Source organism: Enterococcus sp. DIV0240d (genome assembly GCF_051711245.1).
Lineage (GTDB): Bacteria > Bacillota > Bacilli > Lactobacillales > Enterococcaceae > Enterococcus_D > Enterococcus_D casseliflavus.
This window is the reverse complement of record NZ_JBIOMG010000001.1, coordinates 1-57671: the sequence shown is the minus strand read 5'-3', so window position 1 is coordinate 57671 and position 57671 is coordinate 1. Positions and strand designations below refer to the sequence as shown.

57 protein-coding genes and 1 pseudogene (1 of these 58 running past the window's edge) are annotated in these 57671 nt (G+C 44.9%); 45 read left to right on the top strand and 13 right to left on the bottom strand.

Annotated features, from left to right (window positions below; all coding sequences use genetic code 11):
- The 6 genes from IGJ25_RS00290 to IGJ25_RS00265 form a co-directional block, all read left to right on the top strand.
- Window positions 1–312 carry the 3' portion of a riboflavin synthase gene (locus IGJ25_RS00290; protein WP_005230617.1) on the top strand. Its footprint begins 276 nt before the window's first position, so 312 of the gene's 588 nt are visible here — the last part of the coding sequence; the start codon falls outside the window, past its left edge; it ends in the stop codon at window positions 310–312.
- Entirely contained in the window at window positions 290–1501 is a 1212-nt protein-coding gene (gene ribB / locus IGJ25_RS00285; protein ID WP_375352170.1) for a 3,4-dihydroxy-2-butanone-4-phosphate synthase, read from the top strand. The genes IGJ25_RS00290 and ribB overlap by 23 nt, the downstream gene beginning before the upstream one ends.
- 21 nt (window positions 1502–1522) lie before the next feature.
- On the top strand, window positions 1523–1996 hold the full coding sequence (ribH, locus tag IGJ25_RS00280; RefSeq protein ID WP_005230622.1) for a 6,7-dimethyl-8-ribityllumazine synthase: 474 nt from the start codon (window positions 1523–1525) through the stop codon (window positions 1994–1996).
- Between the two features lie 472 nt (window positions 1997–2468).
- A complete protein-coding gene (locus tag IGJ25_RS00275; protein WP_081116440.1) occupies window positions 2469–3542 on the top strand; it encodes a FecCD family ABC transporter permease in 1074 nt (357 codons plus the stop codon).
- 4 nt (window positions 3543–3546) lie between these two features.
- Window positions 3547–4329 (top strand): ABC transporter ATP-binding protein, encoded by a 783-nt coding sequence (locus IGJ25_RS00270; RefSeq protein WP_010748955.1) that lies wholly within the window; start codon window positions 3547–3549, stop codon window positions 4327–4329.
- Window positions 4322–5335: an ABC transporter substrate-binding protein gene (locus IGJ25_RS00265; protein WP_010748956.1), complete on the top strand. Its 1014-nt coding sequence runs from the start codon at window positions 4322–4324 to the stop codon at window positions 5333–5335. The genes IGJ25_RS00270 and IGJ25_RS00265 overlap by 8 nt, the downstream gene beginning before the upstream one ends.
- Window positions 5336–5484: 149 nt before the next feature.
- Here the strand turns inward: IGJ25_RS00265 and IGJ25_RS00260 are convergent, their stop codons facing one another.
- The gene (locus IGJ25_RS00260) at window positions 5485–5826 is read right to left on the bottom strand and encodes a MazG nucleotide pyrophosphohydrolase domain-containing protein (RefSeq protein ID WP_081116438.1); all 342 of its coding nucleotides are present in this window, start codon (window positions 5824–5826) and stop codon (window positions 5485–5487) included.
- Window positions 5827–5912: 86 nt separating this feature from the next.
- Here IGJ25_RS00260 and IGJ25_RS00255 point away from each other — a divergent pair, with 86 nt between their 5' ends.
- From IGJ25_RS00255 to IGJ25_RS00220, 8 genes are all read left to right on the top strand, one after another.
- Complete coding sequence (locus IGJ25_RS00255) at window positions 5913–6473, top strand: TIGR00730 family Rossman fold protein (RefSeq protein WP_074934167.1); 561 nt, start codon at window positions 5913–5915, stop codon at window positions 6471–6473.
- A gap of 61 nt (window positions 6474–6534) precedes the next feature.
- The gene (locus IGJ25_RS00250) at window positions 6535–7059 is read left to right on the top strand and encodes an SWIM zinc finger family protein (RefSeq protein WP_413118889.1); all 525 of its coding nucleotides are present in this window, start codon (window positions 6535–6537) and stop codon (window positions 7057–7059) included.
- A gap of 134 nt (window positions 7060–7193) precedes the next feature.
- Complete coding sequence (locus IGJ25_RS00245; RefSeq protein ID WP_081116436.1) at window positions 7194–8180, top strand: tRNA dihydrouridine synthase; 987 nt, start codon at window positions 7194–7196, stop codon at window positions 8178–8180.
- 150 nt (window positions 8181–8330) lie between these two features.
- Complete coding sequence (locus tag IGJ25_RS00240; RefSeq protein ID WP_081116435.1) at window positions 8331–8771, top strand: MarR family winged helix-turn-helix transcriptional regulator; 441 nt, start codon at window positions 8331–8333, stop codon at window positions 8769–8771.
- The gene (locus tag IGJ25_RS00235; protein WP_225001152.1) at window positions 8768–10204 is read left to right on the top strand and encodes an MDR family MFS transporter; all 1437 of its coding nucleotides are present in this window, start codon (window positions 8768–8770) and stop codon (window positions 10202–10204) included. Before IGJ25_RS00240 ends, IGJ25_RS00235 begins: the two co-directional genes overlap by 4 nt.
- Window positions 10205–10360: 156 nt before the next feature.
- A complete protein-coding gene (gene rarD / locus IGJ25_RS00230) occupies window positions 10361–11266 on the top strand; it encodes an EamA family transporter RarD (protein WP_081116434.1) in 906 nt (301 codons plus the stop codon).
- A 278-nt stretch (window positions 11267–11544) separates the two neighbouring features.
- A complete protein-coding gene (gene licT, locus IGJ25_RS00225; protein ID WP_016608476.1) occupies window positions 11545–12387 on the top strand; it encodes a BglG family transcription antiterminator LicT in 843 nt (280 codons plus the stop codon).
- A 138-nt stretch (window positions 12388–12525) separates the two neighbouring features.
- Complete coding sequence (locus tag IGJ25_RS00220) at window positions 12526–14397, top strand: beta-glucoside-specific PTS transporter subunit IIABC (protein WP_081116433.1); 1872 nt, start codon at window positions 12526–12528, stop codon at window positions 14395–14397.
- Between the two features lie 187 nt (window positions 14398–14584).
- Here the strand turns inward: IGJ25_RS00220 and IGJ25_RS00215 are convergent, their stop codons facing one another.
- Window positions 14585–15256 carry a cyclic nucleotide-binding domain-containing protein gene (locus IGJ25_RS00215; RefSeq protein WP_005230657.1) on the bottom strand — a complete coding sequence of 224 codons (672 nt, stop codon included), beginning with the start codon at window positions 15254–15256 and terminating at the stop codon, window positions 14585–14587.
- A gap of 196 nt (window positions 15257–15452) precedes the next feature.
- Here IGJ25_RS00215 and IGJ25_RS00210 point away from each other — a divergent pair, with 196 nt between their 5' ends.
- The 5 genes from IGJ25_RS00210 to IGJ25_RS00190 all read left to right on the top strand — a co-directional run bounded on the left by IGJ25_RS00210 (window position 15453) and on the right by IGJ25_RS00190 (window position 19684).
- Window positions 15453–16385 carry a phosphate/phosphite/phosphonate ABC transporter substrate-binding protein gene (locus IGJ25_RS00210; protein WP_005230658.1) on the top strand — a complete coding sequence of 311 codons (933 nt, stop codon included), beginning with the start codon at window positions 15453–15455 and terminating at the stop codon, window positions 16383–16385.
- 160 nt (window positions 16386–16545) lie between these two features.
- Window positions 16546–17337, top strand: a complete 792-nt coding sequence (phnC, locus tag IGJ25_RS00205; RefSeq protein WP_081116432.1) for a phosphonate ABC transporter ATP-binding protein — start codon at window positions 16546–16548, stop codon at window positions 17335–17337.
- Entirely contained in the window at window positions 17309–18088 is a 780-nt protein-coding gene (gene phnE, locus IGJ25_RS00200) for a phosphonate ABC transporter, permease protein PhnE (protein ID WP_010748971.1), read from the top strand. The genes phnC and phnE (IGJ25_RS00200) overlap by 29 nt, the downstream gene beginning before the upstream one ends.
- The gene (phnE, locus tag IGJ25_RS00195) at window positions 18085–18867 is read left to right on the top strand and encodes a phosphonate ABC transporter, permease protein PhnE (protein ID WP_225001153.1); all 783 of its coding nucleotides are present in this window, start codon (window positions 18085–18087) and stop codon (window positions 18865–18867) included. Before phnE (IGJ25_RS00200) ends, phnE (IGJ25_RS00195) begins: the two co-directional genes overlap by 4 nt.
- Before the next feature lie 4 nt (window positions 18868–18871).
- Complete coding sequence (locus IGJ25_RS00190) at window positions 18872–19684, top strand: metallophosphoesterase family protein (RefSeq protein WP_010748973.1); 813 nt, start codon at window positions 18872–18874, stop codon at window positions 19682–19684.
- 69 nt (window positions 19685–19753) lie between these two features.
- On the opposite strand, the gene IGJ25_RS00185 is transcribed toward IGJ25_RS00190, so the two are convergent.
- Complete coding sequence (locus tag IGJ25_RS00185; RefSeq protein WP_034858679.1) at window positions 19754–20230, bottom strand: ImmA/IrrE family metallo-endopeptidase; 477 nt, start codon at window positions 20228–20230, stop codon at window positions 19754–19756.
- A 5-nt stretch (window positions 20231–20235) separates the two neighbouring features.
- Window positions 20236–20568: a helix-turn-helix domain-containing protein gene (locus tag IGJ25_RS00180; RefSeq protein WP_015510522.1), complete on the bottom strand. Its 333-nt coding sequence runs from the start codon at window positions 20566–20568 to the stop codon at window positions 20236–20238.
- 162 nt (window positions 20569–20730) lie between these two features.
- On the opposite strand from IGJ25_RS00180, the gene IGJ25_RS00175 reads away from it, so the two are divergent.
- A complete protein-coding gene (locus IGJ25_RS00175) occupies window positions 20731–21096 on the top strand; it encodes a hypothetical protein (RefSeq protein ID WP_081116429.1) in 366 nt (121 codons plus the stop codon).
- 41 nt (window positions 21097–21137) lie between these two features.
- Here IGJ25_RS00175 and IGJ25_RS00170 read toward each other — a convergent pair whose 3' ends face one another.
- Together IGJ25_RS00170 and IGJ25_RS00165 are read right to left on the bottom strand one after the other, a co-directional pair.
- Complete coding sequence (locus IGJ25_RS00170) at window positions 21138–22889, bottom strand: ABC transporter ATP-binding protein (RefSeq protein ID WP_438779031.1); 1752 nt, start codon at window positions 22887–22889, stop codon at window positions 21138–21140.
- 59 nt (window positions 22890–22948) lie between these two features.
- Window positions 22949–23803, bottom strand: a complete 855-nt coding sequence (locus IGJ25_RS00165) for a MarR family transcriptional regulator (RefSeq protein ID WP_081116427.1) — start codon at window positions 23801–23803, stop codon at window positions 22949–22951.
- Window positions 23804–24005: 202 nt separating this feature from the next.
- Here IGJ25_RS00165 and IGJ25_RS00160 point away from each other — a divergent pair, with 202 nt between their 5' ends.
- From IGJ25_RS00160 to IGJ25_RS00145, 4 genes are all read left to right on the top strand, one after another.
- Complete coding sequence (locus IGJ25_RS00160) at window positions 24006–24611, top strand: NADPH-dependent FMN reductase (protein WP_438779029.1); 606 nt, start codon at window positions 24006–24008, stop codon at window positions 24609–24611.
- A 36-nt stretch (window positions 24612–24647) separates the two neighbouring features.
- Window positions 24648–25169 carry an NADPH-dependent FMN reductase gene (locus IGJ25_RS00155; RefSeq protein ID WP_010748987.1) on the top strand — a complete coding sequence of 174 codons (522 nt, stop codon included), beginning with the start codon at window positions 24648–24650 and terminating at the stop codon, window positions 25167–25169.
- 226 nt (window positions 25170–25395) lie between these two features.
- A complete protein-coding gene (locus tag IGJ25_RS00150; protein ID WP_010748986.1) occupies window positions 25396–26229 on the top strand; it encodes a glycosyltransferase family 8 protein in 834 nt (277 codons plus the stop codon).
- A 134-nt stretch (window positions 26230–26363) separates the two neighbouring features.
- Complete coding sequence (locus IGJ25_RS00145) at window positions 26364–26831, top strand: TspO/MBR family protein (RefSeq protein ID WP_010748985.1); 468 nt, start codon at window positions 26364–26366, stop codon at window positions 26829–26831.
- Window positions 26832–26878: 47 nt separating this feature from the next.
- On the opposite strand, the gene IGJ25_RS00140 is transcribed toward IGJ25_RS00145, so the two are convergent.
- A complete protein-coding gene (locus tag IGJ25_RS00140) occupies window positions 26879–28684 on the bottom strand; it encodes a M3 family oligoendopeptidase (RefSeq protein ID WP_081116426.1) in 1806 nt (601 codons plus the stop codon).
- Window positions 28685–29084: 400 nt separating this feature from the next.
- Between IGJ25_RS00140 and arcA the strand changes: the two genes are divergently transcribed.
- From arcA to IGJ25_RS00100, 8 genes are all read left to right on the top strand, one after another.
- A complete protein-coding gene (gene arcA / locus IGJ25_RS00135; protein WP_010748983.1) occupies window positions 29085–30308 on the top strand; it encodes an arginine deiminase in 1224 nt (407 codons plus the stop codon).
- 19 nt (window positions 30309–30327) lie between these two features.
- Window positions 30328–31347 carry an ornithine carbamoyltransferase gene (argF, locus tag IGJ25_RS00130; protein ID WP_010748982.1) on the top strand — a complete coding sequence of 340 codons (1020 nt, stop codon included), beginning with the start codon at window positions 30328–30330 and terminating at the stop codon, window positions 31345–31347.
- Between the two features lie 17 nt (window positions 31348–31364).
- Window positions 31365–32300 (top strand): carbamate kinase, encoded by a 936-nt coding sequence (gene arcC, locus IGJ25_RS00125; protein ID WP_010748981.1) that lies wholly within the window; start codon window positions 31365–31367, stop codon window positions 32298–32300.
- A 41-nt stretch (window positions 32301–32341) separates the two neighbouring features.
- Window positions 32342–33031, top strand: a complete 690-nt coding sequence (locus IGJ25_RS00120; RefSeq protein WP_005230704.1) for a Crp/Fnr family transcriptional regulator — start codon at window positions 32342–32344, stop codon at window positions 33029–33031.
- 63 nt (window positions 33032–33094) lie between these two features.
- A complete protein-coding gene (locus IGJ25_RS00115; RefSeq protein WP_225001156.1) occupies window positions 33095–34546 on the top strand; it encodes a YfcC family protein in 1452 nt (483 codons plus the stop codon).
- Between the two features lie 77 nt (window positions 34547–34623).
- Window positions 34624–35130, top strand: a complete 507-nt coding sequence (locus IGJ25_RS00110; protein WP_005230706.1) for an arginine repressor — start codon at window positions 34624–34626, stop codon at window positions 35128–35130.
- Between the two features lie 214 nt (window positions 35131–35344).
- Window positions 35345–35860, top strand: coding sequence for a VanZ family protein (locus IGJ25_RS00105; RefSeq protein WP_010748978.1), 516 nt, complete (start codon window positions 35345–35347; stop codon window positions 35858–35860).
- Window positions 35861–35923: 63 nt separating this feature from the next.
- Window positions 35924–36619: a YoaK family protein gene (locus IGJ25_RS00100; RefSeq protein WP_081116424.1), complete on the top strand. Its 696-nt coding sequence runs from the start codon at window positions 35924–35926 to the stop codon at window positions 36617–36619.
- 33 nt (window positions 36620–36652) lie between these two features.
- Here IGJ25_RS00100 and IGJ25_RS00095 read toward each other — a convergent pair whose 3' ends face one another.
- The 3 genes and pseudogenes from IGJ25_RS00095 to IGJ25_RS00085 form a co-directional block, all read right to left on the bottom strand.
- On the bottom strand, window positions 36653–36982 hold the full coding sequence (locus tag IGJ25_RS00095; protein WP_016608455.1) for an SdpI family protein: 330 nt from the start codon (window positions 36980–36982) through the stop codon (window positions 36653–36655).
- A gap of 161 nt (window positions 36983–37143) precedes the next feature.
- Window positions 37144–37626, bottom strand: a pseudogene (locus IGJ25_RS00090) (VOC family protein).
- 39 nt (window positions 37627–37665) lie between these two features.
- A complete protein-coding gene (locus IGJ25_RS00085) occupies window positions 37666–38544 on the bottom strand; it encodes an aldo/keto reductase (protein ID WP_371179787.1) in 879 nt (292 codons plus the stop codon).
- 97 nt (window positions 38545–38641) lie between these two features.
- Here IGJ25_RS00085 and IGJ25_RS00080 point away from each other — a divergent pair, with 97 nt between their 5' ends.
- Window positions 38642–39010 (top strand): winged helix-turn-helix transcriptional regulator, encoded by a 369-nt coding sequence (locus IGJ25_RS00080; protein ID WP_005233339.1) that lies wholly within the window; start codon window positions 38642–38644, stop codon window positions 39008–39010.
- Window positions 39011–39072: 62 nt separating this feature from the next.
- Here IGJ25_RS00080 and IGJ25_RS00075 read toward each other — a convergent pair whose 3' ends face one another.
- The 3 genes from IGJ25_RS00075 to IGJ25_RS00065 all read right to left on the bottom strand — a co-directional run bounded on the left by IGJ25_RS00075 (window position 39073) and on the right by IGJ25_RS00065 (window position 42190).
- Complete coding sequence (locus IGJ25_RS00075; RefSeq protein ID WP_010748994.1) at window positions 39073–39372, bottom strand: hypothetical protein; 300 nt, start codon at window positions 39370–39372, stop codon at window positions 39073–39075.
- A 153-nt stretch (window positions 39373–39525) separates the two neighbouring features.
- Window positions 39526–40923, bottom strand: a complete 1398-nt coding sequence (locus IGJ25_RS00070; protein ID WP_010748995.1) for a L,D-transpeptidase family protein — start codon at window positions 40921–40923, stop codon at window positions 39526–39528.
- Window positions 40924–41206: 283 nt separating this feature from the next.
- Window positions 41207–42190 carry an L-lactate dehydrogenase gene (locus tag IGJ25_RS00065; RefSeq protein WP_005230720.1) on the bottom strand — a complete coding sequence of 328 codons (984 nt, stop codon included), beginning with the start codon at window positions 42188–42190 and terminating at the stop codon, window positions 41207–41209.
- 355 nt (window positions 42191–42545) lie between these two features.
- Here IGJ25_RS00065 and pth point away from each other — a divergent pair, with 355 nt between their 5' ends.
- The 12 genes from pth (at window position 42546) to lysS (ending at window position 57460) form a co-directional block, all read left to right on the top strand.
- Window positions 42546–43106, top strand: coding sequence for an aminoacyl-tRNA hydrolase (pth, locus tag IGJ25_RS00060; protein WP_005230721.1), 561 nt, complete (start codon window positions 42546–42548; stop codon window positions 43104–43106).
- 11 nt (window positions 43107–43117) lie between these two features.
- On the top strand, window positions 43118–46636 hold the full coding sequence (gene mfd, locus IGJ25_RS00055; RefSeq protein WP_016608449.1) for a transcription-repair coupling factor: 3519 nt from the start codon (window positions 43118–43120) through the stop codon (window positions 46634–46636).
- Window positions 46637–46651: 15 nt separating this feature from the next.
- Complete coding sequence (locus tag IGJ25_RS00050) at window positions 46652–48283, top strand: polysaccharide biosynthesis protein (RefSeq protein ID WP_225001158.1); 1632 nt, start codon at window positions 46652–46654, stop codon at window positions 48281–48283.
- Window positions 48270–48536, top strand: coding sequence for an RNA-binding S4 domain-containing protein (locus tag IGJ25_RS00045; RefSeq protein WP_005230745.1), 267 nt, complete (start codon window positions 48270–48272; stop codon window positions 48534–48536). Before IGJ25_RS00050 ends, IGJ25_RS00045 begins: the two co-directional genes overlap by 14 nt.
- 83 nt (window positions 48537–48619) lie before the next feature.
- Window positions 48620–49066, top strand: a complete 447-nt coding sequence (locus tag IGJ25_RS00040) for an FtsB family cell division protein (RefSeq protein ID WP_005230746.1) — start codon at window positions 48620–48622, stop codon at window positions 49064–49066.
- A 74-nt stretch (window positions 49067–49140) separates the two neighbouring features.
- Window positions 49141–49584, top strand: a complete 444-nt coding sequence (locus tag IGJ25_RS00035; protein ID WP_010748998.1) for a S1 domain-containing RNA-binding protein — start codon at window positions 49141–49143, stop codon at window positions 49582–49584.
- Between the two features lie 100 nt (window positions 49585–49684).
- Window positions 49685–51085 carry a tRNA lysidine(34) synthetase TilS gene (tilS, locus tag IGJ25_RS00030; RefSeq protein ID WP_231473069.1) on the top strand — a complete coding sequence of 467 codons (1401 nt, stop codon included), beginning with the start codon at window positions 49685–49687 and terminating at the stop codon, window positions 51083–51085.
- A 19-nt stretch (window positions 51086–51104) separates the two neighbouring features.
- A complete protein-coding gene (gene hpt / locus IGJ25_RS00025) occupies window positions 51105–51650 on the top strand; it encodes a hypoxanthine phosphoribosyltransferase (protein WP_005230750.1) in 546 nt (181 codons plus the stop codon).
- 73 nt (window positions 51651–51723) lie between these two features.
- Window positions 51724–53832, top strand: a complete 2109-nt coding sequence (ftsH, locus tag IGJ25_RS00020; RefSeq protein ID WP_010749000.1) for an ATP-dependent zinc metalloprotease FtsH — start codon at window positions 51724–51726, stop codon at window positions 53830–53832.
- Window positions 53833–53974: 142 nt separating this feature from the next.
- Window positions 53975–54856, top strand: coding sequence for an Hsp33 family molecular chaperone HslO (hslO, locus tag IGJ25_RS00015; RefSeq protein ID WP_438779026.1), 882 nt, complete (start codon window positions 53975–53977; stop codon window positions 54854–54856).
- Window positions 54857–55870, top strand: a complete 1014-nt coding sequence (gene dusB / locus IGJ25_RS00010) for a tRNA dihydrouridine synthase DusB (RefSeq protein ID WP_060791889.1) — start codon at window positions 54857–54859, stop codon at window positions 55868–55870.
- Window positions 55871–55966: 96 nt separating this feature from the next.
- Window positions 55967–57460: a lysine--tRNA ligase gene (gene lysS, locus IGJ25_RS00005; RefSeq protein ID WP_034858661.1), complete on the top strand. Its 1494-nt coding sequence runs from the start codon at window positions 55967–55969 to the stop codon at window positions 57458–57460.
- The last annotated feature ends 211 nt before the right edge of the window (window positions 57461–57671 follow it).

Sequence of the window (57671 nt, the reverse complement as noted above, 5' to 3'; positions counted from 1 at the left end):
CGTTTTGAAGGCCACTTTGTCGCAGGCCACATTGATGTAACGACCCGTTTGATCCAGAAAAAGCAGTTGGAAAATGCCTTGATCTTGACGTTTGCTTATCCTGTCAGTGTGCAAGGGGAAATCATTCCGCAAGGGTCGATTGCGATCAATGGCGTCAGTTTGACGGTTACCCAGACGACGGCACAGGCATTTTCCGTTAGCTTGATCCCCCATTCCAAAGACCAGACGACGCTGGGGCAGTTGAAACAAGGGGAGTGGGTCAATATCGAGACGGATATGATCGGGAAATATGTCAAATACCAACGAAAATGAAAGAAGGCAGACGATGCATAAAGTAGAACAAGCAGTGGAATGGTTAAAAAAAGGCGGCTTAGTGATTGTCGCCGATGATGAAAATCGGGAATCAGAAGGAGATTTGATTGGGATCGCTGAATACGCAACGCCAGAATCTGTCAATTTTATGGCGACTTATGGCCGCGGCTTGATCTGTGCACCCATCTCACAAGCGATCGCTGAAAAGCTGGCATTGCCTGAGATGACCGCCAATAATACGGATGCCTTTGGCACCGCATTTACCATCAGTGTCGATCACGTGACGACGAGTACGGGAATTTCTGCGAAAGACCGGGCAGTGACGATTGAAAAGTTGGCTGATCCTGCGTCACAGGCTGCGGATTTTTATCGCCCTGGCCATATCTTCCCATTGACCGCTCAACCTGGCGGCGTGTTGGAACGCAGAGGACATACAGAAGCGGCTGTGGATTTAGCAAAGCTTGCTGGCAGCGTGGAAGCAGCCTACATTTGTGAGATTTTAAATGAAGATGGCACGATGGCTCGGGTCCCAGAATTGAAAAAATTAGCAGAAAAATGGCAGCTGCCGTTTTTGACCATTGATGAGTTGGCGGAATATCTACGAGGAACCACGCCTATCACGGTGGATCTGCCAACGGCTTATGGGGCGTTCCAATTGTCCTTATTTGAAGATGAGTTCGGCAATGAACACCTTTTACTAGCCAAAGGCGAGATTCAACATACTACCGAGCCGCTGTTACTACGGATCCATTCAGAGTGTTTAACAGGCGACGTCTTCGGCTCTCATCGCTGTGATTGCGGCGAACAGCTGCAAGAAGCGATGCGGCAGATCGAAGCAAAAGGCCGCGGTGCGATTTTGTATCTACGCCAAGAAGGTCGCGGTATTGGCTTGCGGAACAAGCTCCGTGCCTATCAGCTGCAGGAACAAGGCATGGATACTTATGAAGCAAATATTGCATTAGGGTTTGCAGCAGATGCTCGTCATTACACGTTTGCCGCCGATGTTTTACGTTCCTTAGAAGTGCAGGAGATTCAACTGATGACCAACAACCCTGACAAAGTGAAGGAATTAGAAAGCTTAGGAATTAAGGTAGCAGAACGAGTACCGCTGGAGATGCCTGCGCATAAAGAAAACAGAAGCTATTTGAAAACGAAGAAAGAAAAGTTTCACCATTACCTATCTATTTAATCAGCCAAAGGAGAATGAACGATGACAGTATTTGAAGGAACGTTTCAGGGAGAGGCAGTCAAAGTAGGGATCGTAGTCTCACGATTCAACGAGTTTATCACTTCCAAGTTAGTGGAAGGCGCCAAAGACAATTTGTTGCGTCATGGAGTCAAAGCAGAAAACATCGATGTGTATTGGGTTCCAGGGGCTTATGAGATTCCGTATATTACCAAAAAAATCGTTGACCACAAACAATACGATGGGATCGTGACATTAGGTGCCTTGATTCGCGGAGCAACGACCCACTATGAATTGATCTCAAATGAAGTGGCGAAAGGCGTAGCCCAAATTGGTCTGAATGCCGACATTCCGATCATGTTTGGTGTGTTGACGACTGAAACGATCGAACAAGCCATTGAACGGGCGGGAACCAAAGCTGGCAACAAAGGCAGCGAAGCCGCTCAAGGTCTTTTGGAGATGATTTCGTTGAATCAGCAAATCCTTGGCAACGCATAGGTTTCACGTTCGAACAAAGGGAAGCTAGCAAGAACAAGCCTGCCTGAGCATAGGCATCAGACTGGAGACAGACTTTGTACAAAATGAAGTCTGTCTTTTTTTCATCATAAAAAAACACTTGATTATTATGCCAAAGGATTCGCTTCTTCACGGGTACCGTATTTTCGATAGGTCAATGGAGAGGAAAACGCCCAATCAATCACGAACATTAGAATAACTCTTATTTAAGGAAATTTTCAGAAAATTATTTACATTTCACAAAAGGTTCCTTATAATGACTCTATTCATTGAGAGTGATTCTCATTTGCAAATAGATGTCAAAGCAGCACATGGCTTTGGCGCTTTTCATGAGAAGAACTGTTATAAGCGAAAAAACGCACAGATGCTTCTTTTATGATGGCGGCGAGGCAACAGTCAAGGTTGTTTTTGCTGTGAAATTAGGAGGGGGTCGTGCTGAATAAAGGAGAATCACATGTCGATAGGGTTGATTAAATCAAATCGTTGGATGGTTTCGACAATCATTTGCTGTGTTTTAGTTGTCGCCATTCTCTTATCTGCAGGAGTTGCTTTGGCAAACGGTCAAGCCAATATCACCCTTGGCGAAGTTTACCAAATTCTCTTCTATAAAATCAGCCATGGATTGGTTGGTGATCTTTCAGGCATTTCAGACGCAAACATCAATATCGTCTGGTTTGTTCGGGCACCGCGGGTCTTACTGTCTATTTTTGTGGGCATGGGGTTAGCGATCAGCGGGGCAGTGATGCAGGCAGTGGTCCAAAATCCGCTGGCAGATCCCTATATCCTTGGGATCTCTTCTGGCGCATCCTTAGGGGCGACCTTCGCCATCTTAGTCGGTTTTGGCGGCTCGGCGCTAGTCTTGCAGCTGGGCTTATCGTTTGGTGCCTTTGCAGGAGCGGGGATTGCGACCATTTTGGTGCTGCTGCTTGCTAGTATCGGTGGGAAAATGACTTCCACAAAACTCGTGCTGTCGGGGACGATCGTCAGTGCCTTATGCAGCTCTGTTTCAAACTTGATCATCTATCTGGCTAGCAATGCAGAAGGGATGAAGACTGTGGCGTTTTGGTCGATGGGCAGCTTAGCCTCGGCTTCTTGGAACAAATTAGGCTTTATCGTGGTTCTGGTTTCTTTGATCACGCTGTTCTTCCTGACGCAATACCGTGTTTTGAATACGCTTTTGCTGGGAGATGAAGTTGCCTCCACCTTAGGGGTCAAGCTGACCTTCTATCGTCGTTTTTATATGCTGCTAGCAGCGCTATTAACCAGTATCATCGTTGCGAATTCTGGTATGATCGGCTTTGTCGGCTTGATCATTCCTCATATCGTACGTGGAGTCAGCGGGTCGGATCATCGCCTGTTGATGCCTTTGACCGCTTTGACAGGCGCGTTGTTTTTGATTTGGGCGGATGTGATCGCCCGCTCGACCCTGCAAGGAGTCGAACTGCCGATCGGGATCATTACAGCGCTGATTGGCGCACCGATCTTTATCTATATCATTGTCAAACGGCAATACAACTTTGGGGGGTGACGGAATGAAATTAGCAGTTGAAAAGCTCAATCTGACGATCGGGGATCAGCAGATACTAAAAGACATCTCCGTCCAAACCGCACAGGGGCAATTTGTCGGCTTGATTGGGTCCAACGGCAGCGGCAAATCTACATTGTTAAAAGCTATCTACAAAACGTTGAAACCTGACAGCGGCGACATTTATTTGGGTGAGATGAATATTTTGAAAAGTTCCGAAAAAAAAGTCGCCCAGCAAGTCAGCGTCGTCAGTCAGTTCAATGAGTTGAGCTTTGATTTAACAGTAGAACAGATGGTGCTTTTAGGCCGCACGCCCCACAAGGGTTTATTGGAACAAGACACCAAAGCCGATCATGAGCTGGTCACCGAAGCCTTAGCCAAAACAGGGCTAAGTGCCTACAGAAAACGCAGCTACCTCTCATTATCAGGAGGCGAAAAACAGCGGGTCGTCCTTGCTCGTGCCATCACCCAAGAACCGAAATTTATGATTCTCGATGAGCCGACCAATCATTTGGATATCCGATATCAACTGGAAATCTTAGAGACCGTCAAGCATCTGAAGATTGGCTTGTTGGCGGCGCTGCATAATTTGGAACAAGCAGCCAACTATTGCGACATCATCTATGCCTTAAAAGATGGGCGGGTCGTAGGGTATGGCGAACCAGAAACGTTGCTGACAGAAGAACTGATCGAAGAGATCTATGGCGTGAAATGCAGTATTTACCATCATCCGATCACAGGCGGATTAGGGTTTCATTATTATTTTGAAAAGGAGCAAACAGATGAATAAATGGGGAAAAATGATTGGGGTAGGATTGGCAGTCTTTACATTAAGCGCTTGCGGCAATACGAAGGATGAAGGAACTTCGGCTTCTTCTTCACAGACAGAAAGTACGTATCCCTTAACCATCAGCAACTACACCAAAGCAGAGGGCGGCACGCAGTGGACTGCCAAGGACCAAACCTTTAATGAGGCACCAAAAAAAGTCGTAGCCAACACACGACCAGCAGCGGAATTGCTGCTGCATCTCGGCCTCAAGGATCAGATTGCGGGTGTCGGTGCAACCTTTGGTGCCGCTGATGAGGAAGTTGCTGCTGATTATGCAGAACTAAACGACCTGGGCAGCGACTATATCAGTAAAGAAACGGCGCTCAGTGTGGATCCGGATTTGATTTTTGGCCGTGGGGGACTTTTCGATAATCAAGATTGGGGCGTCGGCACCGTTGATTCCTTGAACGAGATGGGCATTCCGACTTACGTCCAAGAAACCTCTGTCACTGGTGCAACATTTGATTCCGTTTATCAAGACATTGAAAACCTTGGTAAGCTCTTCAATGTCCCTGAAGCAGCCGCTGCTTTTGAAAAAGAATTAAAGGATCGCCAGAGTGCCTTGGAAGAAAAAGTAGCAGACAAAGAAGAGCAAACCTTTGCCCATCTCTTTATGTCTGATCCAAGTGTGGTCAGTGTCTATGCCGCTCAAGATGAGTCTTTTTTCAACAGCAACTTTGACATGATCAAACTGAACAATGTGTTTCAAGACTATTCAGGAGAAGTCAGTGTCGAAACCTTGATCGAAACGGATCCCGATGTCTTGATCGTCGGTGACTGGTCAACGATCGAAGGCAGTGTTTCTGGTCAAGAAATCATTGAAGGCTTGTACAAAAATGACAAACTCTCCAGCATGAAAGCCATCAAAAACAAACAAGTCTACAGCATGGACTACAATTATCTCTTTGGCTACGGCTACCAAGCCTTGACTGGATTGGAAGAACTGGTAGAGCAAATGGCACAATAAACACCTCTATTCCCATAAAAAGGAGAACCAACTTTTTATATAATAGAAGAAAACCAACGTTTCACTGGCCAATTGACCACAGAAACGTTGGTTTTTTGTATTTAAGAAAAGCAACCTTTGCCGCTGCCCGTTCCGCAACAAGTAACCCGTTAGCTGTTTTTTTCTGTCATATGGTCCATTTGATAGCGAGACAATAGCTTCTCTTTGTGTTTTTGCATGATCGTCTCTAGAGAAATATCGTATTTATCGGCGAGAATAAATAAGTTATCCAGTACATCGCCCAATTCTTCCGTCAGGTTTGCCAGTTTTTCTTCTGGCAAGCCTTCTTGTTCATCGGGACGGTCACGACCGATCTCCAATGTCCGAATGGCGCGGCTCACTTCCCCAACTTCCTCTGCTAAAAAATTCGCCCGAATAAACGGATCGTACTGATACCAGTTGCGGGCTTTGTAGAAGTCACTGATAGATCGTTGATACTCCTCAATGTTCATAAATTTTTTTCCATCCTTTCCCAGAACCTTTATCAGAATCATGATATACTATTTCAAAATGATTGAGAAGGATGATGGAGAGTTTTATGAAAATTGCAGTCTATTGTGGTGCCAGTGTCGGTAATGAACCTAGTTTTGCAACAGCCGCTCAAGAATTGGGGCAGTGGATCGCTTCACGGAAAAATACGCTGGTTTATGGTGGCGGAAAAGCGGGCTTGATGGGCGTGCTGGCAGATGCTGTCTTAGAAAATGGCGGTCAGGTGATCGGGGTGATCCCAACCTTTTTAAAAGATCGGGAACTAGCACATCCTGGATTGACCGAACTCCATGTCGTCGAGACGATGTCAGAAAGAAAACGAAAAATGTTCGAATTGTCGCAGGCCTTTGTCGCACTGCCAGGTGGTCCGGGTACGCTGGAAGAAATCACGGAGATGATCTCGTGGTCAAGAATCGGTCAAAACCCGAATCCGTGTGCTTTTTATGATGTGAACAACTTTTACCGCGCAACGAGAGCCTTGTATGACAACATGGTGGAAAATGAGTTCTTGACGCAAGCCGATCGCGAGAAAATCGGTTTTGCACAAACAACGAAGGAGCTGGAAGCCTTTATTCAAGCCTACGAACCACCAGTTATTCGGCAGTATTAATAAGCAATCGATTAAATCCTATTATAGTTCTCTAGTTTAATGAATGCGGAGGAGAGAAGTAATGCTAGAATGGCAAGATTATTTTGAATCCCATATTTTGGAAAGAGGAAAAGAGTATTATTTAAGCGGTTGTGTGGCGCGACTGAGAGCGGATGATCAGCTTATTCTGGCCGAAGTATTCGGCACAGAGCTTTATGAAGTAGAAATTGCGCTAAAACAGGGCAAGGTCGTGGAGGAATTTTGTAATTGTCCTCACTTTGCGGCTGGTTTTAATTTCAAACATCTTGCGGCTGTTTTATTCGCCTATACGAGAGCGAAAGAAAAGAATAAACCGCTGACTCCCCCGAAACGTAAAGGACGCCGTGAGGTCTATCAGAAGCTGGTGGATCAGCTAGATGAAGCAGATATGCGGCAGATTTTACTCAGTTTGATGGTTGACGATACTTCTGTAGCCCTTTTTGTGAAGAACGTTGTATCGGATAGCGAAGATGATTTCGCTGAGGAGGAAGAAGTAGAAGCTTGGGATGACTGGGATGAAGAAGAGGAAGATTGGGAAGAAGAATGGGAGGATGACTGGGAGGCTTAAAAGAAATTTCGTACTAGGTCTGATACACGTATCTTGCTCTTTTGCTTCTTTGACGCATTCTTAGTATAATGGGGTTTGTTTTGCAAGTGGGGTCATAAAAGAAGATCCTTGGACAAAGAAATGGAGCGTAAATCATGACAACAAATTTGTGGGCTGAATTGCCGAAGCCTTTTTTTATCCTAGCACCAATGGAAGATGTCACCGATGTCGTTTTTCGACATGTCGTTCAAGCTGCCGGCGCACCAGATGTTTTCTTTACGGAATTTACCAACTCCGATAGTTACTGCCATCCAGAAGGACGCGACAGTGTGCGGGGACGTTTAGTCTTCACCGAAGATGAGCAACCGATGGTGGCACACATTTGGGGCGATAAGCCAGAGTATTTCCGTGAGATGAGTATCGGTTTAGCGGAGATGGGCTTTAAAGGGATCGACTTAAATATGGGCTGCCCAGTGCCGAACGTTGCTGGACGAGGCAAAGGCAGCGGCTTGATCTTGCGACCAGAAGTTGCTGCTGAGCTGATCCAAGCAGCCAAAGCTGGCGGTCTGCCGGTCAGTGTCAAGACTCGTTTGGGCTATACCGAACTAGGAGAAATGGAAGCTTGGTTGACCCATGTCCTGCAACAGGATATCGCCAACCTTTCGATCCATTTGCGAACCCGCAAAGAAATGAGCAAGGTCGATGCCCATTGGGAATTGATTCCTGAAGTGGTTGCCTTGCGGGATAGAATCGCCCCACAAACGAAACTGACGATCAACGGCGATATCCCTGATCGTACCAAAGGTTTAGAGCTAGCAGAAAAATATGGCGTAGACGGAATCATGATCGGTCGGGGTATTTTCAAGAATCCCTATGCCTTTGAAAAAGAACCGAAAGAGCATACCTCAGAAGAGCTATTAGGCTTGTTGCAGCTGCAATTAGACTTGCAGGACCATTACGCCAAAATGGTACCGCGCTCGATCGCAGGATTGCATCGTTTCTTTAAAATCTATGTCAAAGGCTTCCCTGGAGCCAGTGATTTGCGGGCAAAATTGATGAATACCAAATCAACGGATGAAGTTCGGCAACTGCTGGCAGAGTTTGCTGAGAAAAAGAACCACGAGGAAAGTATTGAAGCGTAAGTTTCAATGCTTTTTTTGTTTTTGGTTGCTGTACCCGCTCTCATTGTCAATCCTTCCTTGACAATAGATAGGTACCTATGTAAAATGGAGAGCGGACTTTTAACTAGGTACCTATCTAAATAGTGAAGAGGCGAAAGGAGCTGAAGGTCGATGGTTTCCGAACAAGAAATCGTGGAACGATTGTTTGAAGTGTATAAATTAAATCGGCGGTATGCGGAACAAAAATATGGGCGTTTTATGCCAGGTCGGGGACAGTTCAATTGCCTACTGGTATTGGACGAAAAAGGGACGTTGACCCAAAAAGATCTCGCCGCGTATTTAGCGATTCGCTCGACATCCACTGGCGAACTACTAAAAAAACTGGCTGAAAAAGGGCTGATCCAAAAAGAAGTCGATCCGAAAGATAAACGCAGCCATCTGATTTCGCTGACGGAAGCAGGCAAGGAAGAGGCACAGCGAATGAAAGAAAAACGCAGTAAGGCGCACCAAGAAATGCTGACCTATTTGACGGCAGAAGAAAAACAAGCCTTTGGTCAAGCCTTAGCAAAAATCGAACAGTTTTATCTTGAGAAGGAGGCGGACGTTGAGTGAGTGAAACAGTCCAACGAACGGAACGTCAGCGGACGCTGATTTTTATTAATTTAATGATTACATGTATTGCCGTATCCATGTTGGCGACCGCCTTGACGACGGCTTTACCCGCCATCGTCACTGACCTGCAGATTTCTGTCACTACGGGACAATGGCTGACTAGCGGTTATTCCTTGGCGATGGCGATCGTTATGCCCTTGACGGCATATCTTATGAATCGTGTGCCAACCAAAAAGCTGTATCTCGCTGCCTTAGGAATTGCGTTGGTGGGCTTGCTGCTTTGTGCTGCAGCGCCCAATTTTTTAGTCATGATGCTTGCGCGTATTTTGCAGGCCGTGGGTAACGGGATCTTGACCGCAATGGCACAAGTGATCCTCTTATCGATCTATCCGATCAATCGTATCGGTGTCGTGATGGGCTGGTATGGATTATCGATCACCGCGGCGCCCGTGATCGCACCGACTCTTGCTGGGGTGATCGTGGACCGCTTGAACTGGCATGCGATTTTTTATATCGTTGCCGTGATTGTTTTGATTTCACTGATTTGGGCCATAAAGGTTTTTGATGATGTGTTGCCAGTAAGCAACAGCAAATTTGATCAGACCTCTTTTGTTTTGAGTGCCTTCGCCTTTGGTGGGATCACTTTAGGCTTTGGCAATATCGGCAGCTATGGCTTTCTCAGCTTGCCCGTTTTAGGAACCTTAGGGATCGGTTTGGTAGCAGGGGTCTTCTTTGTCTTCCGTCAGTTAAGAGCGGAAACCCCATTTTTGGATCTGCGGGTCTTAAAAACAAAAGAGTATGCCATCAGTGTCTTTGGCAGTATCATGCTTTACTTGGTCTTGATGGGTTCGGCGATGCTGATGCCGCTTTACGTGCAGTCAATTTTAGGCAAATCAGCGACGATCTCGGGATTAGTCGTTTTGCCAGGCTCTCTGGTCTCGGCTTTTTTAAGTCCCGTGGCTGGGCGAATCTATGACAAAGTCGGCATCCGTTTGTTGACGCTTTTTGGCGGCGGCTCACTGGTCTTGAGCAATATCGGCATGTATTTTATCCATATGCATACGGGTATTTGGGTAGCAGTGGTTTTGAACATGCTGCGCTGTGCCGCCACAGGCTGTTTGTTGATGCCCTTCGTGACGTGGGGAAATAAAAATATTCCGCCGCAACTGACGGCGCATGGAACAGCGTTATTGACTTCTTTGCGGACGGTGGCAGGCGCCATCGGGACAGCATTATTTGTCGGGATCATGAATAGTGTGGCGCAAAAAAGCACGACCTTAACAGGAACAAGTGCACTGCTTCATGGGATGAATGTTTCTTTCTTATTGATGACGATCGCTTCTGGACTGCTGTTTGCAACGGGGGTATTCTTGATTCGTGATCAGAAGCCAGAAGCCGTTTGGCTAGAAGGGGCAGAAGAACCACTGGAATAAAGAGGGGCACCTTTCTTTGAAGGGTGCTTTTCTTGATTTATTTCATGAAACTCTATGAAAAACCAAAAAATTCGATATAATAAGATAACTTATGGTTTAGGAGGAGTATTTTTTTTCATTAAAGGCTTGCTTTAATGGAAAAAAATCAGGGAGAAAATGAAGAATAAAGGCGTTTATTTTGGGTTGTCTGCCTATGTCTTGTGGGGCTTGGTCACACTATATTGGAAAATAATCGTTGGGGTTTCGCCATTAGCAACGATGTGCTACCGAATCGTGTGGTCCTTTGTTTTTATGGTGTTGTTTATCGTGCTTTCTGGGAAGAAAACGCAATTTTTACAAGAAGCGCGTCTACTATGGAAGAACAAAGCATTTGCTGGACTGATCGTTTTAGCTTCTGTGCTGATCTCCATCAACTGGTTCACCTTTATCTTCGCGGTGAGTGCGGGCCACGTGATGCAAGCCAGCTTAGGCTATTATATCAATCCGCTTGTCAATGTCTTGTTAGCGACCGTTTTTTTGAAGGAACGTCTTAGTCGTACTGGCATGCTGGCGTGTCTGCTGGCAAGTATCGGGGTGATCTTATTATCGATCCAAACAGGAACGATTCCTTATGCCTCACTGATCATGGCCTTTTCCTTTAGTACGTATGGCTTGATCAAAAAAAGAATCCCCATTAGTTCGGTTACTGGGTTAACAATCGAAACGATGGTGATTTTCCCCTTTGCCCTCGTGTATATTTTAGGATTTTCAACCGTCGGCTTTATGAACTATCCCTGGCAAACCAATCTCTTATTGGTGGGTGCTGGGATCGTGACGGCTATTCCGCTGCTGCTGTTTGCGGAAGCAGCGAAAAATGTTTCTTACATTACGCTTGGGTTTATTCAATACGTCAACCCGACGATCATGCTTTTGTTAGCCATCTTTTTGTTTCACGAAACCTATTCACTGGCCCAATTTTCCGCCTTTGCGTTTATTTGGCTGGGGATCGCGGTCTTCACCTATGGTACGCTAGGGACGGCGATGAAAGAGCGGCGCATGGGACAGCAAAGAAAGCAACTTTGATACATCAGGAATGGCTGCAGCTGGGCCGTTCCTTTTTTTATTAAAAAACAAAGCATTTTAGGTAGTGAAGGATGTTGCAAGGAGAACGTTTCAATGGTATAACAAAGGAAAAACCCGTTGTAGAAATTTTGTTTGAAAAGGGTTGCATCTGCCACAGGGGTGTGTTATTATTCTTTCAGTTACAAGGATTGTTACTGTTCGGCAGGCAAAACCAGAATTGACCGCAGCGCGCTAACGGGGAGATTCTAGGTTTTTTTATTTTGGAGTGAGGGAAAGCGATGATTATTGGAAAAATTTTAAATAATAATGTCGTCATCTCGACCAATGATGCCGGTCAGGAAGTGATCTATATGGGCCGCGGCATTGCGTTTAAGAAAAAAGTCGGCGATCCAGTGGATGAAGCCTTTGTCGAAAAAGAATTTGTGTTAAAGGATACCTTTACTGCAAATCAGTTTCAGCAATTGTTTTCAGACATTCCTGTGGAAGAAGTCGAAGCTGTCAAGCAAGTGGTGGATGATGCGGAAGCATCCTTGGGGATCGAGCTGTCGCCAAATATTTATTTGACCCTGACCGACCATATCCATTATGCGCTGGTTCGGGCACGTGAAGGCATTGAGCTGCCGAATCCATTGTTGTTTGAGACCCGCAAGTTTTATCCGAAAGAGTATGCGGTTGCAGCAGATGCCGTTGCTTATTTTGAAAAAGTCTTCGGGATTACATTGCCAGAATCGGAGATCGGCTTTATCGCCTTTCATATCGTCAATAGCGAACAAGCCAATGGCACGATGGAAACCACGATGCAAGCGGTAGAAATCGTACGTGACGTACTGGCGATCATCAGTCGCTTTTATGGACGAGTCTTTAACCCAGATTCCTTGAATTATCAACGGATCACCACGCATTTGCAGTATTTTGCGCAGCGTTATTTAAGCGATGAACTTTCAGGGGAAAAAGATGAGTTTTTATTTGCCCTTGTGCAATCGAAGTACCCTAAAGCGTTTCAAACGGTCCAACGGATCAACGAGTACTTGATCAAAACCTACGACAAATCGATCGGTGAATCAGAAATGATCTACTTAACGATCCACATCGAACGTGTCGTCAATGATCAAACCAATTAACATTCAATCATTAACGGATTGTTACTGTCAGGCAGGCAATACCCAGATTGAAAAGACAACAGTCAGCGAGGAAAAAACTCGTTAGACGGTCGTTTTTTCAATCTGGGTTTTTTTATAAAAAAAAGGAGTGTTGAAAAAATGAGTTCAAATAAAGAAATTGCCGTTCGCGTCCTTGATGCGGTGGGCGGCAAAGAAAATGTCAACAGCGTGGTGCATTGTGCGACCCGCTTGCGTTTCAAATTAAAAGATGAGAACAAAGCGGATACGGCACGCTTGAATCAAGACGACGATGTGATCCAAGTCGTTCAAAGCGGCGGTCAATACCAAGTGGTGATCGGCAGTCATGTCAGCGACGTTTACCGTGAATTGAATGGAGTAGCGAACTTTGATGGCGAAGCAGACAGCAAAGGCGACAAAGGCAACCTCTTGAATCAACTGGTGGATATTATTTCGTCGATTTTTACGCCATTTTTAGGCGCAATGGCAGGTGCCGGGGTCTTAAAAGGATTCTTGACGCTGGCAGTAACCTTGAATTGGTTAGCAGCTGATTCTGGGGTCTACACCGTATTGTATGCGATTGCTGATGGGTTATTTACCTATTTACCAGTGATGTTGGCTTTTACTGCAGCGAAAAAGTTTCGCACCAATGAATTTCTAGCGGTTTCCTTAGCGATGGCGTTGGTTCATCCAGACATTACCGCTTTGGCTGGACAAACTTTGAGTTTCTTAGGCCTTCCGGTCATTATTGGTGCGAGTGCTTATACGTCTTCCGTCATTCCGATTATTTTAGCGGTCTTTTTACAAAGCTATGTGGAGCGTTTCTTTAAAAAAGTCATTCCTAGCTTCTTACAGATCATCTGTGTACCTTTAGCGGTCTTCTTGATTATGGCGCCATTGACCTTTATTGTCGTCGGTCCACTAGGAACGATTTTAGGAAACTTGTTAGGTAGTGCTTACGACAGCATTTACCACTTTAGCCCACTGATCGCTGGGGCTGTCATGGGTGGTTTATGGCAAGTCTTTGTGATGTTTGGCATGCACTGGGGCTTTGTACCGATCATGATGTTGAATCTCAGTCAAACCGGTGTCGATACCATGGTGCCGATGCTGTTGCCAGCTGTCCTTTCTCAAGGGGGTGCAGCGCTAGCAGTGTTCTTTATGACAAAAAATGTGAAATTGAAAGGGTTGGCCCTTTCTTCAACGATCACCTCAATTTTTGGGATCACAGAACCGACGGTGTACGGGGTGACCTTACCTCTGAAAAAACCATTTATCGCCGCGTGTATCAGTGGTGCCATCGGGGGAGCCTTCATCGGCTTCAGCCAAGTCGAAAACTATACCTTTGGGTTAGTCAGCTTACTAAGTCTACCGTCCTTTATCCCACAAGATACGAAAGATCTAAGTGGTCTGATCGCAGCTTCGATCGGCACGGCTATCGCTTTTGGCGCCGCGTTTGTCTTGACCTTCTTCTTACGTTTTGAAGATCAGCCAGCAACCGATGCCAGTGTAACACCAGCGAAAGAGCCAGCAGCACCCACAGATAGTTCGTCTAAAGAACGTGTGATCCTCAGCAGTCCGTTAGAAGGCAAAGTGGTTCCCTTAGCAGAAGTCAAAGACCAAGTCTTTTCTTCTGGTGCATTAGGAAAAGGTATCGCTATCGAACCAACTGTCGGGGCTTTATATGCGCCAGCAGATGGCACCATCACGACGCTCTTTCCTACTGGCCATGCCGTTGGTTTGACCACCACGGATGGAGCCGAAGTTCTGATGCATATTGGTATGGATACTGTGGAACTAGACGGCAAAGGCTTTGAGGTCTTTGTTAAACAAGACGACCAAGTCAAACGCGGCGATTTGTTAGTGAAGTTTGATCTAGATACGATCAAAGCAGCTGGCTTATCCACGATCACACCGATCGTTGTGACGAACACCCCGCAATATTTAGATGTGATGGATATGAATCAAACCGATGTCTTCCAAGGAGAAGACTTCTTAGCCATCGTAAAATAAGCAAAAGAAACCCGATCCTCGACTGAATATCAGCAAGGATCGGGTTTTTTGTAAGAAAATAAGGCGCAGTTGCCCTTCTCGCTTGCCTTCTTCGGTGGCAAATGCTTGTCACAACGCTAGTTAAGGGCAAGACCAACAGCAGGAACGCCTACTCAGGGAAAACCCGAACATTCTTGGAGACTGCTCCTTACACATGGCTTAAATTTTCGGCAAGCGACTCTAAAGCGGGGAAATCGAGAATCGCATAGCCTTGTTTTTGTTTTTCGATCAGCTTGTCTTCACGAAAGCTGGTAAAGGTTCGCAGCAGGTGGCGATAGCTGACATTCAAGATCGCGGCACAGGTGGTCAACTGAAAGGAAAAGTGTTGATTTTCTTGATGCGCAAGAATAAATTTGGCCAACCGTGTCTCTACAGGTTCCGTCAATGAATTCGCTAAGTTGATCCCCGAATTCAAGCGGGAACTGAGCAACTGACAGATGGTTTGCAAAAAGCGGACGTCTTGTTGCAAGGTGTTGCGGTAGCGATTCAAAGGGATGCAGACACAGACGCAAGCAGAAGCGGCTTTGACACTGCTTTTCGGCAAGAGTTCCCATAAAGAGGAAGCTTCTCCTAAAGGTGCAGCTGGCTTGGCGTAATCAATACAAATCGTTTGGGTATCCGAAGAGAAGGAATAGACCATCACGGTTCCTTCTACGAGAAAATACAAGTATTCAGAAGGCGTACCCGTTCGAATCAGGTGCTCTTCTTTTTCAAAGGAATGCAAAGTGGCCATCGCTAACAAATCATTGTCCATATAAGATTGCAGATCGTATGTGTCAATGTAATTACTGAGGCGTGCGGTATCATCGATTTTTTTCATGGAAATCAGCCACTCCTGAATGGTTTTCTTTAAGTATAGCTTAGTTCCCCTTTTGACTCAACACGAACGATAAATAAAATCTAATGTAAATTGTATGTAAAAATAAGGTAAAATAGGACATGTGTCACTTCATTTTGACGGGATACTTGGTATGATTTGAATGTAAGAAAGCTTCAAACCATTAGGAGGAGAAAAAATGCCATTGAAACGAATTGTTAAAGGAATGTTAGGAATTGCGTTAGTTGCCGCATTGACCGGCTGTGGGAATGGGAGCAGCAGCAGCGACAGCAGTGCCGCAGCCGAAAAAGAAAAGCTGGTGGTACAATTCGTACCGACCAATAATGACGGCTCGATGCAAGCCAAAGCAAAACCGTTTGCTGAGTATTTATCAAAAAAATTAGACCGTGAAGTAGAAGTAACGTTAGCAACGGATTATTCGACGATCGTAGAAGCGATGGCTTCTGGACAAGTTGATTTAGGGATCATGCCGCCAGCCGCTTATGTTCAAGCCAAAGATATGGATGCAGCTGAAGCGATTTTGACTTCTCAATTAGGTGCTTATGATCCAGAGACGGGCTTGCCATTAGAAGGGGAAAAAACCAATACCTTCAAAGGGGAAATCTTGGTCCGTGCGGATAGCGACATGACAGAATTGACGGACTTAAAAGGGAAAAAAATCGCCACATTGAGTCCAAACTCTGCCAGCGGCTATATTTACCCAGTTGCCGAGTTGAAAGATGCAGGAGTTGATCCAACGACGGATGCTACATTAACGACGGTGAATGATATTCCAAGTGAGATCACTGCAGTCTTGAATGGTCAGATGGATGCCGCCTTTGTGTTCCAAGGGGCACGAAATGTCTTTGCGTCAAGCTTTCCAGACAACGACTTATTCAAAGACCTAAAAGTCCTTTACTTGACTGAAGGGGATATTCCAAATGACGCCATTGCCGTCCAACCATCAATGGATGCTGAACTAAAAGAGCAGATCAAAGAAGTGTTCTTGAACATGGCAGATGATGAAGAGGGTGCCGAAGCAATGAGCTTGTGGGGACACCAAGGGTATGAAGAAGCAGCAGATTCTGCTTACGATACCATTCGCGATTATACACAACGAGCAGCAGAGTAAAAAATCAGGGATTGCGGTAGAAGGATAACGGGACACGGAGATGTGCAGCGATTTACTAGGGGAATAGGTGGAATACGCATTACCAGTGCATTTTTTAGTGAAATAGACCGTGACCGATTGGGGAAACTTTGCCGCGGTCCCTACATAATGGAGAAAACAGATGATAACTTTTGAGAATGTATCCAAAGTCTACCCAAATGGGGTCAAAGGATTACAGAACATAGATGTAACGATTGAGCAAGGTGAATTTGTGGCCATCATTGGCTTGAGTGGTGCTGGTAAGAGTACCTTTTTACGCTCGATCAATCGCTTAGTGCCAATCACTGAAGGAGATATCCGGGTAGACGGCAAATCAGTCACGAAAGCCAATAAAAAAGAATTGCGCTTGATTCGTCGACAAATCGGATTGATCTCGCAAAGCTTCAATTTGGTCAAACGCAGTACCGTTCAAAAAAATGTTTTGTCTGGGCGTTTGGGATATTACGGGACCTGGAAAAGTATTTTAGGGTTGTTTACGAAAGAAGACTACGAAAGAACGAAAGAAGCGCTAGCGACGGTCGGATTGTCAGACAAACTGCAAACGAGAAGCGACCAGTTGAGTGGTGGGCAACAGCAGCGGGTATCCATCGCCCGTGCCTTGGTCCAACAAGCGCCGGTGATTTTAGCAGATGAACCTGTGGCATCACTAGATCCCATCACGACAGAGAAAGTGATGGAGGATCTGAAGAAGATCAATCAAGAAATGGGCAAAACGATTGTCATCAATCTGCATTCGATACCCTTGGCTCGTCAGTATGCGACAAGGATCATTGCCTTAAAAGCAGGTGCGATCGTTTTTGACGGCAACGCAGACGCTTTGACAGATCAGCGTTTAGAACAAATCTATGGCAAAGCAATTTTTGAAGAAAAGGCAGGAGAAATCGATGAAACTGAAAGAAACAGTTCATTTTAATTGGTACAAGCACCTGCTGCTGGTTCTTTTATTGCTGCTCTTTTTTCAAAGCAGTGCCTGGATCACAGGGGCTGATTTTGCACAAGTGTGGTCGAATCGCAGCCAGATGACGGCTTTCATGGCTCGCTTTTTGCACCCAGATTTTAGTTATCTACCGCAACTGATGATGCCCTTGATCAAGACATTGCAGATGTCCTTTTTAGGCACCGTTTTAGGAGTAGTCGCAGCGATACCGGTGAGTCTGTTGGCGACAACAGTCGTGACAGAAAGCCGTTGGGTCTCGGTGCCGATGCGTTTTCTCTTAGGTCTGGTGCGGACGATCCCCAATCTATTGTTGGCGGCATTGTTCGTAGCGATTTTTGGAATCGGTGAAGCCACTGGTGTTTTGACCATCGCGGTCTTTACCTTTGGTATGGTTTCACAGCTGATGTTCCAAGCGATCGAAACCATTGATTTTGCGCCGATCGAAGCAGCAGCAGCGGTAGGAGCGAATAAATTTCAAGTGACCGTTTGGGCGATCATTCCCCAAGTCATCAGCCAGTTTGCCAGCTATACTTTTTATGCCTTTGAAGTCAATGTTCGAGCTTCGACGGTGTTAGGGTATGTGGGTGCCGGCGGGATCGGGGTCATCTTGAACGCCTCATTGGCATTGTTGAATTATGAGCGGGTCTCGATCATTATCTTGACGATTTTGCTGACGGTAGCGATCGTTGATTTTCTCAGTGAGCGGGTAAGGAGGTCTTTCCTATGATGATCAGAGAAGTGAAGAAAACGACTTGGCTGTTATGGGGACTCTTTGCTGTTTTACTAGTTTTATCCGCTGCGACGCTGGATTATTCTGGATTAAGCACCTTTTCCTTAGCGATGGGAAGAGATGTCTTGCAAGGGCTGAGTCAGCCAGACTGGTCCTTCTTTTATGACGGCAGTGGGGAAGATCTGTGGAGCTTGTTGTTACTGACGATCGGGATCGCTTGTCTAGGAACGATGATCGCAACAGTCTACGCGATTCCAGTGACCTTGCTGAGTGCCGCCAACCTATGGACCTCGACACCCTGGGTCGCAAAAATCGGCAAAATGATCTGCAATATCTTGCGGGCATTTCCCGAGCTGGTTTATGCGATTATTTTTGTCCGTGTGGTAGGTCCAGGACCTTTTGCTGGAGTTATGGCGATCGGTGTCCACCAGATCGGTATGCTGGGCAAGTTGTTTACCGAAGAAATGGAAGCCATGGATGAGCGCTTGACGGAAGAGATGCAAGCCGTCGGTGCCAACTTTTGGCAGACGATGTTTTTCGTGCGGGTCCCTTACTTAGCACCTATCTATAGTTCCTTTGCACTGAATCATTTTGAAATTGCGGTCCGCAGTGCGGCAACGTTAGGGTTAGTCGGTGCTGGCGGGATCGGTGCACCATTGATTTTTGCTATTCAAACCAGAACCTGGAGCAAGGTAAGTATTATTTTGTTGGGCGTCGTTGTGACCGTCTTCTTATTAGACCAGTTGACTGGAATCATCAGAAAGAAATTGAGATAAACCTATGAATGTATTGCATATATCAGATATCCATTTTCGAGAAAGTTACCTGCCTTGTGAAGAAGGGTATCAAGGAATGCTGGCAGCCATGCAAAATCCTTTGATTCCTCTTGAAGAGTGTATCCAAGATGCCAAGGCGCGAGCAGCGATCGATTTGGTGGTGATCAGCGGCGATTTGACCGAAGATGGCGCGCCTGCCGATTATGCCTCTTTGAAGCAATATTTAGAAAAAGCCTTTGGCTCAGTGCCCATCGTAGTAACGCTAGGTAATCATGATATCAAACGGCATTTTCGGCAAGGCTGGCAAGGCAAGTCAGTAGAAACCGCCAGTGATACACCTTTTAATCAAGTCTATGAAACGGAGACATTGGCGATCGTGACTTTCGATAATTCCTGCTATGGCTATGCCGACGGTATCGTAGATGAGCGACAGTTTGAATGGCTGCAAGCCACGCTGGCGCAGCTCAAAGAGAAAAAGATCGTTTTTGTGACGCACCATCATTTGTTGCCCGACCAAGCAAGCACGCCGGCATGGGCCGGTGCCAATCGTTTGGTGGCATTATTGCAGCAGTATCAAATCTCTTGTATTCTCAGTGGACATACCCATCATGCGTTTACGGGAACGATCGCAGGGATTCCTTACTATACTGTGGCAAGTATGTCGTTTGTCGGGGAAGATGAAGGCGATGGGATGGTCCGTTTTGAAGAACGCTATGGATACAATTTGTATCGTTTTGAGGAAGGTGCATTGGTTCATCAATCCTCAGAAAACTATCGACCGAACCGTGTATTGATGCGGGTCAACATGCAAGGATAAAAAACAGACGTTCCGTCAACGCTGCCTTTAGCAGCAGAAAAGGAACGTCTGTTTTTGTGTGAAAAAGGCTTAGCCTTGATTGCCAAAGGTTTTGACAACTTCAATCGTGCCGTCGATATGAAAAAACAAGGTATAATTTTCTTCGGTTTTGATACCGTCAAAACGTCGGGCATAATAGGTGACCGCGTCTTTGAAGGTTTGTGGGGGAACCCCTAAAAAATCAGCGCATGCCGCCAATGTTTTGCATCCTTCTTCAAAACAAGCGATGATATCATAGGGCGTGACCACGATCGCAGAACCAATGTCGCGGGCTTTGCGTTCTTGTTTGCGTTTTTCGTTGGTATCTTGGGCGGTAATGTCGCCAGCACTGGTCAGATAATGACCGATTTCTTCACCGATGGTGCTCAAGAGGTCTTCTTGTGACTGGTCAGGGTTCAAGTAAATATGGTGATCGATGTACAATCCTTGCTGACCATCAGGCATATTTTTATCGAAAATAAAGTGCAAGTCTGGGTAGGCGGCCATCAGTTCTTCTACTTTATCCATTTCCATCATTCCTTTTGGGCGTGCCGCTGTTTTATAAATTCAATATAGCTGAGGATATCTTCCATCTGCTCATCGGTGACGTCATCATCAATATGGGCCGCAACGGTTTGAACTTTTGCAGAGGGCTGCGTAAAGCCTGCCGGGACTTGTCTGCCTAATAAAAAATCGGTGGATACTTGAAAAATCTCCGCGAGTTTGACGATGGTCTCGCCATCGGGTTCGTTACGATCATTTTCGAAATGAGAATACGCTGCGCGGGTGATTCCCAGCTGATCTGCGATCTGCTGTTGGGTTTGATTGGTTCGTAGTCTGAGTGTTCTTAGCCGTTCGCCAAGCATGAGTGATCGCCTCCTTTTTTGTAGTATAGCACGTTAGATATAATTTGTATCTATTTTTGTATTATTTGATATAAAAAATATCACATCAGTTGACGATACGAATCGTATCTTTTATACTGGAAACAGATGATATGAATCGTATCGAAAGAATGGGGGAGGATCATGGATACATCGATCGTAACAGTTGTCTTGCCGTCACTCATTACTGGTGTACTTACTTATTTGGCTACCCGAGTATCCAGCAAAGCGAATTTGGAACAAACGAATATCGAAAATGCCCAGAAGCTTTACCTTAAATATGAACAGATCAATCAAGAATTGACCCATAAAATCGATCAGTTAGAAGAAGAAGTCCAAAAGACCGCCAAAACCTACCAAGAAGAAGTCTTAGTTTATCAAGGAAAACTTGCTACTGCCCAAAGCGAACGGGATTTTTTGCGGGCAGAAAATCAGGTGTTGAAAGAATTGCAGCGAGTAAATCAAGTGCCTGGGACGCGTGAAGAGAAGCAACATTCAGCCGTTGGTTAATAGAAAAAAACTGCTTATCCGTCAATAAGCAGTTTTTTCGATTAGTTGATCATTTGTTCATTGACATAGGCAGCATAAAGCGGGTGGTTGTTGATCAATTGTGCATGGGTACCTTGACCGGTAATGGTGCCTTTTTCTATAAAGTAGATTTGGTCGGCATCCACGATGGTCGATAAGCGATGAGCGATCACTAATGTCGTACGTCCTTCCATCAGATGATCCAACGCCCGCTGGACTTTTTCTTCTGACTGAGAATCTAGGCTGGCAGTCGCTTCATCCAGCATCAGCAGCTTGGGATCCCGCAAGAATGCTCGAGCGATGGCGATCCGTTGTTTTTGACCACCAGATAGTTTGACGCCGCGTTCACCGATTTGTGTTTCTAGTTTTTCGGGGAACTCTTGGACGAACTGATCGGCATAAGCCAACGCCAGTCCTTGCCACAATTCCTCCTCTGACAGCGTCCGGCCCAATCCGTATTGCAAGTTTTCCCGAATCGTACCAGCAAAGACCGCACTGTCTTGGGAAACATAGCCGATCTGTGCCCGCCAGTTTTTCAGATCAATGTCAGCTATCGGCTGATCTCCAATCAGCAAGCGCCCGCTGGTGGGCTCATAAAAGCGTTCCAGTAAAGCAAAAATCGTGGATTTTCCGCCGCCGCTTGGTCCTGCAAAAGCAATCACGGTGTTGGGTTTGGCTTCAAAAGAAATGTTTTGCAAAATCGGCCGTTTGGGATCGTAACTGAAATCGATTTGTTCTGCTCGTAAGACTGCGCCATCGATGGCGGCTTTGGGTGCTGCCTGGATCGGCTCCAGCGGCGTATCCAAAATTTCTTGGATCCGTTCCGTAGCACCCATCGCTTTTTGGACTTGTGAAAAGAACATCGCAAACGTCGTTACAGGCGCAACAATATTAAAGAGATACAGTAGAAAAGCGATCAATGCGCCGCTCGTCAAGGTGCCGGCTTGCACACGGATCGCGCCATAACCGAGGATTCCTACGAGTAAGCCCAGCATGGCCGTCGTCATGATTGGCTGCAAAATCGCACTGACTTTCGCATCCTTGACCCCGAGGGTAAAAATTGCCCCAATGTTGCGCCGACCGTTTTCTTGTTCACTGGCTTCTCCGTTGCTGGCTTTGATCAAACGGATCTCTGAGAGCTTTTCGCTGGCATCCGCATTGAAATCGGCGGTCGCTGCTTGCAACTGGCGTCCCAGTTTTGACATGATCTTGCCGAGTGGCCACATGATCAAGGTGATCAAAGGCACCGCACTGAACATGATCGCAGCCATCTTCCAGTCCATCAAAAACAAGATGATCATCGAACCGATCAATTGGATCAAGCCAGTGACAAAGCTGGGAAATTGCGAGGTGACTAGTTCTTTGATCACTGACGTATCATTGACGAGTCGCGAACTGCTTTCCCCCGACTTGTGGTCATCAAAATAGCTGACTGGCAAATGCAGCAGATGTTTCCAAAGACGTTCCCGCAACGTTTTCACAGCACTTTCTCCCACATAGCGCAAGAGAAAGCCGCCTAAAGTCCCTACGCCTAATTGCAGCACAAAGGCTAGGATCAAAACGACCAGCATGGAGGTGCTGAACGTGGGGGTGCCGCTGGCATCGACCAGTGTTTTCGTCAGCTGCGGCACGACCAAACTGGCGGCACTTGTGATCAGGCTAAAGAGCATCCCTAAAAGAAACAAGCCTTTTTTAGGATTGACACTGACGATCAGGTGGATAAAGTCTTTCATTTTAAATTTGTTTTTGTTCACTGTTGGTGTCGTTGTTTCCATTCGTTTTCCTCCGCAGCAAGCAAGATGGCTCACCGCTTTTTCTTTTTAATTAGGTGTTATTAGAAATCCTGCCAATCCTCCTCGGCTGCTTCGTCTTTAGAAGCGGAAGTCGGTCTTGCTTTGCGGTCTTGTCCAAACCCGTAGGCATCAAAAAAGTTGCCTTTTACCCATGTGTACCGTGGATCATTCGCCTCGCTATTATCAAACGGCCCAAACGGCCCAAACGGCTCAAATGGTCGATTGCCAACCATGCCGCGATGTCCAGGAAACGGCATTTGCCGCATGGCTTCCTTGATCTGTTTTTTCATTTTGCGTCGCTCATCAACGCCCATTTCTTGCCAAGTATCTTTCATTTGTTGCCTCATTTTTCGACGATCCTCATTCGACATTTCCTGCCAATTTCCGTCCCATTGCTTCATCATTTCTTCCCGAATCTCTTGCATGGCTTGCAAACGATCCATTGGGTCAATAAAGCGTTGTGCCTGCTGTTGGAAGTCCGTCTCCCACCCAGCGGCGATGTTTTCAAGCAGACGAGCAAATTCGGTTTGTTCCTCCTCTGAGAGCCCAGCAAAAAACGACTGACTGCTGGTGGCTTCTTTTTGTGCTAGTAATTTTTCCGCTTTTTTTCTTCCAGTTTCTGTCAGGTAGATTCGTTTGATCCGTTTGTCAGCAGCATCTTCTTTGCGATGAATATCGCCACTATTTTCCATTTTCTTCAATAGTTCCGCTAGAGAGCTTGGCCGTAGGTCTAAGACTTCTGCAAGATAACTTTGCACCAAGCCGTCTTCTAAATTTAAAACGGCCAGGACACGTTGCTGTCCCGAAAGGCGCTGGTTGTTTTGACTCATAAAGGCATTGCTGGCTTCGCTGATAAAACGAAGCTGTTTCATTAAGTGGTCGGTCATTGTACTCATGGTGTACACTCCTTTTGGTTTATCGTTCGGTACCTAACGATATCGATGAGTTGATTATAGTTCGGTACCGAACGAATGTCAATAAGAAGCAGCTGAGAGTTTTTTTCTAACAAAAAGTAAGCAGAATGATTGACTTACTAAAAGTAAGTTTGGTATGCTGAGTCCATCGTTAAAGAAACCACAACAAAAGGAGTACAAAAGAATGGTCTTTGGATTTGGGAAAAAAGAACAAATAATTGAAAAAGAAGTAATTAAAGAGGTGTATCGCACCCCTGAAAAGAAAAAAGCGCAAAAAATCGGGATCATCGTTGGCAGTACGAGAGAAGGCCGCGTGAGTCCGCAAGTAGCCAATTATGTTTTACAAACAGCACGCGCGCATAGCGACCGCTCGTTTGAAATCATTGATATCAAAGACTATGACTTGCCATTTATGGGTACAGGTGAAGTGAACCAAGCGTGGAACGAAAAAATCGCTGAGTTAGACGGCTACCTCTTCATCGTACAAGAATACAATCATGGCATATCAGCTTCCTTGAAAAATGCGTTGGACAGCGCTCGAGAGGAATGGTTCAACAAAGCAGCAGTGATCGTCAGCTATGGTTCGGCAGGAGGGATTCGTGCCGCTGAGCAAGTTCGCTTGATTTTGGCGGAACAAAAAGTAGCCACGGTGCGCACCAATCCTGCCTTCAACTTATTTACTGATTTTGAAAACTTTGCCACCTTTACCCCTGGCGAGCATATGACTGCAGGAATGAACGACATGTTGACGGAATTATTGGACTGGGCAGACACATTTGCCAATCGTTAAAAAAACAAACGAAAACAATCTTAGGAGGAACCTATCATGAAATTTGGTATTATTTTAGGCAGTACAAGAGAAGGACGCGTAAGTCCGCAAGTCGGAGCATATATTCAAGAAATTGCTAATCAACGGTCAGAGCATCAGTTTGAGATCGTTGATGTAAAGGCATTTGATCTACCGTTTATGGGAACAGCTGAGCCAAACCTGGCATGGAACAAAAAAATTTCTGAATTAGATGGCTATATCTTCATCGTGCAAGAATACAACCACGGTTTTGCAGCTTCCTTGAAAAATGCCGTAGATTCTGCTCGGGAAGAATGGTTTGATAAAGCTGCTGGGATCGTCAGCTACGGTTCTGGCGGTGGGATTCGGGCCGCTGAACAATTGCGCAACGTATTAGCTGAACAAAAAGTTGCCACCGTGCGGACCAACCCAGCCTTCAACTTATTTACTGATTTTGAAAGTTTCAGTACCTTCAAACCCGGTGCGCACATGGCGGCGGGTGTCAATGATATGCTAGATGAATTGTTGTTGTGGTCAAAAGCTTTTGCAACGATCCGCTGATCTGTTTTTAAGACACAATCATTTATAAGCGATCCTTTGCTGTTTCATCCCATGGATGGAACAGCTTTTTTGGCGTCTGCCAAGCAAGGGTTCGATTGGCAAGGGTGTTTCACTGAAAGAAAGACCAAAAATCGGGTATACTAGAAGAACAGAAGCTGCGTGCAACAGCAATCGATTTTTTTCCAAAAACCTGCACGCTGCCAGTAACAGAGGAGTGAACAAGAGCATGAATCTACTTTTTGCGATTGATGATCGATTCAGTGAACAATTAAAAACAACGTTATATTCAATCAAACGTCATACGACAGCAGCATCCTTTGATGTCTATGTCTTACAAGAAAAAGAATTGAGCCATGCTGCAGAGCTGGAGGCTTTTTGTCAAAAGCTGGCGATGACCTATCATCCCATCATCATCGGTTCTGGCTCGATTTTTAAAACCGCGCCAGTCAGTGATCGCTACCCTGAGTCGATCTACTATCGATTATTGGCACAAAATTACTTGCCGCAGCAAGTGGAAAAAATCCTGTATCTGGATGCGGATATTTTGTGCATCAATGATTTGCGCCCCTTGTATGAGCTGACGTTAGGGGATTTTCTGTATGCCGCCGCCAGCCATTCTAAGCTGACAGAAGTAACAACAGTCATCAATAAAGTCCGTTTGCGCAATTATGAGTCGGAAGGCTACTATAATTCAGGCGTTTTGCTGATGAATGTGCACCAGCTGCGGCAAGAGGTCAAAGAAGCAGAGATCGCAGCGTTCATTGAGAAAAATCATTTGAACCTCTTTTTGCCAGATCAAGACATTTTGAATGGGTTGTACGGCGATCGGGTGCTGGCGATCCCTGATCAGCTCTACAACTATGACGTACGAAAAAACCGTACCTATGAAACGATCAGTTTAGGGGAATGGAGTTTGGATTGGGTCATCGAGCATACCGTTTTGTTACATTTTTGCGGCAAAGAGAAGCCATGGAAAAAAGGCTACCGCAGCCGCTACGGGGCGCTATACAAGTATGTGGAAAATGAACGACGGAAGTTTGAAGAAAAACAATCAAAGTAGCTGTCATTGAATATAATTATCTTGAAAGAAACGTCCACACGGGCGTTTCTTTTTTAAGCGTTCTATTCTGCTTTTTTTCGATTCGATGGTACGATGAAATGAGAGAGTCATGAAAAAAAGAAGGAGTGGAGAACATGAAATTTTTGATTTGGCTGGTCTGTGTGATCGGCATCGAAGCAACAGGAATCATCTCGAGTTTGTTTGCAGGAGACATCGCTGGAACGTATGCGCAAATGGAAAAACCCTTTTTAGCCCCTCCTGGTGGGATCATTGGGATCGTTTGGACGATTTTGTATGCCTTTATGGGAACAGCATTGTATCTGTTGATCGTAGCCAAAGTCAATCCAGCGCTTAAAAAGAATGCCTATATCTTCTTTGCGATCCAGCAAGTACTAAACTTCTTGTGGAGTATCGTTTTCTTTGGCTGGAATGCTTACTGGGCAGGAACGGTCATTATTGTCTTGTTAGTCCTATCAGTGATTATTTGTATGATCCTCTTTGCTCGCATCGACAAAAAAGCAATGTACTTGTTTATTCCTTATTTGATTTGGTGTCTGTACGCAGGCTACTTAACGATTGGCTTAACTTTATTGAATGCCTGATAGAAAAACCCTCTTCCAAGCGTCGTGTTGGAAGAGGGTTTTTTCTTTTAGATATAGTCTTCAGTCAATTCCATAAAGCTGGCAACATCTTTTAGGACCATGTCGATCCCTGCTTGCCAGAAGTCTGGTTTTGTTAAATCAACACCAAGGTGTTTTTGCGCCAGTTCTTCCGTCGTCATTGAAGCAGTATCTTGCAATAAAGCAATGTACTCTTCTTCAAAGCTAGACCCTTTTTCATTGGCATACGCATAGATCCCCATGCTAAAGAGGTAACCAAAGGTGTAAGGGAAGTTGTAAAACGGCACATCATCAATAAAGAAGTGCAATTTGGCTGTCCAGAAATGTGGATGATAAGTTGCTAACCCATCCGCATAGCTTTCTTTTTGCGCCGCTGTCATCATTTCCGTGATTTGCTCCGCTGAAACTAAGCCGTTTTGACGGGCTTGGTAGAAGCTGTTTTCAAAAATAAAGCGTGCATGGATGTTCATGAACATCGCGATCGCATTTTGCATTTTGGCATCCAATAGATTGATTTTTTCTTCCTTCGTTGTCGCTTCTTTGAGGGTTGCATCAGCAACGATCAATTCAGCAAAGGTACTTGCTGTTTCGGCGACGTTCATGGCATAGTTGCGGTTTAATTCTGGTAGCTCCCAAAGAACGCTGCTGTGAAACGCGTGACCTAACTCATGGGCAAGCGTCGCTACTTCGTTGACTGAATTGCTGTAGGTCATGAATATACGTGACTCTTTGGTTTCTGGCAAGCTGGTGCAATAGCCGCCAGGACGTTTGCCAGGACGATCTTCTGCTTCGATCCAGCTTTTTTCAAAAGCAACTTGGGCAAAGTCAGCCATTTTCGGACTGAACTTACGGAAGTTTGTCAAAATAAAGTCAGCTGCTTCATCAAAGGTGTAGGTTCTTTCTTCCATGTCCCCAAGGATGATCGGCGCATCTTGATCTTGCCATTCCATTTTTTCTTTGCCGAAAAGCTGGGCTTTGCGGGTCAAGAAATCAACGATCGGCTGTTTGTTCTTTTGGATCGTGCCCCACATAGCATCCAATGTCGCTTTTTGCAGACGATTGTATTCTAATGGTTCTTTCAAGTAATCAGTGACACCGTGAAGCTTGAAGGTAGAAAGGCGGAAGCCGTCTAAATGGTTCAAGGTATCTGCAAAGAGGTCTTCTTTTTCTGCCCAAGTCTTTTCCCAAGTGTCAAATAAACGTGCACGAACTTCTGGATCTGGATCACCCATCATTTTATTGAAGGCTTGACCAGCGGACAAGTTGATCGTCGTGCCGTCTTCTTGAAGGAAAGGAATTTCGATCGAGGCAACGATCGTATCGTAATGTTGGCTCCAAGCATTTAAGCCATCTAAATTTAACGTGTTGATGATGGTTTCTTCTGCTTCAGATAACAATTCTTTGCCGTCGCGACGAATCTCGCTTAGACGAAAAGCGATTGGTGCTAAGTTTTCCGCGGTAAGTAAAGCGGTCCAATCATCCTCAGAAATTTCTGTCAATTTTTTCGAGAAAACGGTTTGTGCTGCTTGCAATGCTGGCAGTTTTGCGTAGAGGTCGCCTGTCAGGATTTTGGCTTTGCTGTCGTTGACATTCGCTGAAAGCAAGGCATTGATAAAGCTGCCACATTGTGAAAATCCCTGATTGATTGTGCCAGAAAGTTCGATTAATTCCTCTAATTTTGTCGCATTGTCTGTAGCGTTTGGTGCCCAAGCGTCAACTTTTTCACGGTAAGTTTTGATTTCTTCTTCCAGCTGGCTCATGCGTTCTTTTAATTGAACAGAATCACTGCCTCCTGGAAAAATTGTTTCTAGATCCCAATTGATTGAATAGGTCATTCCTATCAAACCCCTTTCTTTTCCTACGATCTTATTAAGTATAGCATAGCCACATTTAGTCGCAACCATCGGATTTTTTTAATCGAAAAAGGAAAGCTGTTGGTTGAAAAAGTTCTTTTCTTTCGCAAGCTTTGCCTGCATTGGTCGGGGACGTCAAAATCAAAGAAAAGAACAAAATCGATCATTTTTTCATTCTCATCAAATTCTTATTTAAAAATTGCTGAATAAATATTACATAAAAAAAAATAACAACGAGTAAAAAAACGCTCGCAAGAAGATATTCACTCTTTATTGCATAATGACAAATGCTTTGCATAATGAAGGCGAAATACGCCGCTTGGTAAGCGCATACATTCTTGTACTATGTAGGCGTAATCAAAACAAAGGAGGATGTAAAGAAATGTCAAATGCTATTCATGTTTTTTCAGAAATCGGCCGCTTGAAGCAAGTCATGCTCCATCGCCCTGGTCGAGAATTAGAAAACCTCGTGCCCGATCATTTAAATCGCTTGTTATTTGATGATATTCCCTTTTTGGAACAAGCAAGGGCTGAACATGATCAATTTGCCGATGTATTGCGTAATAATAATGTGGAGGTGTTATATTTAGAAGATTTAGCAGCAGAAGCGTTAACTAGTCAAGAAATCAAAGAGCAGTTTATCAAGGAATATTTAGAAGAAACAACGTTACAAAGCCCAGAAATCATTGCTGAAATTACCGATTATTTCTTATCTTTTGAAGATAACCGTCAATTCATCGATAAAACGATGGCAGGTCTAGCGAAAAATGAATTGAAATTGCCCCATAGTCAAAGCTTAGCTGGTGCTGTGGATGACCAGTATCCGTTTTTGATCGATCCAATGCCGAATTTGTATTTCACTCGCGATCCGTTTGCGACGATCGGTAACGGGGTTTCCTTGAATCGTATGTATTCAGAAACAAGACGTCGTGAAACATTGTATGGCAAATACATTTTTGCTCATCATCCAATGTTCCAACAACAGCCACCGCACTTGCTTTATGACCGTGATCAGCCAACACGAATTGAAGGTGGCGATGAATTGGTTCTGTCAAAACGAGTGTTAGCGATCGGGATCTCCCAACGAACAGATGCCACTTCCATTGAACAGTTGGCTCGTAATGTGTTCCAACATGAACCAAGTTTTGAGTACGTCTTAGCTTTTGATATTGGTCAAGAACGCAAATTCATGCATTTAGATACGGTATTTACAATGGTTGATTATGACAAATTTACGATCCATCCAGAAATTGAAGGCGAACTGACCGTTTATTCAATCTCACGTGACGGGGATGGCGTAACCATCAAAGAAGAAAAAGATACGTTAGAAAACATTTTGTGCCGCTACTTAGAATTAGATGCAGTGGAATTGATTCGCTGTGGGGGGAACGATTTGGTCGCTGCAGCTCGGGAACAATGGAATGACGGTTCCAATACCTTGACGATCGCACCTGGTGAAGTCGTGGTCTATGACCGTAACACGATCACCAATCAAAAATTAACTGAAGCCGGCATCAAATTGCATAAAATCTCCGGCAGTGAATTGGTTCGCGGCCGTGGGGGCCCTCGCTGCATGAGCATGCCATTTATCAGAGAAGATATTTAATCTAGAGGAGGAATTACTAATGAAACAAGTATTTAAAGGAAGAAGCTTCTTAGCAGAAAAAGATTTTACGAAAGCCGAGTTAGAATACCTTATTGATTTTTCCATCTATTTGAAACAGTTGAAAAAGCAAAATATTTCTCATCGCTATTTGGAAGGCAAGAACATCGCCCTCTTATTTGAAAAAACGTCGACTCGGACACGGGCGGCATTTACGACGGCTGCCATCGATCTTGGTGCCCATCCAGAATTTTTAGGTGCGAATGATATCCAGCTAGGCAAAAAAGAATCCGTTGAAGATACCGCCAGAGTTTTAGGCAGTATGTTTGATGGCATTGAGTTCCGCGGGTTCAGCCAACAAGTCGTTGAAGATTTAGCCAAATTCTCTGGCGTTCCTGTTTGGAATGGCTTAACCGATGAATGGCATCCAACCCAAATGATCGCTGACTTCATGACGATCAAAGAAAACTTCGGTACATTAGAAAACATTACGTTAGTCTATGTGGGCGATGGCCGAAACAATATGGCGAATAGTTTGTTAGTGACGGGGGCGATTTTAGGTGTCAATGTTCGCATCTGTGCACCAAAAGAACTTTTCCCAGCTGAAGAAGTGACAGACTATGCCAACAAATTTGCCAAAGAATCTGGCAGTCAGCTGATGGTAACAGACGATATTCAAAAAGGCGTCAAAGATGCCGATGTTCTGTATACCGATGTTTGGGTTTCAATGGGGGAAGAAGACCAGTTTGAAGAACGGGTGAAGCTGTTGAAAGCTTACCAAATCAACCGCGAAATGGTAATGGCTACTGGAAAACAAGACGATGGCTTGATCGTGCTTCACTGCTTGCCAGCGTTCCATGATACGAATACGACGTATGGAAAAATGATCGAAGAAAAATTCGGCATTTCTGAAATGGAGATCACAGACGACATTTTCCGCAGTCAATGGGGCCGTCAATTTGAAGAGGCGGAAAACCGAATGCACTCGATCAAAGCAATCATGGCAGTAACCTTAGGCGATCTCTTTATTCCTAGAGTGTAAGAAGGAGCAGTGAGCAGATGAGTGAAAAGAAACCAACGATCGTTGTCGCCCTTGGCGGCAACGCTATCCTAGCAGATGATGCCAGTGCCAAAGGGCAAAAAGAACGGCTTAAACAGACCGTCGAGTATTTAATTCCCCTGATCCAAAAAGATGTTCATTTGATCATTACCCATGGGAATGGGCCTCAAGTGGGAAATTTGGTTTTGCAGCAACAAGCCAGTGATTCTAGCAAAAACCCAGCGATGCCTTTAGATACCTGTGTGGCAATGACGCAAGGCAGTATTGGCTATTGGTTACAAAATGAGCTGAGAATCCAGTTGAAAGAAGCCCAAATGGCTAAGCCGGTGGTGACAGTGGTGACGGAAATTACAGTCGATGCCCAAGATTCAGCATTTGCCCATCCGACCAAACCGATCGGTCCTTTCTTAACGGAAACAGCTGCCAAAGAAGCCATGGCGGCAACAGATGCCATCTATCGTGAAGATGCTGGTCGTGGTTGGCGGAAAGTCGTTGCCAGTCCAGCACCACAAGCGATTCAAGAAGTTGCCAGCATCAAGGCGCTGATTGAACAAAACACGATCGTTATTTGCGCAGGCGGCGGGGGCATTCCCGTGTTAGATAATGGGCTGGGGGTTGAAGCCGTGATCGATAAAGATTTTGCTTCTGAAAAATTGGCTCGTTTAGTCGATGCGGATCAGCTGATCATTTTGACGGGCGTGGAAAAAATCGCTTTGAACTTTGGCAAGGAAAATGAGCAGTGGTTGGATCATGTGACCGCCGCTGAATTGGAAACCTATGTCGATGAAGGGCATTTTTCACCGGGAAGCATGTTACCGAAAGTACAAGCAGCTTTGAATTTTGTCAAAATGGGCACGGAAAAACGGGCAGTGATTACTTCCTTAGATAAGCTGGCAGAAATTGAAGACGCTGGTACACAGATCACCTGGAAATAAGCGAAGTAGCAAAGCAAGTCCAAAACATTGGAGTGAGAGAAATGATCGACTACCAAATAAAAGATCCATCAACAAGAGCGAATAGCTTTCAATGGCTGGAAGAAGAAAATCAACAGCGGTTGAAGGAGCATATTTACTGCCGTACGTACAAAAAAGGCCAAGTGCTTTTTTATGAAGGCGACGTAAGAGATCGGATATTCCATGTGATCGAAGGTCTCGTACGGATCGAAAAAACCGACGGAACTGATTCCTATTGTTATGTAGATTTTGTTGGGCCTGATCAGTTATTTCCTTTGATTGGCTTGTTTGAAAGAGACAACTATGATGTATCGGCATTCGCTGCAACAGACATTGTCGTGCAGTTTGCAGCGATGTCGCTGTTTGAACCGCTGGTTGTTTCATCTACAAGTCAGTTGCTGTGGCTGAATCAGCAAATGAGCCAGCAGTTGGAGAAGCAAAGACGCCGAGTGGAGTACTGTGTCACCTCTAGCGCGCAGACAAGAGTCGTCAATACGATCGGTCTCTTGATGATCGAGCACGGACAGTCACAAGGAGAGCAGATTCGCATTCCTTTTCCAGTTTTTATCAATGATATCGCTAAATACAGTGGAACGACGCGAGAGACGGTCAGTCAAACCATCAAGGCGCTCGTGCACAAAAGAAAGATTTATTATCGTTACAAAGAACTCATTATTTATGACAAAGATTATTTTTCCCATGTTGCGAATTGACCACAGACAGACTAGCTGTTGGCAATTTGCACCTAAGATTGATTCAATAGAGGAGGAACGAAGATGAAAAAAAAGCAAAAAGAAAAAAAGTCGCTGACATCGTTCAGTATCTTATTTCTGATCATTATTGCGTTGACGGTCGCTTCTTGGCTACTAGCTGGTCAGCCCTTTGCACCTTCATTACCAGCAGGCCAAGAAGAGATGGTCAGCCAAGTCGTCGGTGCCAAGTTTTCTGATTTCTTTATGGCGCCTTTTAACGGATTTCGTGATGCGATCGAGATCTGTGTGTTTATTCTTTGTTTGGGTGGCTTTTTGAATATTGTCACACGAACAGGCGCTTTAGAAGCTGGTATTCAGCATTTAGTCAAAAAACTCAAAGGCAACGAGTTGATTTTGATCCCGATTTTGATGGTGTTGTTTTCAATTGGTGGCTCAACTTATGGAATGGCGGAAGAAACGATTCCGTTCTATTCCTTATTAGCAATCACAATGGTGGCATCGGGCTTTGATACGATCGTCGCAGCAGGAACCGTCATGTTGGGGGCGGGTGCCGGTGTGATCGGCTCCACCGTTAACCCTTTCGCTACTGGGGTGGCAATGGATGCCTTACGAAGCATTGATATTGCTCCGAATAATGGCACGATCCTAGTAGTTGGCGCATTGCTTTGGTTAGTCACGACCGCGTATTGTATCTTTGTGGTGATGTCTTATGCAAAAAAAGTCAAAGCCGACAAAGGCTCCACGATCTTATCGCTGCAAGAGCAAAAAGAAATGGAAGAGCATTTTGTCAAAGACACGAACGAAGCCTTGGCGTTTACGCAAAAGCATCGCCTGATTTTGACGATTTTTGGCTTATCCTTTGTGATCATGGTGGTTTCCTTGATTCCTTGGGGCGACTTTGATATCCATGTGTTTGACGGTTGGACCGCCTTTTTGACCGGGAATAGCTTCGGTGAATGGTATTTTGGTGATTTGGCTATGTGGTTCTTCTACGTCAGTATCATCATTGCATTGATTCAAGGATTCTCAGAAAAAGAAATCGTGACCAACTTTATCGATGGGGTCAAAGACATTTTATCCGTTATCTTGATCATCGTTGTGGCACGGGGGGCTTCCTACATTATGCAAACGACGTACTTGGATCTGTTTATTTTGGATCGGGCTTCCCATCTTTTAGAAGGGTTATCACCTGTCCTGTTCGTAATTGGCGCCTATATTTTGTATCTGCTCTTATCGTTCTTGATTCCATCGACTTCAGGACTGGCATATGTATCGATCCCTATCATGGGTGCCTTGGCGCAAAGCATCGGACTCAATCCGAACGTCATGGTCATGATCTTTACTGCTGGTTGCGGATTAGTGAATTTGATCACACCAACTTCTGGCGTCGTGATGGGCGGATTGGAGCTGGCGCGGGTCAACTATTCTACTTGGACTCGCTTTATGCGCAAACCGTTACTGGTTATCGGAATTTCCAATCTTGCCATTTTAATCTTCTCGATGTTGTTCTTGTAAGCTGCGTTTCAAGAAGTGAACGAGACGGATCAACTATTTCAGTAAGCGAGGCGACTTGAGAGGAGCGGATCAAGTAAATGAAAAAAAAAGAGCGACAAGCAATTATCAAAAAACTCTTTGTCCTACATCGGATTGAGTCTCAAGAAGAATTGATGAATTTATTAAAAAAAGAAAATGTTTCAGCTACCCAAGCCACGATTTCTAGAGACATGCGGGAAATGAACATCGCTAAAACGTATGCCAAAAATGGCCGACCGTATTATTCGATCTTTGAATCCAAAGAGCAGGATCTAGAAGACAGAATTGCGTTTTCGATGTATGAGTATCTAAAAAAGATTACGCAGATTGACTTTTTAGTTGTCGTTCATACGGCTGAAAACGGCGCCGATGTGATCGCCAATTATCTTGATGAAATGGAGCTGCCAGAAATTGTCGGCACGATTGCAGGGTTTGATATTTTATTGATCATCACGCCGTCACAAGAAGCGGCAGCAGAGGTCGTCGAGCGGTTGAATCATTATGTAGAAGGCTACGAGATGGGTTCGTCATTGTTTACTGGAGAAAAAAACGCAAAACAGCCCTGAGAATCGTTGAAGGAGCTGAACGTCACAAGCCCCAAGATCTCACAACCAAACGGGTGACGGCTTTTCATACCGATGGCTATTTTTAAAAAGAAAGAGTGCTTCTAATCTTGACGGAAGCACTCTTTTTTTGTGTGCAATGTCTCCATGGTTTGCTGGAAAAACAGTTGCATCACCAAATGAAAATGGTAAGATAGGAAAATGAGGAGTGAAAACTATGAAAAAATTACTGAAAGAACCGAATTTTTACTTTTGTATTGCAATTGCGGTAATGGTCATCCTCTTTATCAGCTCTTCACAAACCTATGAGCAGCAATCGCAAATTGGGTTGCTTTCACGAATCTTAAAAAACGAACCATTGAAAGAGTGGCTAGAGAAGATTTCTTTTTCCTATGCTGGTTCGGAGATCAGCATTGCGGAAAAAGGCTATTTCTCATTTGTGGAATTTTTCATTCGTAAAGGCGCGCATTTCTTTACCTATTTTGTCCTAGGTGGCAGTTTGTTCTTAACGCTTGTTTTTCGAAAACAGCCGTATTGGCTAGCCGCTTTTTTTGCTTGGTTGGCAGCCACCGGCTACGCTGGGATCGATGAATACCATCAAATGCTGACGGGAGGACGGACGCCGCTTTTTCAAGATGTCATGCTGGATTCAGCTGGAGCACTGACCGCCGTTCTTTTGGGCTGGTTGATTTGTCAGCTATCGAAAAAGTCACCTAAACGCCGCAAAAGATAACGAGTTTTCGGCGTTTTTAAGCGTTAAGCTGTCAGAAAGTATAAAAAACAAGAGGCGAAACCAATGGAAAAAAGTTTGAGTAGTGCCAAAAGAAAATCGGAGTTTGTCGTGCATGAAAGTTTACCGGTGGGGATTCTTCTTGCTATGGCGGGCGGTTTTTTAGATGCGTATACCTACTTGTTTCACGGGGAAGTGTTTGCAAGTATGCAGTCGGGGAATGTCATTTTGTTAGGGATCAATCTTTCAACGGGGCAGTTTGAACAAGCCTTTCGATATCTGCCACCAATCTTCATGTTTTTAGTGGGGATCGTAGTGACGAATTATCTGCAGCATCATTTTCCGACAGGGGGCTGGATCGTTTGGCAAAATGCCGCATTGATCTTTGAAGCAATCGGTATTTTGGTTCTGGGCTTTTTTGCTCGATCATTACCCAATGTCATGATCGATTCGGGGTTATCTTTTTTTGCGGCGATTCAATATGCCGCCTATCGTCGATTGGCAGGGATGCCCTATGCCACCACGATGACCACCGGCAACTTACGTTCACTGGCTGATTATGTGTACATGCGCTGGTTTAAAAAGGACCGATCAGTGACGCCCAAGATTATTTCTATTTCCTTGATCATCGGCGGCTTCTTTTTTGGTGCAGTCTTAAGCAGCTTGCTAGGGATTTTCTTATTCCACCGCACTATCTGGGTGGTTTCAGGGATTTTAGCCTTGGTGTTGGGGATCACGATCCATCATCAAAATAAACAATAGAAAAAAGACATTCGCTGGAATGTCTTTTTTGTCTTACTTTTTGGTGCTTGTGCGTGAATCTTTGAGATACAGTGCCGTTTCTACGAGTAGCGCTGCTAGAAGATAGCTGCCAAAAACGGCTACTTGGTAAAAAGCCTCTGCGATCAGCTCGTTGCGCTGCAATAAAACGACCCCGCCTAGAAAGAGCATCGCTAACAGGGAGAACCACTGCTGGGCAAAACGCCAATTGCTGACACTGGCTGTACTGCGCTTGGTGCGAAAGCCGAATACATAATTGGGTTCTTCTCGGTAAAAGCACCAGAAGACGATGAAAAAAATACCCGTAAAAATCAACAACAAAAGTCCAATATCGATCGAGATCACTACCTTTCACGTGCGATTTGTTGGATAAGTAAGTGAAGCCGCTAAAGATGAGTACATACTTATTGTATCCGCTATGAACGCTTCTATGAAGGGGAACAATCGAAAAATACGTGCTTCTAGCAAAAAAAAACGGATGGCGATTTGCAGCGCCATCCGTTTTTTTATCCCCGTTGAAAAGGGCCTTTTGGTGCAATCAATTCAAGATTGGTGCCGTCTGGATCTGTAAAGTAAGCGACGCCTGTCCCAAAGCCGCTTTTCAAACCGTCTTGTGCTTCAAAAACGATGGGGGTGCCGTCAGGCTCAACGCCAATGGCTTTTAGACGAGCAACGGCTTCATCAATATTTTCGACTTCAAAACAAAGATGCATCGCGCTGATTTACTCATTGGAATAGCTAGCTTTGTTGGATCTTGGTTCGACGTATTCTAAAAGATCGATGTTGAGATTGTCTAAATGAAGATTGGCATATTTGATCAGTGTATCTGCTAATCCTTGCGTTTGCGCCATGCGTTTGCCGCCGATCGTATCTTGATTGGCGATTTTCTTTCCCGTTAATGCTTCATAAAATTGGATGGAACGTTCGAGATTGCTGACGGTGATTCCAACGTGGTTGACCATTGAAAAGCCTGTGTTTGTGTTTGTCATTATACTTCCTCCTAAGGTTTTGTTTAGTATATCGTTTGGTTAATGAAAATCGAATGTGTCTGGATCTGGACCCACTCGTAAGTCTTCATTTAATGCGTTCAAGCGGTCCATGTCAGCTTCTGATAAATGGAAATCAAAAATCGCTGCATTAGCGATCATTCGCTCAGGGTGCGTCGATTTGACATTGACTAAGATCCCTTGTTGAATAGCCCAGCGTAAAAGCACTTGTGCCGCTGATTTTTGCTGTGCATCGGCGATCGCCAAGACGGTGTCATCTTTCAGCAGTTTGCCTTGCATCAATGGCGACCAAGCTTGGATCGCAATTGCTTTTTCGCCACAAAAAGCCCGCAGGTCTTGTTGCGTCAGTTTGGGGTGCAGCTCGATCTGATTGATAACAGGAACGACCTTAGCAATGGCCAATAATTGCTCCAGATGATGGATCTGGAAGTTGCTGACCCCGATCGCTTTGATTTTTCCAGCCGCATAGAGGTCTTCCAAGGCACGCCAGGACTCTTGAAATGCTTGATTTCCTGGCCAATGGATCAAGTACAAGTCGAGATACTCGAGGTTTAAGCGGGCCAGACTTTCATTGAAGGCGTGGATCGTTTCATCATAAGTTAAATGATCGTTCCAAAGTTTGGAAGTGACAAAGAGTTCTTCACGAGCCAACCCCGTTTCTTGTAAGCCTTGTTTGATTCCTGCCCCTGTTCCTGTTTCATTGCCGTAAATCGCTGCTGTATCAATCAGGCGATAGCCATTGATAATCGCTTGCTTCACGACCTCTGCTGTGTCAGCTTCAGGGATTTGAAAGACACCTAACCCCAACCCGGGGATTTCGCTGCCATTGTTCAGGGTAACGGTATCTGATAATTTTCCGATCATAAAAACATCTCCTTTATTTTTTTCTGGTATCATCATATAATGAGGAGGTAAGGTTGTATAGTACGTACTTTTTTGTTTGATACACACCTTTTGGTAACATTTATGTGTTTGCAGACTTGATGAGGTGGAAAAAATGGAAGAAAAAATTTATAATATCGGTGTTGAAGCAACCATGGATGTCATCGGCGGGAAGTGGAAACCCATCATTCTTTGTAATTTACGCCATGGGGCATTACGTCCCAGTGATTTACGGCGGAAGATCCCTGGCATCAGTCAAAAAATGTTGACCCAGCAATTGCGGGAATTAGAAGAATCTGACATCGTTACTCGCAAGTCCTATAATCAAGTACCACCTAAAGTTGAGTATTCCTTGAGTGAATATGGAGAAACCTTAGGCGGCTTATTGGATACTCTTTGCCAGTGGGGCACGATGCACGTTGCTGCACTGCAAGACAAAGGAGAGCAAGTTACTTTGTTAGAACAAGAAGAAGCGATTGTCTAGCAGAGGGCAATTGGCATGAGAAAAGGCGGCAGAAACCATTGGTTTCCGTCGGCCTTTTTAGGTTATGCTTGTTGGATCAATTCTAGAATGGCCTCAGTATTCATCCCGCTGTAATGATTGACGGGAAACGAAAGGCGCTTGATGCGTGGTGGGATGGCCTGCTTGATCATCGGATCTGTTAAAGAAAGCAAGGGATCGACCAAAACGAGTTTTTCTTGCGCAAAACGATAATTCGCCAGACGTTCTGGTGTCACAACAGTTACGCTGATTTGATCCTCTGACAGCAGTTGGATGTTGCGGGCGAAAATTTTAATCAGACTTCCAGCTAAAGTAGAACGATCAATAAAAACGACTTTTTCCAAAATGATTCTCCTTATTAATTAAAATGGTTAATTAAGTATATTAATTAAATCGTTCTTTGTAAATAGGAACATTTGGGAGACAACAAAAAAGCCGCAAAAGATTTTCTTTTGCAGCTTTTGGTTCGTCTATAAAAAGGTTTGATTCTTTTTCGATTAAATCACGATCACGGGTGTCCCGACTTCGGCTTTGCTGTACAATTCTTTCATCACGCCTGGCGGAGTATTGATACAGCCGTGAGAACCACGGGTTTTCCAAAGATCGCCACCGTATTCCGTCTGCCAATCAGAATCATGGATACCGACACCAGTCCAATCGATGGGCATCCAGTAATCAACAGGGGACGCATAATCTTCACCAGTCAAGGTTGCATCTTCTTCTTTGTTCCAGACATAGAAGACGCCAGTTGGTGTTGGTGTGGCTGGTTTTCCGGAAATTATGGCTGTTTCAAGAACAAGCTGTCCGTCTTTGTAATACCACATGTGTTGGTTTTTTAGATCAACTTCGATATAGGTGTTGCCAAACAGCGGACTGCCTGCATCGGTGCTTCCTTGAGCGATCGGTGTACGCGTGAAGTCTTCGCCAGCTTTTAACGCCTCGATCAATGCTTCTGTTTCTGCATCGGTTTGGATCGTCCAGCTAAGAGTACCGGCTGGGACTGTCACTTCGCCTTGCTTGGTACTTTTGAAGGTCGAAGAATTGGTGCTAGTATTGTATTGTTCGCCGATCGATGTGACATAGCTTCGTACTTTGTCTTCGTCGATCGTTGTGTTGCCGTCTTTATAAGAGAGCCAATCCATGATCGTTTCTCTTGGGATTTGAAACGTATTTCCGTTGATCGTATAATTGCCAGTTACTTTGGCGATTTTATTCAACGAATCCATTTCTTTCGTTAAGTCTGGATCATCGGCGGTCACACTTGGTTTTGTGACATAATCAACGAGATTCAGTTCCTTTTCGCCGCTGACGATGGCTTCTTGCAAGTCTGCCACTGCTTTGTCAACATCGATGGCATCGCCGTCAACTTCTGATTTGATAGAAAAGCCGTCTTCGCCTTTTTCCAACGTGGCATCAGCCGATTTGGTACGATCTTCATTTAAGGTTTCGAGTTCTTTTTGGATCGTGTTGGTCTCGCTAGTCAAGGTGTCTTGGTCTACTGAGAGATTGTCTAATGTTTTTTCTTCGGCAGCCGAAACGTAAGCCATTCCCCAGCTCCACTGGTTTTGTTCATCTTTTAATGATTGCAGCTCATCGGTGAAATCCGTCTGCAAACCAAATTGAGCAAGGTTGACTGTTTTCCATTCGCTATCACCATCTTTGATGGTAAAGTCTTCTTGTGAATAGCGATCATGCAGCAGGGCGTTGGCCTCGACAACGGTTTTGTTGCTGATGTCGATCCCATCGATTTCAGTCTTTGGTAGAAAACGGTTTGCATAATATGTACTTCGGTAGGTATAGCCGCCAGCGATCACGACGAGTAAAGCAGCCACAACGATCAGAACAATTTTCTTCGTATTATTCTTGGCGTCAGTATGTTTGTTTGAACGAGTCATTCAACTACTCCTTTTTCTAATGGCATAATAGATAATAACGCTTAAATCATACCATATTCCCACGGGAAAGCGAATATGGCAAATGAAACTTCCATAAAAAATAGAAAATTCTTAAACTATCTTTAGGCAAGCTGTAGAAACGCATTTCTTACGATAAAAAAACTGAACGAATCGGCAGCAAGCCATCTTGATCAAAGGATTCTGAAAAAGAGTGAGCTGGAGGATTCGTTCAGTCGCATAATTGACTAACTAAAATTGACTATTTAACACGAGGGAAAAGAAATTATTGATTGTCTTCCGCATCTAATTTTGCAAAAGCTTCATCAAGAATATCTTTTAATTGTTTTGCCGAAGCGGCCATCCGGTCTTTTTCACCATCTGTTAATGGGATCTCAATTACTTTTTGAATCCCTTGGGCATTGATGACTGCAGGCGCACCGATGTACAAGTCGTTTAAGCCGTATTCGCCGTTCATGTACACAGATAATGGGAGAACAGCATTTTCATCGTCTAAGATCGCACGAGTGATCCGTGCTAAGGCTACCGCGATCCCGTAGAAGGTCGCACCTTTTTTCTCGATGATGGTGTAGGCTGCATCACGAACACTGAAGAAAATGTTGACCATTGCTTCTTCATCGATGTCTGGGTTGTTTTTGACCCATTCATAGATTTGTAGGCCAGCTACGTTGGCATGAGACCAAACAGGGAATTCTGAATCGCCGTGTTCCCCTAAGATATAGGCATGGACGTTACGGGCATCGACATCGACCAATTCAGCCAATGCTTGACGGAAACGGGCAGAGTCTAATGAGGTACCTGAACCGATAACGCGTTCTTTCGGGAAGCCTGAGAATTTCCAAGTAGAATAAGTCAAAATATCGACTGGGTTTGCTGCAACTAAGAAAATTCCGTTAAAGCCTGAATCAACGATTTGGGTAACTACTTCACGGTTGATTTTCAAGTTTTTATGAACTAAGTCTAAACGGGTTTCGCCTGGTTTTTGAGGCGCACCAGCAGTAATAACGACTAAATCAGCATCATGTGCATCTTCATAAGAAGCGGCATAGATTTTTTTAGGGGAAGTAAATGCCAAAGCATGGGACAAGTCAATTGCGTCGCCTTCTGTTTTTGCTGTATTTATATCAATGATTCCGACTTCTTGCGCAATGTTTTGGGTCACCAGCGCAAACGCGTAACTAGAACCAACCGCACCGTCTCCAACAAGAATTACCTTTTGGTGATCTTTTTTGTTCGTTTTTGCAGTCATCTGTGTATCATTCCTTCCGCATAATTGTTTTACTCGCTATCATCCTACCATTTTCAAGTATGTTTGTCATGTGATTTGCACAACAATATTACACAAAATATCGCTGTTTCAGTTGTAAATGCTTTCTTTGTTATTACGTCAAAAAGAAGATATATCAAGGTTTTATTAAGATTCGTTAAGAAAGATAAAAACTGAGCAAGAGGGCGCCACCATAACAGTCCATTTCGTGTTATAATTACCTAAGCAAAAGAACTGGGCGCATTTGTGTGCCCAGTATTTTGTGTTTGGATAAGAAAACCGATAAAATAGATGAAGAATCAGCTTGAAACTAGAAATAATGGAGCGTAAATAAAAAATGAAAATGATTGTAGGCTTGGGAAATCCTGGCAAAAAATATGAAAAAACCAAACATAATGTTGGCTTTATGGTAGTGGATGCGTTGGCACAAAAGTACCAAGCAACCTTTAAAAAGTCGGCTTTTGAAGCAGAGGTGGCAGAGTTTTTCTTGAATGGTGAAAAAATCCTTTTGGTCAAACCACAAACTTTCATGAATGAATCCGGTCGTGCGGTAGGCCCGTTGATGACCTATTTTGGCATCTACCAAGAAGAACTAGTGGTGGTCTATGATGACCTCGATTTAGCATTAGGGAAAATTCGTTTGCGCCAAAAAGGCAGTGCAGGTGGCCACAATGGGATCAAGAGTTTGATCGCTCATTTGGATTCAACAGTCTTTGACCGTATCAAAATCGGGATCGATCGTCCACGTCCAGGACAAACAGTGGTCAATCATGTCCTGAGTCCTTTTGCAAAAGACGATCTGCCCATCGTTTTACAAAGTATTGATAAAGCGGTCGAGGCAAGTAGTGATTACTTGACCAACGGCGACTTTCTTGCCACAATGAATCGATTTAACTAAGGAGGGCCGAGATGGATTTAATTGAATTAATAAATAAAGTGCCGACAGTGGCGGCTTGGCATACAGGTTTACGTGAACAGGCCCCCCGGCAATTACTGACCGGTCTAGCTGGATCGGCAAAAACATTAGCGATCACTGGTGTGTATCAGGCATTTCAAAAACAAGTGATCGTCGTGACACCTAATCTCTATTATACAAATCAACTAGCCGAAGATCTGCGCAATGTGACGGAAGATGTCTACGTTTTTCCAGTGGATGAAGTGTTGTCAGCCGAAATGGCTTTTTCTTCACCAGAAGCCAGAGAAGAACGCGTGGCAGCGCTGAATGCTGTTTCTCAAGGGAAAACGGGGATCTATGTGTTGCCGGTGGCGGCTTTGCGAAAGTATTTGCCTGAAAAGAAAACCTGGTTAGCCAATCAATTTCAATGGCAGATCGGCGATGAGATCGATTTAGAGCGTTTGCCGCAACAATTGATCTTGATGGGTTACGAACGTCAGTCAATGATTGGCAAACCTGGCGAATTCAGTATTCGTGGGAGCATCCTCGATATTTATCCATTAAACGCCGAATATCCCGTACGGATCGAGTTATTCGATGTAGAAATCGACTCGATGCGTTCTTTCAACGTGGAAACGCAACGCTCAGTGGAAACGCTGCAGCAAGTGGCTATTTTACCCACTACCGAATTGGTTTTCTCAGCGGAAGATTTAGCTGCGGGGCAAAAGCAGCTGCAAGAATTATTGAACAAACGGTTGGCAGTCACCAAAGAAGCAACCGATCGCGCCTTTTTAGAAGATTATTTTGGCCAGTTGGCTTCTCAATGGCAAGCGGGGATTCCTGGTGAAAGTGCCCGTTATTACACGGATTTACTGTATCGTCAGCAAACGAGTGTCTTAGATTATTTTTCTGAAGATGCCTTTTTGATGATCGATGATTATGCTCGGATCATGGAGACCAATCGTGAGATCGAACGGGAAGAGGCGGAGTGGCATACCCAAAAATTAGCGGAGCTGCGGGTCTTTTCTGAACAGCAATTCGGGATCGATGTCCATCAGCTGCTGCAAAAAGAAACCTTTGTGACCAGCTTCTTTTCTTTATTCCAAAAAGGAATGGGGAACATTCGCTTCCAAGCGATCCATCAATTCCAATACCGGCCGATGCAGCAGTTTTTCAGCCAAATGGGTCTCTTGAAAGTTGAAATCGATCGCTGGGAGAAGCAGCAGCAGACGGTGATTTTTCTGGTCAGTGACCAAGAGCGGGCCAAGAAGTTAGAGCAAGATCTGCGAGATCATGATATCTATGCCGTGCAGACGCAACAAGACCGCCTGTTTACAGGACGCACCCAAATCGTGGTGGAACGTTTGCAAAGCGGCTTTGAAATGCCGCAAGACAAGCTAGTGGTGGTTACGGAAAAAGAAATTTTCCAAAAGATGAACAAAAAAAGAGCCCGCAGGCAAAATGTCACCAATGCGGAACGGCTCAAAAGCTACAATGAGTTAAAAGCGGGCGACTATGTCGTCCATGCGAATCATGGGATCGGGAAGTACATCGGCATGGAAACCTTAGAAGTCGATGGCGTCCACCAAGATTACATGACGATCTTGTACCAAAACGAAGACAAGCTCTTTATTCCAGTCACCCAACTGAATTTGATTCAAAAATATGTGGCTTCCGAATCGAAAACACCGAAAATCAATAAATTAGGTGGCAGCGAGTGGGCGAAGACCAAGCGCAAAGTGACGGCTAAAATTGAAGACATCGCAGATGATTTGATTTTATTGTATGCCAAACGCGAATCAGAAAAAGGCTATGCTTTTCAACCAGACGATGCCTATCAAAAAGAATTTGAAGATGCCTTTCCGTATTCGGAAACCGATGATCAGCTGCGCAGTACGGCAGAGATCAAGCGGGATATGGAAAAAGAAAAGCCGATGGACCGCTTGTTAGTCGGGGATGTTGGTTTTGGGAAAACAGAAGTGGCGCTGCGGGCTGCTTTTAAAGCGATCAAAGAAAGCAAACAAGTAGCTTTCTTAGTACCGACAACGATCTTGGCGCAGCAGCACTATGAAACGATGGTCGATCGTTTTGAAGGATTCCCCGTCAATGTTGGGGTACTGAGTCGTTTCCGGACGAAAAAACAGCAGAATGAAACGATCGAGCAAGTGCGCAAAGGGCAAGTCGATATTTTGGTGGGGACCCACCGATTATTGTCAAAAGATGTCGAGTTTGCTGATTTGGGCTTGTTGGTGATCGATGAAGAACAACGGTTTGGGGTTAAACACAAAGAGCGCTTGAAACAACTGCGTTCGCAAGTCGATGTGTTGACGTTGACGGCAACGCCGATCCCACGAACATTGCATATGTCGATGCTGGGGGTACGGGACCTATCTGTGATCGAAACACCACCAGAAAATCGTTACCCGATCCAAACCTATGTGATGGAGATGAATCCAGGAGCGGTGCGAGAAGCGATCCAACGGGAGATGGCACGGGGAGGTCAAGTGTTTTATCTCTATAATCGTGTCGATACGATCGAGCGAAAAGTCGAAGAACTGCAGGCGTTAGTGCCAGACGCACGAATCGCTTATGCCCACGGGCAAATGACCGAGATCCAATTGGAAAACACCTTATTTGACTTTATTGAAGGTCAATACGATGTGTTGGTGACGACGACGATCATTGAAACCGGTGTGGATATTCCCAATGCCAATACGTTGTTTGTGGAAAATGCCGATTACATGGGACTTTCGACGTTGTATCAGCTGCGTGGCCGTGTCGGTCGAAGCAATCGGGTCGCCTATGCGTATTTCATGTATGAACAGCAAAAAGTGTTGAATGAAGTCAGTGAAAAACGCCTGCAAGCCATTAAGGACTTTACCGAGTTGGGGTCAGGTTTCAAAATCGCGATGCGAGATCTTTCGATTCGTGGAGCGGGTAATCTATTGGGGGCGCAGCAGCACGGCTTTATCGATGCAGTCGGGTTTGACATGTACTCGCAAATGCTGTCTGAAGCAGTCACTCGGAAACAAGGGAAAAATACCCAAACAGAAAAAACGACCGTCGAGATCGATCTGGGGATCGATGCCTACTTACCGACTTCGTATATTGAAGACGAACGGCAAAAAATCGAGATCTACAAACGAATTCGTGAGCTGGAATCCCAAGAAGCAGTTGATGAACTTCAAGATGATCTGTTAGACCGTTTCGGTGAATACCCTGTAGAAGTGGCACATCTCTTAACGGTGGGCGAGATCAAAATGAACGGCGATCGTGCCTTGTTAGAAACTATCCGCAAGCAGCAGCAGACGGTGTCGTTTACTTTGAGTAAAGTCGGCACGAAAAATTATTCGGTGGAGCAGCTGTTTGAAGCATTGAAAGCTACTAAATTAAAAGCCACGATGGGTGTCGATCATGAGCAAATGACCATCAAATTACAGATTCCGCCAGTGATGAAGGAAAGCACCTGGCTATTAGAAATCCAAGATTTTGTCAAAGCGTTACGGGAACAAAAATACGCCAGCCAAGGCTAGAAAGGAACCAGCGGGATGCCGAAATCACAATTGAAGCGTACGATGGAAGGGGCGTTTATTTTAACGATCGCTTCCTTTATCGCAAAAATCTTAAGTGCCGTTTATCGGGTCCCTTTTCAGAACCTGGTAGGGGACGAAGGGTTTTATGTGTATCAACAAGTCTATCCGATTTATGGATTGGCGATGACGTTAGCGTTGTCAGGGTTGCCACAGTTTATCTCCCGCATCGTCGCTGAAGAACCCGATCCTTTGAAAAGCAAGGAACGGCTGCAAGCGTTGACGCCTTTCGTACTTTGGTCTGCGATCGGTTTATGGGCGGTGACCTTTTTATTTGCTGGTCCGATCGCACAAGTGATGGGGGACCACCAACTGGCGGGCTTGATTCGAGTCGTTTCTTTTACCTTCTTATTTGTCCCGCCTTTGACCTTTTATCGAGGAATGTTTCAAGGAAATTTGCAAATGGTGCCGACAGCAGTTTCCCAAGTCGTAGAGCAGCTGCTTAGAGTTGGTGTGATTTTAGGTGCTGCGGCAGCTTTCCAGCAATTGGGCTGGACGATTTATCAAACGGGGACTGTCGCCATGATGGGTGCCTTAGTCGGGGGCCTTGCGGCGTGGTGGATCTTAAGTTATTATAGCCGACAAATCAACGGCAAACGCCTGTCGCTATGGCACAAACCGGTCACCAGTACAGGAGAAAATCCCGCTGGTTTATCCGCCTCGTTGAAGAAACGGTTCTTCTTAGAAGGCGGTCTGTTGACGATTTATAGCGGCTATTTGATCTTGTTCCAGTTAGCGGATTCGTTTTTATTGACCAATGCGCTAGAAGCGGGGGGGCTGACGGCACAAGCAGCCCGAATTTCAAAAGGGATCTATGATCGCGGACAACCCCTCGTCCAACTAGGTCTTGTGGTGGCGATGGCGTTAAGCTCGACGTTTTTGCCAACGTTGACCAAGTATTTGACGGTAAAAAATCAGCAGCTGTTTGAAAAGTCGGCAAAAATGTATTTGCGCCTGACAATCGGGATTGCTTCGGCTTCCGCCGTGGGCTTAGCGATTTTGCTGCCTTATATTAACTTTGCCTTATTCAAAGACGGTTCTGGCAATGCGGCGCTGGTATTGTTTGTCTTTTCTATCGCTCTGATGGCGACGATCCAAGCCTATCAAAGCATTCAACAAAGTCGCAATACCTATACCTTCGGCTTGCTGGCTGCGGGGATCGGTCTTTTGATCAAATGTCTATCGATGTGGCCGCTGACTGCTTCTTATGGGACTGCAGGAGCGAGTATCAGTACACTGTTGGGGTTAGGCGCGACCTTATGCTGTTTTGTGGTTTCCGAACAGCGTCGAGCACAAAGCAGCATCAATCACTTTTGGCATGAAGGAAATTATGGAAAAAAACTATTTATTTGTTTAGGGATCATGGCAAGCGTGCTATTCTTATATTATAGCTTCGTTGCGATCTTATTGAACGGTCCTTTGACCCATCGACTACAGGCACTGCTTTTTTGCCTAGGCGGTGTCGGTCTGGGAGGCGCAGCCTTTATCGGGGCAGCGATCAAAATCAAATTGTTAACGATTCGCGAATGGCTGTTAGTTCCATTTGGAAAGAAACTATTAAGAAGAGGTGAAAAACATGAGATTAGATAAATTTCTTAAAATCTCCCGCATCATCAAGCGTCGCTCTGTGGCCAAAGAAGTGGCAGACAAGGGACGCATTCAGATCAACGGCAAATTAGCCAAGTCAAGCAGTGACGTCAAAGTAGGCGATACCATGCGCATTCAATTCGGGAATAAGGTCTTGGAAGTAAAAGTCAATGAATTGCATGAATCGACGAAAAAAGAAGACGCTGCAAAAATGTATGAGATCGTTTCAGAGGAAAGAATCTCAGAAAATGCTTGATTTTTACGGCATTTTCAGTTAGACAAGCTTTGCGGATGTTGGTATAATGTAAAAAACAAAGACAGCGACGGGAGCGAGTTCAGGTGGCAAAAGAATCAAATAAAAAAATAGAACTATTGCAGACCGATTATGCGAAAGAGCAATTTGCCAAGTTTGAAAAAGAGCGGCGGCAAGTCGTGTTTCGCCGACGTCGGCTGGTGGCGTTTTTCGTGGCGGCATTAGCGATATTTGCGATCGTAGGGATTCAAATGTTCAACGATCAAATGCGCCTGCAAAAGCTAAAGGAATATAAGGCGGAAACAGTCGCCGAACAAAAAGAGGCAGAACAAAAGGTGGCTTCACTGGAGCGAGACGTTGCCTTGTTGCAAGACGATGAGTATGTGGCAAAATTGGCCCGCAGCCGATTCTTCTACTCAAAAGATGGCGAAAAAATCTATCCAGTCTTGCCAGACGGGACGGATTCTCAAAACACCAATGAGCGTTCTTCGCAAAGCGGACAAGAATCATCATCCACAGAGTCACAAGATTAAGCAATGTCATACCTACTCAGCGCAGTAGTTTGAATTATTTTAAATGGGTAAAAATTAGGAGGAACATTTTTTATATGTCAATCGAAGTTGGAGCGAAACTAAAGGGCAAAGTGTCTGGTATTACAAATTTTGGTGCGTTCATTGATCTTGGTGAAGGGAAAACTGGTTTGGTGCATATCAGTGAAGTATCAAACGGATTCGTCAAAGACATTCACGACGTGTTGTCTGTTGGGGATGAAGTGACAGTACTTGTTACGGCAATCGGCAACGATGGAAAAATCGGCCTATCGATCCGCAAAGCAGAAGATAAACCGGAAGAAAAACGTGAATACCCGAAAAAAGAATTCAATCGACCAAATCCGAAAAAATCTTTTTCACGCAATCAAAATACGAATGTAAATAAACAAGACTTCGATTCATTGATGAGTTCTTTTCTAAAAGATAGTGATGATCGTCTTTCGTCATTACGTCGAAATACAGAAGGAAAACGCGGTGGCCGCGGCGGACGCCGTAACTAAACATGAATAGCAAGTTGGAAAAAGCTGGAACAAAACTGTTGGTTCGTTTTGTTTCAGCTTTCTTTCTTGTGTGATTACCAAATGAGAAGGAGGTCAAACGATGGTCATTCAAACCGTTCGAGGGCAACTCACTGCCATCGATCCTGAAAAAAAACGCCGCTTTTTGCTGGCGGTATCGACGGGCGTCGATTCGATGGTCTTGTTGCAGATCTTTTGTCAGTTGTTTCCTGAAATGCAAAAAGAGCCATGTTTTGGTGTGGCACATGTGAACCATCAATTGCGTCCAGCATCTGCCAAGGAAGCGGCTTTTTTACGGCAGTACTGCCAAGAACGCGGCATTCCTTTTTATGAGCGGTGCTGGGAAAATCCGCCAGAAACCGGCGTAGAAGCTAGCGCTCGAAACTTTCGCTATACATTTTTTGCCGACGTCATGTCTCAAGAAGGCTATGATGTTTTGCTGACTGCTCACCACAGTGATGACCAAGTAGAAACGATGTTGATGAAGATGATGCGAGAAGGGCGCTTGCGATCGGCTGGCGGGATGAAACAGCAGCAGCCTTTTCACACAGGGATCTTGTTGCGTCCACTGCTTACTGTCAGCAAGGCAGCGATTTACGACTATGCGCAAGCACAGCAGATTCCCTACTTTGAAGACGAAAGCAATCACGAACCGCTGTATTTGCGAAACCGACTACGCCAGCAAGTAGTGCCAGCCTTAAAAGCGGAAAATCCGCAGCTGCTGCCGCATTTTCAACAGCTTTCTGAAGAAGTACAGTTCGCCAATCAGCTGATCCAACAAGAGCAGCAGCAATGGTTGTCTGCATTCGTTCAACAGCAAGCTGCTCGCTTAGTGATCAATCTGCAGCAGCTGCCGACGTTTTCGCCAGCGCAACGCTATTTTTTCTATGCGGGTTTTTTACAGCAAGCAGAGGCTTTCACGAAGCAGCCCCTCAATCAAAAACAGCTGCCGCAGGTATTGCGTCTGCTGGATGAAAAGAAAGGGCAATGGCAATTGGCGTTGCACAAACAGTGGCAGCTGCGGCGCAGTTATGACCAATTGTTATTGGAACCTGTTACTGTTCCCCAAAAGCCTGCAGCGCTGTTGACAGAAGTTAGTCAGCGACTGGTTTTAGGGGAGGGGATCTATCTTTCTGAAAAGGAATGGATTGGGTATTTTCCGATAAATGAACAGCATATTCCCAAAAAAATCACAAATTGGTCAGAGTTTTCCCAAGATTTACCGCTAAACTATTCCTCTGAGCTGGTGGTGCGTAAGCGCCAGCCGGGAGACCGAATCCGTTTGGCGCGTGGTCTGACCAAAAAGATCAGTCGTTTTTTTATCGATTCAAAAATTCCTAATGAAGTGCGAGAAAAAAGTTGGGTCGTCACAAACCTTGAAAAAGAGGTGATTGCCTTACTACCTCATACATTTTCCTATTTGAGTATTGCGCCAGAAACTGATAAAATACACTACATACTTCTTTATAAATACCAGGAGTAAGAGTTGGAAGGAGAACTTTATGCTAGATAAAGATATTGAGAAAATTTTGATTTCCCGTGACGAAATCAAAAATCGTTGTGTGGAACTTGGTCAAGAATTAACGGCGGCTTATGCGGATAAAAATCCTCTAGTCGTTGGTGTGCTGAAAGGTGCCGTTCCTTTCATGGCAGACATCGTTCGTGAGATGGATTGTTACTTGGAGTTAGACTTCATGGATGTCTCAAGTTATGGCAATGCCATGATTTCATCTGGGGAAGTCAAGATCATCAAAGATTTAGATACAAATGTTGAGGGCCGTGATCTCTTGATCGTTGAAGACATCATTGACAGCGGTCGCACATTGGCTTATCTGGTGGATCTATTCAAATACCGTAAAGCGAAATCAGTGAAAATCGTAACGTTATTAGATAAGCCAGAAGGTCGTGTCGTTGAGATCGATGCAGATTATGTCGGCTTCGATGTGCCAAATGAGTTTGTTGTTGGATATGGACTGGACTATGCAGAGCAATATCGAAACTTACCTTACGTTGGCGTCTTAAAACCTAGTGTTTATCAGTCAAATTAGTGACTGTTCTAAATCAATTGTGATACAATTAAATGGTCAGGATTGATAAAACAAAATAGCCAGGGAGGTACGCATGAATAAGAAAAATAACGGTATGGTAAAAAATACCTTATATTATGTACTTGTCTTGTTGGCGATGGTCATGGTCGTATATTTCATTTTTGGAAATGGCAATCAGCAGACCCCAACGATCGAGTACTCCACGTTTACAGAGCAGCTGAAAGACGGGAAGATCAAACAGTTTACTGTTCAACCCGCTAACGGTGTGTATCGAATCGTGGGTGAATACAATGAAGAACAAACCGTCAGCAATGACAACAGCTTGTCTGTTTTAGGTAATACACAGGCGAGTTCAACCCGCTTTTCAACGATCATTTTACCGAATGATTCCACACTAAGCGAAGTCACCAGTTTGGCCTCGGCAGAAGGGGTCAAAACCACGATCGAAGAAGAATCCAACAGCGGCATTTGGTTATCGCTTTTGGTTAGCTTCTTACCACTTGTGATCATCATTTTCTTCTTCTACATGATGATGAGCCAACAAGGTGGCGGCGGTGGCGGTGGCGGCCGTGTGATGAACTTTGGCAAATCAAAAGCCAAAGAAGCGGATAAAAAAGCCAACCGCGTGCGTTTTTCAGACGTAGCCGGTGCAGAAGAAGAAAAACAAGAGCTTGTCGAAGTCGTGGAATTCTTGAAAGATCCTCGACGCTTCGTTGAATTAGGTGCTCGTATCCCAGCAGGTGTCTTACTTGAGGGGCCTCCAGGAACCGGGAAAACGTTACTAGCCAAAGCCGTTGCTGGTGAAGCTGGCGTACCGTTTTACTCGATCTCTGGTTCAGATTTCGTTGAAATGTTTGTCGGTGTCGGTGCAAGCCGGGTGCGTGACTTATTTGAAACAGCGAAGAAAAATGCACCAGCCATCATCTTTATCGATGAAATCGATGCAGTCGGTCGCCAACGTGGTGCCGGTATGGGTGGCGGACATGATGAGCGGGAACAAACATTGAACCAGTTGTTGGTTGAAATGGATGGTTTTGATGGGAATGAAGGCGTGATCGTCATTGCCGCAACGAACCGTTCGGATGTTTTAGATCCAGCGTTGCTACGTCCAGGTCGTTTTGACCGTCAGATTTTGGTTGGTCGTCCAGACGTGAAAGGTCGTGAAGCGATCCTCCGTGTCCATGCCCGCAACAAACCTTTATCAGATGATGTTGATTTGAAAGTCGTTGCCCAACAAACACCAGGCTTTGCCGGTGCGGATCTGGAAAACGTCTTGAATGAAGCGGCATTAGTTGCTGCTCGTCGTAACAAGAAAAAAATCGATGCTTCAGATATCGATGAAGCAGAAGACCGCGTGATCGCTGGTCCAGCGAAGAAAGATCGGGTCATCAACAAACGCGAACGTGAAATGGTTGCTTACCATGAAGCAGGACATACCATTGTTGGGTTAGTCTTGAGTCGTGCCCGTGTGGTACACAAAGTAACGATCATTCCTCGGGGACGTGCGGGTGGTTACATGATCGCCTTGCCGAAAGAAGATCAATTCTTGATGACCAAAGAAGATATGTTTGAACAAATCGTTGGGTTGCTTGGTGGTCGTACGGCTGAAGAAATCATCTTCGGTGTACAATCAACGGGTGCTTCCAATGACTTTGAACAAGCAACTGCGCTTGCAAGAAGCATGGTGACAGAATATGGAATGAGTGACAAGTTAGGTCCAGTTCAATATGAAGGAAACCATCAAGTCTTTGTTGGTCGTGATTATGGTCAAACAAAAGCTTACTCTGAACAAGTTGCCTTTGAAATCGATCAAGAAGTTCGCAAGATTTTAATGGATGCTCATCAAAAAGCCCATGAAATCATTGAAGAACACCGTGCACAGCACAAATTGATCGCTGAAAAACTGCTTGAACATGAAACATTAGATGCCAAAGCAATCAAATCCTTGTTTGAAGAAGGCAAAATGCCTGAAGGAACCGAAAGCTCTGAGTATCCTAGTGAAAAAGCTCAAACATTTGAAGAAGCGAAACGTGCGCTGGAAGAAAAAGATGCAGAGAAGCAAGCTGCAGAAAAACACAGCGAAGATGCACCATCAAACGATTTTGATCAACAATTGGAAGACGTTCGCCGCAATAGCGAAAGCCAACCGACTGATCAAGAAAACAAAGATGATAACGCCTAAAACAAGACGTATCAAGGCACCGAGGAAACTCGGTGCCTTTTTGTTTCTATTTAAGAAGACTTTCCTTAAATTCAAACACATTCAGTTGAAAAAAGCGGCGCTTCCTAGTATGATTCATTAATGAATAAAAAGGAGAATCAAGATGAAGGATTATTTAGTAAAAGCACTAGCATATGACGGCTTCGTCCGAGCATATGCAGTATCGGCAACAGAAACGATCGCCGAAGCACAACGACGCCATGAAACATGGAATACGGCATCCGCTGCTTTAGGGCGAGCGATGGTGGGAAGTTTGTTATTAGGCAGTACCTTAAAAGGGGAAGACAAATTGACCGTCAAAATTCAAGGAAATGGTCCTGCTGGGGCAATCGTCGTAGACAGCAATGGCCGTGGGGACGTAAAAGGATACATAAAAAATCCGCAGATCAGTCTGCCGTTGAACCCTCAAGGGAAATTGGACGTTCGGGGCGCAGTGGGTGACCAAGGGATCTTTACCGTGATCAAAGACTTAGGGCTAAAAGAACCCTTCTCTGGACAAACACCGATCGTCTCTGGGGAGCTTGGGGAAGACTTTACTTATTATTTAGCAGTGTCAGAACAGATTCCTTCTGCTGTTGGTCTGAGTGTATTAGTAGAAACCGATGATTCGATTCGGGCAGCCGGTGGGTTTATGCTGCAGATCATGCCTGGTGCCAGTGAAGAGATCATTGATGCCATCGAAAAACGTTTGGGAGAATTGCCTCGAGTATCAACCTTGATCGATGAAGGACAATCACCAGAAGAGATCTTAGAGACATTGTTGCCAGACACGACGATCGAAGTACTAGAAAAAATGCCAGTCCAGTTCCATTGTGATTGCACGAAAGAAAAATTTGCGACGGCGATCATTACCTTGGGGGCTGATGAGATCCAAGCGATGATCGATGAAGACCACGGGGCAGAGGCAGTCTGCTCGTTTTGTGGCAACAAGTATCAATTTGATGAAACGGAATTGGCGGCATTGAAGAAAGAGGCGGAAGCGTAAGTGAAAGATAGACAAACATGGCAGATCGGCTCGGTTGAGATTCCCAACCGCGTCGTCGTTGCGCCAATGGCAGGGATCACCAATTCTGCGTTTCGTGTGACAGTCAAAGAATTTGGCGCGGGTTTAGTCGTCTGTGAGATGATCAGTGATCGAGGGATTCAACTGCGGAACAAGAAGACCCTTGAGATGCTATTTATTGACGAGACCGAGCATCCTCTTAGTATTCAGATTTTTGGTGGGAATAAAGCATCCTTAGTAGAAGCAGCGCAATTTGTCGCAGAAAACACAACTGCCGATATCATTGATATCAACATGGGGTGTCCTGTAAACAAAATCATCAAAGCAGAAGCTGGTGCGAAGTGGCTTTTAGATCCCGACAAGGTTTATGAAATGGTCCATGCTGTTTCCAGTGCGATCGACAAGCCCGTTACCGTAAAAATGCGGATCGGCTGGGATGAGCAGCACATCTTTGCGGTTGAAAATGCCCAAGCCGCAGAAGCAGCGGGTGCCGCAGCGATCGGTATGCATGGCAGAACCCGTGTACAGATGTATGAAGGATCGGCTGATTGGGACGTGTTGAAACAAGTGAAGCAAAGTATCACGATTCCCTTTATGGGCAACGGCGATGTCAAAACCCCTGAAGATGCCAAGCGAATGTTGGAAGAAGTCGGTGCAGATGCAGTGATGATCGGACGGGCAGCGTTAGGCAATCCATGGATGATCCACCGCACCAAGCAATACTTGGAGACAGGCGAGTTATTGCCAGAACCAACACCGCGAGAAAAAATTTCGACAGCGAAACTTCATTTAGAACGTTTGGCTGATCTAAAAGGGGAAAAAATCGCTTCGCGAGAATTTCGTCAACATGCTGCGTACTACTTAAAAGGTATTTCGCGGGCAGCCAAAGTGAAGGCAGCTATCAACCAAGCGGAAGATAAGCAGACGATTTTTGATTTATTAGATGCATTTGTGGAAAAGACCGAAAAACAGCCGCTAGCAACTCTTAAGGAATAAGAAACAAATCAAGTCGATTCGAAAGTTCGGCTTGATTTTTTGCGTCATCATTGGCATTATAAGAAGGAAACCCAAGTTAAGAATGGAGGAAAACTCGTGACAGAGGAACGACAAACACAAGAAGAATTGAATGATCAAATGTTGGTTCGCCGTGAAAAGATGGAAAAACTACGGGAAGAAGGCATTGATCCTTTTGGCAAGCGATTCGAACGCACCCATAATTCTGCCGAGTTACATGAGTTATTTGATCAAAGAACCAAAGAAGAATTAGCCGAAATGAATCTTTCAGCAAGCATTGCAGGAAGAATCGTTACAAAACGTGGAAAAGGTAAGGCTGGTTTTGCACATTTACAAGACCGCGAAGGCCGTATTCAAATATATGTACGTAAAGACCAAGTAGGGGATGAACCTTACGAAGTATTCAAACACGCAGACTTAGGTGATTTCTTCGGCGTATCTGGTGAAATCATGAAGACCGATACCGGTGAAGTGACCATCAAAGCCAAAGAAATCGTGATCTTATCAAAAGCATTGCGTCCATTGCCTGACAAATACCATGGCTTGACGAACGTAGAACAACGCTACCGTCAACGTTACTTGGATTTGATCAGTAATAAAGAAAGCTTTGATCGTTTCATGAAACGAAGCCAAATCATCAGCGAAATTCGTCGTTACCTTGACGGTCATGGGTATATCGAAGTCGAAACGCCAGTATTGCATAATCAAGCAGGTGGTGCAGCGGCTCGTCCCTTCATTACCCACCACAATGCCTTAGACATGGATCTGTATTTACGGATCGCTCTTGAGCTTCACTTAAAACGATTGATCGTGGGCGGCATGGAAAAAGTCTATGAGATCGGCCGCGTTTTCCGAAATGAAGGGATCGATACGACCCATAATCCTGAGTTTACAATGCTAGAAGCGTATACGGCATATACAGATTTCAAAGATGTGATGGATCTGACCGAAGGCATTATCCGTAATGCTGCTGAAAAAGTCTTGCACACAGCAACGATCCAATACGATGGACAAGAAGTCGATCTAGCTAGCGACTTTGCGCGAATCCATATGGTCGATGCAATCAAAAATCAAACAGGTGTTGATTTCTGGCAACCAATGTCCGTTGAAGAAGCCCGCAGCTTAGCGAAAGAACATCATGTTGAAATCAATGATGCCATGACTGTTGGCCATATCATCAATGAATTCTTTGAGACATTTGTTGAAGAAACGTTACAGCAGCCAACCTTTGTCTTCGGTCATCCAGTGGAAGTTTCGCCATTAGCGAAAAAGAATCCAGAAGATGAACGCTTTACCGACCGCTTTGAATTATTTATTGTTGGTCGTGAATTTGCGAATGCCTTCACGGAACTAAATGATCCAATTGATCAAAGAGAACGTTTTGAAGGGCAAGAAAAAGAGCGCGAAGCAGGAAATGATGAAGCCCATGGGGTGGATGAAGATTTCTTAGAAGCACTTGAATACGGTATGCCGCCAACTGGTGGATTAGGGATCGGGATCGATCGCTTAGTGATGCTGTTGACAGATGCGCAATCGATTCGCGACGTTTTATTATTCCCAACAATGAGATAAAAAAACTCCGTCCACTCGCAAGAGATGGGCGGAGTTTTTTCTTGTCTGCTGGATCAGGGTGAAAAACAGCGAGGAATTAGAGGAAAAAACGCCACGATAGTTACCAGAAAACGGATTAAATGCGAACGATAAAAGCTGGATCCAATGCGATTAGACGGGTTTGTAAAAATTGAAAAAAGCCATAGAAAATGATTGACCGCAAGGGATTTAG

Excerpts from the sequence above, each read along its gene's own strand:
- ribB (WP_375352170.1), top strand. The coding sequence starts at position 290 with ATGTCAAATACCAACGAAAATGAAAGAAGGCAGACGATGCATAAAGTA.
- ribH (WP_005230622.1), top strand. The coding sequence starts at position 1,523 with ATGACAGTATTTGAAGGAACGTTTCAGGGAGAGGCAGTCAAAGTAGGG.
- IGJ25_RS00275 (WP_081116440.1), top strand. The coding sequence starts at position 2,469 with ATGTCGATAGGGTTGATTAAATCAAATCGTTGGATGGTTTCGACAATC.
- IGJ25_RS00270 (WP_010748955.1), top strand. The coding sequence starts at position 3,547 with ATGAAATTAGCAGTTGAAAAGCTCAATCTGACGATCGGGGATCAGCAG.
- IGJ25_RS00265 (WP_010748956.1), top strand. The coding sequence starts at position 4,322 with ATGAATAAATGGGGAAAAATGATTGGGGTAGGATTGGCAGTCTTTACA.
- IGJ25_RS00260 (WP_081116438.1), bottom strand. The coding sequence starts at position 5,826 with ATGAACATTGAGGAGTATCAACGATCTATCAGTGACTTCTACAAAGCC.
- IGJ25_RS00255 (WP_074934167.1), top strand. The coding sequence starts at position 5,913 with ATGAAAATTGCAGTCTATTGTGGTGCCAGTGTCGGTAATGAACCTAGT.
- IGJ25_RS00250 (WP_413118889.1), top strand. The coding sequence starts at position 6,535 with ATGCTAGAATGGCAAGATTATTTTGAATCCCATATTTTGGAAAGAGGA.
- IGJ25_RS00245 (WP_081116436.1), top strand. The coding sequence starts at position 7,194 with ATGACAACAAATTTGTGGGCTGAATTGCCGAAGCCTTTTTTTATCCTA.
- IGJ25_RS00240 (WP_081116435.1), top strand. The coding sequence starts at position 8,331 with ATGGTTTCCGAACAAGAAATCGTGGAACGATTGTTTGAAGTGTATAAA.
- rarD (WP_081116434.1), top strand. The coding sequence starts at position 10,361 with ATGAAGAATAAAGGCGTTTATTTTGGGTTGTCTGCCTATGTCTTGTGG.
- licT (WP_016608476.1), top strand. The coding sequence starts at position 11,545 with ATGATTATTGGAAAAATTTTAAATAATAATGTCGTCATCTCGACCAAT.
- IGJ25_RS00220 (WP_081116433.1), top strand. The coding sequence starts at position 12,526 with ATGAGTTCAAATAAAGAAATTGCCGTTCGCGTCCTTGATGCGGTGGGC.
- IGJ25_RS00215 (WP_005230657.1), bottom strand. The coding sequence starts at position 15,256 with ATGAAAAAAATCGATGATACCGCACGCCTCAGTAATTACATTGACACA.
- IGJ25_RS00210 (WP_005230658.1), top strand. The coding sequence starts at position 15,453 with ATGCCATTGAAACGAATTGTTAAAGGAATGTTAGGAATTGCGTTAGTT.
- phnC (WP_081116432.1), top strand. The coding sequence starts at position 16,546 with ATGATAACTTTTGAGAATGTATCCAAAGTCTACCCAAATGGGGTCAAA.
- phnE (WP_010748971.1), top strand. The coding sequence starts at position 17,309 with ATGAAACTGAAAGAAACAGTTCATTTTAATTGGTACAAGCACCTGCTG.
- phnE (WP_225001153.1), top strand. The coding sequence starts at position 18,085 with ATGATGATCAGAGAAGTGAAGAAAACGACTTGGCTGTTATGGGGACTC.
- IGJ25_RS00190 (WP_010748973.1), top strand. The coding sequence starts at position 18,872 with ATGAATGTATTGCATATATCAGATATCCATTTTCGAGAAAGTTACCTG.
- IGJ25_RS00185 (WP_034858679.1), bottom strand. The coding sequence starts at position 20,230 with ATGGATAAAGTAGAAGAACTGATGGCCGCCTACCCAGACTTGCACTTT.
- IGJ25_RS00180 (WP_015510522.1), bottom strand. The coding sequence starts at position 20,568 with ATGCTTGGCGAACGGCTAAGAACACTCAGACTACGAACCAATCAAACC.
- IGJ25_RS00175 (WP_081116429.1), top strand. The coding sequence starts at position 20,731 with ATGGATACATCGATCGTAACAGTTGTCTTGCCGTCACTCATTACTGGT.
- IGJ25_RS00170 (WP_438779031.1), bottom strand. The coding sequence starts at position 22,889 with ATGGAAACAACGACACCAACAGTGAACAAAAACAAATTTAAAATGAAA.
- IGJ25_RS00165 (WP_081116427.1), bottom strand. The coding sequence starts at position 23,803 with ATGAGTACAATGACCGACCACTTAATGAAACAGCTTCGTTTTATCAGC.
- IGJ25_RS00160 (WP_438779029.1), top strand. The coding sequence starts at position 24,006 with ATGGTCTTTGGATTTGGGAAAAAAGAACAAATAATTGAAAAAGAAGTA.
- IGJ25_RS00155 (WP_010748987.1), top strand. The coding sequence starts at position 24,648 with ATGAAATTTGGTATTATTTTAGGCAGTACAAGAGAAGGACGCGTAAGT.
- IGJ25_RS00150 (WP_010748986.1), top strand. The coding sequence starts at position 25,396 with ATGAATCTACTTTTTGCGATTGATGATCGATTCAGTGAACAATTAAAA.
- IGJ25_RS00145 (WP_010748985.1), top strand. The coding sequence starts at position 26,364 with ATGAAATTTTTGATTTGGCTGGTCTGTGTGATCGGCATCGAAGCAACA.
- IGJ25_RS00140 (WP_081116426.1), bottom strand. The coding sequence starts at position 28,684 with ATGACCTATTCAATCAATTGGGATCTAGAAACAATTTTTCCAGGAGGC.
- arcA (WP_010748983.1), top strand. The coding sequence starts at position 29,085 with ATGTCAAATGCTATTCATGTTTTTTCAGAAATCGGCCGCTTGAAGCAA.
- argF (WP_010748982.1), top strand. The coding sequence starts at position 30,328 with ATGAAACAAGTATTTAAAGGAAGAAGCTTCTTAGCAGAAAAAGATTTT.
- arcC (WP_010748981.1), top strand. The coding sequence starts at position 31,365 with ATGAGTGAAAAGAAACCAACGATCGTTGTCGCCCTTGGCGGCAACGCT.
- IGJ25_RS00120 (WP_005230704.1), top strand. The coding sequence starts at position 32,342 with ATGATCGACTACCAAATAAAAGATCCATCAACAAGAGCGAATAGCTTT.
- IGJ25_RS00115 (WP_225001156.1), top strand. The coding sequence starts at position 33,095 with ATGAAAAAAAAGCAAAAAGAAAAAAAGTCGCTGACATCGTTCAGTATC.
- IGJ25_RS00110 (WP_005230706.1), top strand. The coding sequence starts at position 34,624 with ATGAAAAAAAAAGAGCGACAAGCAATTATCAAAAAACTCTTTGTCCTA.
- IGJ25_RS00105 (WP_010748978.1), top strand. The coding sequence starts at position 35,345 with ATGAAAAAATTACTGAAAGAACCGAATTTTTACTTTTGTATTGCAATT.
- IGJ25_RS00100 (WP_081116424.1), top strand. The coding sequence starts at position 35,924 with ATGGAAAAAAGTTTGAGTAGTGCCAAAAGAAAATCGGAGTTTGTCGTG.
- IGJ25_RS00085 (WP_371179787.1), bottom strand. The coding sequence starts at position 38,544 with ATGATGATACCAGAAAAAAATAAAGGAGATGTTTTTATGATCGGAAAA.
- IGJ25_RS00080 (WP_005233339.1), top strand. The coding sequence starts at position 38,642 with ATGGAAGAAAAAATTTATAATATCGGTGTTGAAGCAACCATGGATGTC.
- IGJ25_RS00070 (WP_010748995.1), bottom strand. The coding sequence starts at position 40,923 with ATGACTCGTTCAAACAAACATACTGACGCCAAGAATAATACGAAGAAA.
- IGJ25_RS00065 (WP_005230720.1), bottom strand. The coding sequence starts at position 42,190 with ATGACTGCAAAAACGAACAAAAAAGATCACCAAAAGGTAATTCTTGTT.
- pth (WP_005230721.1), top strand. The coding sequence starts at position 42,546 with ATGAAAATGATTGTAGGCTTGGGAAATCCTGGCAAAAAATATGAAAAA.
- mfd (WP_016608449.1), top strand. The coding sequence starts at position 43,118 with ATGGATTTAATTGAATTAATAAATAAAGTGCCGACAGTGGCGGCTTGG.
- IGJ25_RS00050 (WP_225001158.1), top strand. The coding sequence starts at position 46,652 with ATGCCGAAATCACAATTGAAGCGTACGATGGAAGGGGCGTTTATTTTA.
- IGJ25_RS00045 (WP_005230745.1), top strand. The coding sequence starts at position 48,270 with ATGAGATTAGATAAATTTCTTAAAATCTCCCGCATCATCAAGCGTCGC.
- IGJ25_RS00035 (WP_010748998.1), top strand. The coding sequence starts at position 49,141 with ATGTCAATCGAAGTTGGAGCGAAACTAAAGGGCAAAGTGTCTGGTATT.
- tilS (WP_231473069.1), top strand. The coding sequence starts at position 49,685 with ATGGTCATTCAAACCGTTCGAGGGCAACTCACTGCCATCGATCCTGAA.
- hpt (WP_005230750.1), top strand. The coding sequence starts at position 51,105 with ATGCTAGATAAAGATATTGAGAAAATTTTGATTTCCCGTGACGAAATC.
- ftsH (WP_010749000.1), top strand. The coding sequence starts at position 51,724 with ATGAATAAGAAAAATAACGGTATGGTAAAAAATACCTTATATTATGTA.
- hslO (WP_438779026.1), top strand. The coding sequence starts at position 53,975 with ATGAAGGATTATTTAGTAAAAGCACTAGCATATGACGGCTTCGTCCGA.